Origin of the sequence: Paraburkholderia sp. (genome assembly GCF_028283785.1) — a bacterium.
GTDB lineage: Bacteria > Pseudomonadota > Gammaproteobacteria > Burkholderiales > Burkholderiaceae > Paraburkholderia.
The window spans coordinates 55990-112845 of sequence record NZ_JAPWKB010000015.1 but is presented as its reverse complement, the minus strand read 5'-3'; the positions used below and the strand labels follow the sequence as shown (position 1 = coordinate 112845).

Sequence of the window (56856 nt, the reverse complement as noted above, 5' to 3'; positions counted from 1 at the left end):
CCCGAAGGCAAGCTCGTACTCGAAGCGCTGATCCAGACCTGCGACGTGCTGGTCGAGAACTTCGCGCCGGGCGCGCTGGACCGGATGGGTTTTACGTGGGAGCGGATTCAGGAGCTGAATCCGAAGATGATCGTCGCGTCGGTGAAGGGCTTTGGACCGGGACCGTACGAGGACTGCAAGGTCTACGAGAACGTTGCGCAATGCGTCGGCGGCGCGGCATCCACCACGGGTTTCGACGACGGCCCGCCGGTCGTGACGGGTGCGCAGATCGGCGACAGCGGCACCGGGCTGCATCTGGCGCTGGGCATCGTCACGGCGCTGTACCAGCGCACCCACACCGGCCGTGGCCAGAAAGTGCTGGCGGCGATGCAGGACGGCGTGCTGAACCTGTGCCGCGTGAAACTGCGCGACCAGCAGCGGCTCGAACGGACCGGTGTGATGCGCGAATATCCGCAGCATCCGAACGGCACGTTCGGCGAAGCGGTGCCGCGCGCGGGCAACGCGTCGGGCGGCGGTCAGCCGGGCTGGATCCTGAAGTGCAAGGGCTGGGAGCACGATCCGAACGCGTACATCTACTTCATCACGCAGGCGCCGGTGTGGACGAAGATCTGCAACGTGATCGGCAAGGAAGAATGGGCGACCCATCCCGACTACGCGACGCCCGCTGCGCGACTGCCGCATCTTAAGGACATCTTCGCGGAAATCGAACGCTGGACGATGACGAAGACCAAGTTCGAGGCGATGGAAATCCTCAATAAATACGACATACCGTGCGGACCGATCCTGTCGATGAAAGAGATCGCGGAAGAGCCGTCGCTGCGCAAGACGGGGACGATCGTCGAAGTCGATCATCCGGTGCGCGGCAAGTATCTGACGGTGGGCAATCCGATCAAGCTGTCCGACAGTCCGACCGACGTCACGCGCTCGCCGCTGCTCGGCGAACACACCGACGAAGTGATGGCGGAAATCGGTTATTCGCCGGAACAGGTCAGCGCGTTGCGCGCGGCCGGCGCGATCTGACGGCGTACCACGCCGTAGTCAGGTCCAGTTTCAGGCGACGCGAGCCGCTTTACCGCGTCAGCCGCACAGAAAAACCATCTCGGAGACAAGCATGACATCGTGGATACGCTTCACGCGTGCCAGCGGCACGCGTTGTATCGGAGGAGCGCCGCTATGGCTATGACCATCGCAGTGCCACGCGAAATTTTCGCGGGCGAACGACGGGTCGCGGCCACGCCGGAAACGGTCGGGCAATTGCGCAAGCTCGGTTTCGACGTCACGGTCGAAAGCGGCGCGGGACTCGCGGCGTCGTTCGATGACGACGCGTATCGCGCAGCGGGCGCACAGATCGTCGACGACACGCTCGCGCTGTGGGCGAATGCGGAAGTCGTGATCAAGGTCCGCGCGCCTGGGTTCAACGCCGCGCTGGGCGTCGACGAAACCACGCTGCTCAAACCAGGCACGACGCTGATCAGCTTCCTCTGGCCCGCGCAAAATCCCGATCTGCTGAAACGGCTCGCCGCAGCCGGTGTCAACGCGCTCGCGATGGATTGCGTGCCGCGCATCTCGCGCGCGCAGAAGCTCGATGCGTTGAGTTCGATGGCGAATATGGCCGGCTATCGCGCGGTGATCGAAGCCGCGCAGCATTTCGGCCGCCTGTTCACCGGCCAGATCACCGCTGCGGGCAAGATGCCGCCCGCCAGGATGATGGTGATCGGCGCCGGTGTCGCGGGTCTGGCTGCGATCGGCGCGGCGCGCGGTCTCGGTGCGGTTGTACGCGCCTTCGATACGCGTCCCGAAGTCGAGCAGCAGGTGCAAAGCATGGGCGCCGAATTCCTCACGCTGGATTTCGAAGAGGAAGGCGGCGGCAGCGGCGGGTATGCGAAACAGATGAGCGCCGCATTCATCGAAGCGGAAATGGCGCTGTTCGCCGCGCAGGCGAAAGAGGTCGACATCATCGTGACGACCGCGCTGATTCCCGGCAAGCCCGCGCCGAAACTGATCACGGCGGAGATGGTGGCGAGCATGCGCGCGGGCAGCGTGATCGTCGATATGGCGGCTGAGCAGGGCGGCAATTGCGAGCTGACGAAACCAGGCGAAGTGACGGTTGCGCACGGCGTGTCGATCATCGGTTATACGGATTTGCCGAGCCGCATGGCGACGCAATCGAGCCAGTTGTACGGCACCAATATCCGTCATCTGCTGACCGATCTGACGCCGAACAAAGACGGCGAACCGCGCATCGATATGGAAGACGACGTGATGCGCGGCGCGACCGTGGTCCACGACGGCGCGATCAGCTGGCCGCCCCCGCCGATGAAAATCCAGGCGATCGCCGCGCACAAACCCGCTGCGTCGGCGGCGAAACCCGCACATGGCGCGCATGCGGGTCAGGCCGCGGACAAGCCTGCAAAAAGCGGCGTGGGCCTGGCGGTGCTGGTGGTCGGCGCGATTGCGCTGCTGGCGCTGGGCGCGGTTGCGCCGAGCGCGTTCGTCGCGCATCTGACGGTGTTTGTGCTGGCCGTGTTCGTCGGCTATCAGGTGGTCTGGAACGTGACCGCCGCGTTGCATACGCCGTTGATGAGCGTGACGAATGCGATCAGCGGGATCATCGTGATCGGCGCGGTGCTGCAACTGGGCACGTCGAGCACGCTGGTCAGCGTGCTGGCCGGACTCGCGCTGCTTGTCGCCACGATCAACATCGCAGGCGGGTTCCTCGTGACCCACCGGATGTTGAAGATGTTCCAGCGAAACTGAGGTGAATCCATGCTGAACGGAATTGGCAATATTGCTTACCTTGGCGCAGCCTCGCTGTTCATCCTCAGCTTGCGCGGCCTGAGTCATCCTGCCGAGCGCGCGGCGCGGCAACCTGTACGGCGTCGCGGGAATGGTGATCGCCATTATCGCGACGCTGCTGATCGCGCGCGGGGCGGGCTTCGAGATCGTGCTGGGCGCGGCGGTGGTCGGCGGCGGAGCCGGGGCGCTGCTGGCCAAACGCGTCGAGATGACGCAAATGCCGCAACTGGTCGCCGTGCTGCACAGCTTCGTCGGGCTCGCGGCTGTGCTGATCGGTTTCAACAACTACCTCGCACCGCCCGTACTGACCGACACGACGGAGATCGCGATTCACCAGTGCGAAATCTATCTGGGCGTGCTGATCGGCACGATCACCTTTGCCGGTTCGATCGTCGCGTTCCTGAAACTGCAAGGCACGCTGAGCGGCAAGCCGCTGATGATTCCCGGCCGTCACGCGTTGAATCTGGTGATCGTGTTCGCGTGCATCGCGCTCGGCTATCGCTTCATGACCGCGCCGACGCAAGCGGACGGCATCGTCGCGCTGATCGCGATGATCGTGCTGGCGATCGTGCTCGGCTTGCATCTGGTGATGGCGATCGGCGGCGCCGACATGCCGGTGGTGGTCTCGATGCTGAACAGCTATTCCGGCTGGGCGGCAGCGGCAACCGGTTTCATGCTCAACAACGATCTGCTGATCACGACAGGCGCGCTGGTGGGATCGAGCGGGGCGATTCTGAGTTACATCATGTGCCGCGCGATGAATCGCAGCTTTTTGTCGGTGATTCTGGGCGGCTTCGGCGCGACGACGGCAAGCAGTTCGGCCGCGATCGAAGGCGAAGTGATCGCGACGTCGATCGACGAAGTCTGCACGATTCTGCGCGAGGCTTCCGAAGTCATCATCGTGCCGGGTTACGGGATGGCGGTCGCCCAGGCGCAGACGACGATCAGCGAAATCACCCGCAAGCTGACCGGTCTCGGCGTGCGTGTGCGCTTCGGCATTCATCCGGTGGCGGGGCGTTTGCCGGGACATATGAACGTGCTGCTGGCCGAAGCGAAAGTACCGTACGACATCGTGCTCGAAATGGACGAGATCAACGAAGACTTCCACAACACCGACGTGGTGCTGGTGATCGGCGCGAACGACATCGTCAATCCGGGCGCGCTCGAAGATCCGGGCAGCCCGATTGCCGGCATGCCGGTGCTCGAAGTGTGGAAGGCGCGCACGGTCGTGGTGTCGAAACGGAGCATGGCGGCGGGCTATGCAGGTGTCGACAATCCGCTCTTTTACAAGGACAACACGCGAATGCTGTTCGGCGACGCGAAGGGCAGTGTCGATGCGTTGCTGAAGCAACTCGCCGCCTAGCGTGCGCAGCGCAGGCCATGCGCGCGCGGCGGCAGTCACCGGTTACATGATGACAGTGGAGTAGGCAAATGAAGATCTGTATTTATGGTGCAGGCGCGATCGGCGCTTACATGGGCGCGCAACTCGCGACGGGCGGAGCCGAAGTGAGTTTCGTCGCGCGTGGGCCGCATCTCGCCGCGATGCAGCGCAACGGCGTGCGGCTGCTGACCGACGAAGGCGAGCGCGTGATCAATCTTCGGTGCGCGTCGAACCCGGCGGACCTCGGTCCGCAAGACTACGTGATCATCGCGCTGAAGGCGCATTCGGTGCCGGGCGTGGTCGATTCCATGCAGCCCTTGCTCGGCCCCGAAACCGCGGTCGTCACGGCGGTGAACGGCATTCCGTACTGGTATTTCTACCAGCATGGCGGCGAGTTCGCCGGCACGACGCTCGACAGCATCGATCCGGGCGGCAAGCAATGGCGCGACCTCGGTCCCGAACGCGCGATCGGTTGCGTGCTGTATCCGGCGGCGGAAATCGTCGAGCCGGGCGTGATCCGTCACGTGTACGGCAAGAAGTTTCCGATCGGCGAGCCGAACGGCGAAACCACGCCGCGCATTCAGGCGCTGCACGATGCGATGGTCGCGGGCGGTCTCGAAGCGCCGATCCGCGACAATATCCGCGATGAAATATGGCTTAAATTATGGGGCAATCTGTGTCTGAACCCGATCAGCGCATTGACCCATGCCACGCTCGACGTCATCACCAGCAACGTCGGTACGCGTGACGTCGCACGCACGATGATGTCGGAAGCGAAGTCGGTGGCGGATCGTTTCGGCGTGCATTTTCGCGTCGATATCGAGCGTCGCATCGACGGCGCGGGTGCGGTCGGCGCACATAAAACCTCGATGCTTCAGGATCTCGAAGCGGGCCGTCCGATGGAAATCGACCCATTGCTGACGGTAGTTCAGGAGATGGCGCGGCTGGTCGGCCATCCCACACCAACCATCGACACCGTGCTGGCGCTGATCAAGTTGCGCGAAGGCGTTGCGCAGCATACGGCGGTGGCGGCGTCTGCACCGCTCAAAGCGCAGGCCGCCTGATCGCGGCCCGGACCGCCGTCGCGGCGGCCGGTTTGCGTGGGTGTTTCAACCGCGCTCACCCGCACGCTCGCGACGCAAGTCGCGCAGCGTGCGATGCGCGCTGATCGACGCAATGGCGGGAATGCCGAGCCCCAGGCTGAACGCGAGCACGTTTTTCAGCATGTCGGCGGCGGTGGCGAACAGTCCGGCGAATATCGGCCACGCCACGTACACCGTCAACGCGAGAATGATGACGGTAGCGGCCACGAGGCACAGGGTGATGGTATCGATCATGCCGGACTGATCGCCGTCGATGGCGGGCGAGTTCCACGTGCGGCGCGCAGCGTGGGTGGCATTCGTCGAGGCGGGAGTCGGGAGTTTCATTGTCGTGTCCTTTATGCGGTTCTTGCGTCGGGCAATGGCGATTCAACCTGCTGCCATTGCCGCGCGTTCATCGACGAACGTCGGCGTGTCGGGCGCGTCCACTTTTCTGCGGCGTGTCGTTGCCGGACGGGCATCCGTCAACGACGTGTAGAGCTTCGTATAGCGCGCGACCGGTACGGCCCAGCTCGAATCGCGCTGCATCGCATTGCGTTGCAACGCATGCCACAGCGACGGATTGCCGAACGCGGCAAGCGAGCGCTCCATTGCGCCGATCACACCGTCCACGGTTTCGCGTTCGAACAGAAAGCCGGTCGCCGCGCCGCTGCGGCCGAGGTCGAGCGAGTAGTCGGAAATCGTGTCCGCCAGACCGCCGACCCGCGACGCCACCGGCACCGTGCCGTAGCGCATTGCATACAGTTGCGTGAGGCCGCACGGTTCGAATCGGCTCGCGTGCAGCAGCATGTCGGCGCCCGCGTGCAGTCCGTGCGCGGCCGTCTCGTCATAGCCGATCTTCACCCCGACCCGGCCCGGCCACTGCGCGGCCAACGCGCGCATCTGCTGTTCGAGATGCGCTTCGCCCTGACCGAGAATCGCGAATTGCACCCGCGAATCGCGCGACAGCAAATGCGGAATCGCATCCGCGACCACATCGGCCATCTTCTGTTCGGTCAGTCGGCTGCCGATCGCGACCAGCGGCGCGAACGGCTCGCGCGCAAGGCCGAACGCGCGTTGCAATTCGCGCTTGCACGCGTGCTTCCCTGCGACGTTCTCAACCGAATACGAACGCGCGATCAACGGATCGGTGGCTGGATTCCATGCTGCTGTATTGATGCCGTTGGTGATTCCGGACAGGCGCGACGCGACCGAATGCAACACGCCTTCCATCCGGTGACCGAAGCGTTCGGTCAGGATTTCCCGCGCATAGCGTTCGCTGACCGTGGTGACCCGATCCGCGTGGACGATGCCCGCTTTCATCAGGCTGAGCGTGTCATAGAACTCGATGCTGCGATCGTCGAGCGGTGCCGGCACCAGCAGTTCCGGCGGCACGCCGATCCAGCCGCCCATCGCGCGCGGATAGTTGCCCTGAAAAGCGAGGTTATGAATCGTGAAGACGCTGCGCGCTTTCACGCCCGCGAGCTTCATGAAGAGCGGCGTCAAACCGGCGTGCCAGTCGTGCGCGTGGACGACGTCGGGCCGCTTGATGCCGCGCACGCCTTGCGCAATCCGCGCCGCAGCCGCAGCCAGCGACGCGAAACGCACCAGATTGTCGATATAGTCGCGGCCGTTTTCGTCGCGATACAGGCCGTCGCGTGCGAACAGATGATCCATTCGCAACAGCAACACGGGCACGCCCGTATCCGGCATATGCGCGCGAATCAGCACGCCGTCGCCGCCCGGCAAGCCCGACAGACGCGCGACCGGCGTGCCGCCGCCGATCTGTTCGAGTGCGGCCGGGTAGGCGGGCATCAGGATCGAGGTTTCGACGCCGGAATCGCGCAACGCGGCGCTGTATGCGCTGACCATGTCGCCGAGTCCGCCGCTTTTGGCGAGCGGCACGGCTTCCGATGCAACCATCAAGATGTTGAGCGGCAAGTAAGCACCTGAGCAGTAAGTCAACGAGGCAATTCGAGGAAGGCGGTCCGGCGCGAAACGAGCCTGCCGGAAGCGTCTGAGCAATGCGTGTGCCTACGCCGTGTAACGGGTGCGGGAGATTGCGTTAGCGGACTGCGAATCGATGACGTGCACGACGCCGCGCACGGTGGCGTGCGGTGCGGCGAGGGGGGCATCGGATAAACGGGGATGGGGATACGGATGCGCCGAAAGCCGTCAAAGTGCCCGCAACCGGGCGATGGCGGCCGATGCTGCGAGTGCAGCATGGCGTTTTTTACTCGCGTTGCAGCGTTGCGAGCCAACATTACAACGGTAGGGACGCGCGGCCCTCGATCCGGCTGACGCGCGTCAGCAGTGAAATTGCTGCAGTTGCAGCGATTGCAGCGATTATGGCGATGGTGGCGGCTACGCGGGGCGCTTCAACGCGCCGTGTCGGGCGCGCGAAAGCCGGGCTTCGCGACCGGCGGCCGGACCGACACGTCGACGCTTTCCGCTTCGATGTCCGCCGTGAGGCCGGCGAACCTGCCGTGATCCTGCGCGTGTTGCATCACGTCTTGCGGGATCGTGATCGCCAGCATGTACGTGGCAGCCGCGCCGGCGCCGATCAACGCGATCGCCATGATGATCATTGTGCCGACGTCCATTTCGATGCTCCTGCCATTAACGAAGAGTAAGTGTCTCGAAGGATAGCGACCGCAGCTTGCGAACAGCCTGCCATGCGTGTCGCCGCAACGCTCCAGCGCGCCACTCTCGAGCCTGACGGCCTGGAAAGTACCGCAACGTTGCTCCGATTTCATTTAAGCATTGCGTCGAGATGTCCGCAAATTAAACTTATTGCGTGTTCATAGCAAAAACTTTGATAATAAGTCGGCCGTTGATGTGCCCATTTCGTGCGGCATGTGCCGCGTGACGACTCTTCTGACGATGCGTTTCCATGGACATCGAACTCGCGCGCACGTTTCTTCAGGTCGCCAAGGCGGGCAGCCTGATTTCGGCCGCGGCGCAATTGCATGTGACGCAAACGGCCGTCACGGCGCGCATCAAGAATCTCGAATCGCTGCTGAATTGCCGGTTGTTCGAGCGCAATAAGGCCGGCGCGAAGCTCACCACCGACGGCGAGAAGTTTCTCGGCTATGCGAGCCAGCTGGTGCAAACCTGGGAAGCGGCGCGGCGCGATCTGCCTTTGCCGAGCGGCTACGACGACGTCTTCACGTTCGGCGCGGAAACCAGTCTCGCGAATCCGCTGGTCTTGAACTGGGCCGCGCGCTTGCGTCAGGAACTCGACGGTTATGCGATTCGCGCGGAGGTCGCGGACGGCGCGACGCTTCAGCAAAAAGTGCGCAGCGGTGTGCTCGATGCGGCGCTGGTGTACGGCCCGGAATATGTCGCGGGTATCCAGATCGAAGAGGTGGTCGAAGAGAAACTCGTGCAGGTTCGCACGGCGCAAAAGCGCGGTTCGTATGTGTACGTGGATTGGGGACCGGGCTTTCGCAAACAGCACGATATTGCGTTACCGGAGTACGCGAAATCGTCGTTGTATTTCAATCTCGGGCCGTTGGCGCTTCAATACATTCTTCAGTTCGGCGGCGCGGGTTATTTCCGGAACCGCGTGGTGCGAAGTTATCTGGAGCAGGGCGTGCTGGAGCGCGTCAGCGAAGCGCCCGAGTTTTCGTATCCGGTGTACGTGGTGTATCCACGTGCATCGTCGCGGGCGAGTTTGCATACCGCGCTGGCGGTATTACGGCGCGTCGTCAACGAAGACGTGGACTGGTCGCAGCGTTGGGATCTGCTGATCTGAGTTACACCGTCACCACGCCGCGTCCGATCTCGATCACGCGTCCACCCACCTCGATTGCGCCGTCGGCCTGAACCGAGAGCCGCAGCCGGCATGGCCGGTTGACCGCTTCGCCCTGATCGATGCGGTAAGCGGCGGGCAGCGCATGACCACGCGCGAGCAGCCAGCCACCCAGATTCGCGCATGCCGAACCCGTGCCCGGATCTTCCGCCACGCCGCCGCCTTGCATCGTGAAGAAATAGCGGGCAACCACCTGGCCGTCGCGCGACGGATCGAACGCGAAGACATACGCGGTTTTGCGACCGAGACTGCTTTGCGGCCACATTGCCATTCGCGCGTTATCGGGGACCGCGCGACGCACCGCATCGACGCTGTTCACCGCGATCAGCAACTGGTCCGCGCCGGTATCGACCCATATCGGCGCGCCGACCAGATCGTCCGCTTTCAAGCCGACGAGCGACGCGATGTCGGCATCCGCGAGACCGGCCGGCGCGGTCTTCGGTGCGCCGGAATGCGGCGCGGTGAAGGTCCAGATGTCGGCTTGCGCGGTGACCGGCACGACGCCCGCCTTGAATTCCAGCGACAGCGAATCGCCCGTCCCGGCGATATCGCGCACCACGTGCGCGGTGCCGAGCGTCGGGTGACCGGCAAAGCGCATTTCATAGCCGGGCGTGAAGATCCGCACGTGCGCGTCGGCCACATCGGACGGCAGGACGAAGGTCGTTTCGGACAGGTTGAACTGCAACGCGAGCGCCTGCATCGTCGCGTCGTCCATGCCGCGCGCGTCTTCGAATACGCACAACGGATTGCCGCCGAAAGTGGCTTCGGCGAACACGTTCAATAAACGGAAAGCGTATTGCGTCATGGTGTTTTTGCGTGAGTGCAGCGGTCGATGCGCGGCTTCGCGACCTGCGAAGTTTTACGCGAGAGCCTTCACTTTACCGATTGCCACCCCGTTTGTGATCCCCGTATCGCACTGAATTCACACGCTGCGGGTTTCGTCGTGTTGCGCCGTGTTGCGCGATCGCCTTCTGCCACCCCTCAAGTATTCCGCCGGAATGCCGTTGTCCCTTCTGTAGCCGATTCCATTTTCATGCTTTGCATGTCGTGCGGTGGGCAGACGCGTGCATTGGCGTCTGCTTGCGACGCCTTTTGCCTGAGGTCGCCATGCGGTCGTTCCGTTTTTCGCGTTTATCGCGTTTATCGCAGTTGTCGCGTTTATCGCTTTCGTTTGCACTGGCCGCATCGTTGATGATCGCGCCTGCTGCATCCCGGCTCGCCCACGCGAACGACGACACGAACAGCACGACGTCCAACGTCTCCACAACCGCAACCGCGACGGCAAACACGACCACGACCGCCTCGCAGGCGCTGACCACCTGGACCCAACGTCTGCACGACGCCAGCGTTCAGCAGGGACAGCCGGTGGTGCTGGTCGTGCATCTGGCGCGTGATTGCCTGTATTGCCGTCGCTGGCAAGCGACGTTCGGCGGCGAGGGCGATTTCAAAAAGTACGCGAAAACGCATCCTGACGTCAGGATGATCGTGATCGATCGCGCGACGCTTTCGCGTCCCGAAATCGCGGAAGACTATCCGGAAGAAGTGCGCTGGCTGTACTCGAAAAACGAACAGCACGACGCGTTGCAACCCGGCACGCCGTTGTTCGAAGTGTATGTCGCGCAAACGCCGGTATGGCGTTCGTACGGGATTGCATCGTGGGACACGGCGGTGATGCCCGCGGTCAAGGACCTCGATAATCGTCGCACGACGGCGGTTTCGTCGGTGAACTGAGCGGCGCTTCGGCCGTCGCGAACACAAAGCGGCGGCACGTCGCGGCATCCGCTAGAGATCGAACTGATCCAGTTCGCCTTGCAGCGCGCGATTTCGGGCGACCCGCGTATCGATCGTCGAGCCCAGCCGCTCGACCACCGCCGAAATCAGCAGATTGAACAGACACGTCAACGGCGCCAGCGAGTCCCAGAACTGGCTGACGTCGGTCTTGACCTGCAAGAGATCGCATTGCACTTCACGCGCCCACGGGCAGTAAATATCGGTGACGAGCGCGCAGCGTAAATTGCGTTGCGCGGCGGCTTCGACATAGCGGCGTGCAATGGCCGAATACGCGCGCGTGTCCGTGACGATCAGATACGGCGACTTGAATTCGGAGTTCAGCGAATCGACGTAAGAGCCGGACATGCCGTCCGAATAGAACACGCGCGGACGGATATATTCGAGGTAGCTGTAGAACGCATTGCTGATGCCGCGCGTGGACTGGATGCCGAGAATATAGACGGCGTCGGCCGACGAAATCTGGTCGGCGATGCGCGCGAACATCGGCGTTTTCGCCAGTTGATAGACGTGCTGGATCGCGTCGAGCTCCAGCGACAGCGACCGGTCGAGCGTCGTGTCGTCCGGTGCGCCCGAGCGTTCTGCTTCGCCCGCCGAGCCCGCACCCGACGCGCGGCGATAGGCGTCGAGCCGGTCGGTAATCAGCCACGGGCGCTGTTGCGCGCCGCGCAGTTCGCGCTTGAGATCGTCGAGATTGCGATAACCCACGCTACGCAAAAACCGGCCGACGGAAATGCCGCTCGTGCTGGTTTGCGCGGCGATCTCGCCTGCGGTTTCGAGTCCGAGGCGATCGAGATTGGCCAGCATATAGCTGGCGATTCGCTTGGATGTCGGCGTCAGTTCGGCGAACAGGGTTTCTACGGTTTCAGCGAAAGTAGCGGGCATTCGGTGTGCGTCAGATGAGTTGCATGTTATGGATTGCATCGTGCGTTTTGCATCGCGCATCGCGCATCGTGCTTCAGCGTGAAAAGCGGTCAGGCCGATGCGTGCCGGCAGGTTCTTTGGCGTGGTCGCAACCCGATCATTTTCCCCTGACGCCGATCGGTTTGTCATAGCCGGTCAGTTCCAGATAGCCGTGACCCACCGGTTGACCGGCCCGCGACACACGCACTGCGCCTTCCCAATACACGGCACCCGAGGTGCCGCGCGAATCGAGTTCCTGATCGTCCATCAACGGCGCGAGCGTCCACGTATCGTCACCCGTCCGTACCGACGATCCGACCGGATACGTGGTGCCGGTATGGGGCGAGCGCCAACGTTCGATCGGCGTAAAGCCGACCTTGTCCGGCCCGAACGATTGCATCTGGCCGCGCGGATCGCGAAGCACCGCATGCGACCAGATCACGCCGCCTTGCCGGCTTCTGACGACGAAGGCCATCAGCGCACTGCCGTCGTCGAGGTTGGCGCCCAACCAGTCCCAACCCGACGCATCCGGACTCAGCAAGGTGCTCGACCATTCATGGTCGAGCCATGCTTTTCCCGTGACGGCGGTGTCGACGCGTGCGTGTTGCGCGCCGTCACTGCCTGGGGTTTCGCGCGTCACGCTGCCGCTTACCGCGAGTTGCGGCTCGCTGTAGTAGTAGCTCGCCTGTGCCGCTAACGGCCCTTTCTGCGAATATCCGCGCTCGCCTTGCAGCAACACGGGTTGCGTCGGCGTGAACGTCAGCGCGAGCCTGAAGCGGCCCGCATCGGCATCGACGGTATAGCGGCCGTCAGGGTGACGCTTCATTGTCCATGTATCGAGCTTGAGATCGGTATCGCCGGTTTTTGCATAGGCGAGGCCGAAGCCTTGCCGCGCGATCCGTTGATCGTGCTGCAGATGGCCGGTGGCGGGATCGCTGAGCGCGGCGTGCGCAAAGATCAGTTGCGACGGCGCGAACGCGCCCGGATCGTGGCTGTCGTGTCCGGTCGCGGACCGGAAGAACGTGATCTGGAAACCGAGCGGCTTGTTGTCGGGCGTCGTCAGCCAGCCGGTCGCGTACCACCATTCGGTGCCGAACGACGGATGCGCACCCATGTCTTGCGGAAACACGAGCGGACGACCGCTTACCACCGCTTCGAACTTCGGTTCGGCCGGTTCGCTCGGTTCGCTCGGTTCGGCGGCGCTGGTTGCGATGGTTGCGATGGAAAGCCCGCATCCAAGCAGCATCCCGATCATCGCGGCGGATCGCGCGATCGTGCGCATCGTTGCGCGCTTCTGCGGTGTGTCCGGTACGTCCCGCATTACCAGTCCTCCTTGACGGCATGAACGGCGTCTTGCGACACCGCGCGACGACCGGCTATCACCGCCGTGGCCGACGACGACACCATCATCAGCGCCGCGACGATCGACAGAATGTGCCACGGAACATGCAGCGACATCGTCCAGTGAAACGACTGCGGATTGACGACGTAGACGAGGATCAACGCGATCGCGAACCCGAGCACGAAGCCGGTCAGCGTGCCTAACGCCGTCAGCAGCGCGCCTTCTTTCGCGAGCACGGCGAGCACCTGACGCCGCGTGACGCCGATATGGCGCAGCATCCCGAACTCCTTGGAACGCGCCAACGCCTGCGCGGAAAAAGTCGCCGCCACGCCGAACAATCCGATCACGATGGCGACGCCTTCGAGCAGATAAGTAATCGCAAAGCTCCGGTCGAAAATGGTCAACGTGCGTGCGCGAATGTCGCCGGATTGCGAGAATTCGAGGCTTGCGCCGAACGGTAGATGTCGAAGCGCCGACATCACGTTTTCCACCGTATTGTGCGGGGCGATCGTGATGGCGACGTCGGTGGCGACGGTGTCGCCTGTCAACCAGCGATAGTCGCTCAGACGCATCTGGATTGCGCCGGTTTGACGGGCGTAGTCGCGCCAGACGCCGGCAATCACGAACGGTCGATCATGCCCGCCGAACGGCAACGACAGCCGTTGACCGACGTGCATCCGGTAAAGATCGACGACGGCTTCCGAGATCCAGATCGGCGTTTCGTTTGGCGGGAACGCGGACGGCGGCAAGGTCGCGCCGGTCATCTGGAGATTCGCGCCTGGGTCGGCGGCGTCGATCTCGCGCGCGATCACCGCGAGCGGCGGCCGCGACGCGGATAAGGTCAGTGGCGAGAAACGCGAAAACGCGGCGCGTTGCACGCCTGGCGCATGCGCTATCGCGCTTTGCTGATCGGGTGTGAGGCCGCCGGTGTCGGCGCTCGACACGACGCGCGCATAGAGGTCGGCGGACAGAAGATGTTCGAGCCAGTCGGTCACGGATACGCGGAAACTCGCCACCATGATCGCCATCGCGACGATCAGCGCGAAGCTCGACAGCACGCCGCCCAGTGCAATCGACGCCTGGCCGGGCGCATTGCGAAGCCGTGCGATCGCGAGCGTGGACGTCACTCCGCGACGGGCGCGCGGCGATACCGTCGCCGCGCCGAACACGGTGGCTGTCACGCGCGGCATCCATGCAATCCCGCCGATCAGCAGAAACGCCACCGCGAGATAACCGAACAGCGGCATGTCGAAAACAGGCGGCAGACGCGTCATGATCGCCGCCGTCACGAGACACGCCAGCGCCGGCCAGCGCGCGCGCAGTTTCGTCAGCGCGCTTTCTTCGCTGCCCGCTTTGAGTGCGGCCGACGGCGGCGTGCGGGCGGCTTCGAGCGCGGGCGCGAGGCTGCCGAGCACCGACACCGCGAAGCCCGTCGCAAAGAAAATCGCGGTCGCAAGCGGCTCGAAATGCGCATGCGGCTGCACGCCCGGGAAGTAGCCACCGCCCAGATCGCTGCCGAAGAAGCGCAGCGCGACACTCGCCATGCCGTATCCGGCGGCCAGTCCGACCAGCGCGCCCACCGCGCCCAATACCGCGCCTTCGATCAACACCTGCCGCAATAACTCGCGTCGCGTGAAACCGAGCACGCGCAGCATCGCGAATTGCGAGCGCCGTCTGACGACGCTGAGCGCCTGCGTCGAAAACACCAGAAACGCGCCGGTAAACAACGCGACCAGCGCCAGCACGTTCATGTTGACGCGATACGCGCGGGATAGCTGGTCGGTGCGTGCGTCGATATCGTCGGGCGCGGATACCACGAGCGTGCCGCCGAGTTCGCGCTGCAAATCCGTCTTGAAGCGTTCGCGGTCGATGCCGCGCGCGAGTTGAAGATCGATTCGCGACAGCCGGCCGAGCCGGTGAAATCGCCATTGCGCGGCAGCGATATCCATCACCGCGACGCGCTGGCCCGGACGCGGCCGGACGATGCCGCCCGCCACGCGAAACCCGACCGTCGCGGTTCCGGAACGCAAAGCGAGTTCGCTGCCGGGATGCACGCCGAGCCAGGATTGCGCGGCAGCGGACAGGAAGATCGTGTCGCTCGCGAGCGTGTCGAGCGGGCGGTTGTCAGCGGGTACGCCGAGCAGGTCCGGCGCGATCTTCGCGGCGCGAAACACGTCGATACCGATCACGTTCAACGGTTCGCTCCTGCCCGGCACGGCGGCGTCGAAGCTCAGTACGGGACTCGCGGCGACCACGCCGTCGATCGTCGCGATCCGTGGATACCAGCTGTCGTCGAACGTGCTTTGGGTGCCGCGAATCTGCAGGTCCGCCTGGCCGGACAGACTTCGGGTCGCGGCGGAAAATTCGGTGAATGCCGCGCTATTGATCAGTTGCACCGCGTAGCCGAGCGCGACACCGAGCGCGATGGTGATCCATGCCACCACCGCGCGCCACGGATGGCTGCGCCATTCGCCGCCCAGCAGCCAGCGGCAGATCGTGCCGGACGCGGCCCGCTGGGCGCGCGCGCGAGACGGTCGTGATTGCGCGGATGCGGACATGTCACGTTTTCTCGAAGCGCTGGTCCGCATGCAGGCCGGATTCGCGCAGGATCAACACGCGATCCGCGACGGCGGCTGCGGCTTCCGAATGCGTGACCATGATCGTCGCCGCGCCGCGCGTCTTCGTTTCGCCGCGCAACAGCAACAGGATGTCGTGCGCGGTGTCGGGGTCGAGATTGCCGGTGGGTTCGTCGGCGAGGATCAGCGCCGGCTGGTGAACCAGCGCGCGCGCAATCGCGACACGCTGCATTTCACCGCCCGACAGTTGACGCGGGAAGTCGTCGTTGCGCCCGCCGAGCCCGACTGCGGCGAGCATCTGCGATGCGCGCGCGGCGGGCAGCGCGTTCAATAACAGCGGCAACGCGACATTCTGTTCAAGCGTCAGATGCGGCAGAACGTGAAACGCCTGAAACACGAAGCCGATTTTCCGGCGACGCAAGCGCGTCGCGTCATCGTCGTCGAGTTCGCTGATGGGTTGTCCGTCGATCAGGATATCGCCGCTATCGATCGAATCGAGCCCGGCGATCAGGTTCAGCAACGTGGATTTGCCGACGCCCGAATCGCCCATCACCGCGACGAATTCGCCGGGCAAGAGGACCAGATTCAGCCCGGCCAGGATGGTGCGTCGTGTGTCGTAACGCTTGCTGACCGCGCGGCATTCGAGCGCGGGCGAAGATCGGTCGGGGCGGCAAGGCATCGGAAAGGTCGGAGCGGGCGATGGATCATCTTAGCCGATCCGCTTGTGCGGCCGCTGGCGGCCCCGCAGCGCGTGCGTGTCCGCCGCGTTCGCCGCGCTGCCGATGATCGCGTCGGCACGCGTCGAAAAACAGTTATCGGCAATCGCGAACAATCGCCGCGCGCCGCGCAGCCCCGTGATTGCGGGCTTCCGGCGGATTGCGGACTGCACGGTCCGAAGTCTTCGGAGCGCCGCCCCGTTTTTTATCGCGGGTGGTGCCTATAGATTTGAGCCCAACGCCGGAACACGCAGCGCGCAACCGGCGACAGCCCTTTCGTTTATCCGATGACCCCGATTGCTGGAGAAACCACCATGACCACGCTTTTTACCCCTGTCAAAGTCGGCGCTTATGAATTCGCGCATCGCGTCGTGCTTGCTCCGCTCACGCGGATGCGTGCGGAAGACGGCGCACGTCCCGGCCCGTTGATGGCCGAATACTATGCGCAGCGCACGTCGCCCGGCGCATTGCTGATCAGCGAGGCGACCATCGCCGCGGCGAACGGCAACGGCTATCTCGGCGCGCCGGGACTCTACGACGACGACCAGATCGAAGGATGGCGTCAGGTGACCGACGCGGTGCATGCGAAGGGCGGCACGATCTTCCTGCAGCTCTATCACGCGGGGCGTCAGTCGAATGCCGAATTGCAACCGGATGGCGGCCGCCCGGTCGGACCGTCCGAAGTGCTGCATGGCGGTGTCGCGTACACGACGGCCGGATGGGTTCCGAACACGCCGAACCGCGCACTCGAAAACGGTGAAATCGCCGGGATTGTAGACAGCTTTCGCAGCGCGGCGGAACGTGGCGTGAAGGCCGGCTTCGACGGTATCGAACTGCATGCGGCAAACGGCTATCTGTTCGATCAGTTCCTGCAGGACGGCAGCAATACACGCACCGACAACTACGGCGGGTCGTTCGAGAATCGCGCGCGTCTGTTGCTGGATACGACGCGTGCCGTGATCTCCGTGTGGGGCAGCGACAAGGTCGCGGTGCGGCTCGGACCGAGCGGCTCGTGGGGCGATATGTCGGATAGCGATCCGGTCGGACTGTTCTCGTATGTGGCCGAACAACTGGCCACGTTAGACCTCGCGTATCTGCATCTGATCGAACCGCGTATCGCGGGGAATGTCGACGACGACAGCCGCAATCCGGCACCGGTCGCCGCGCAAATGATCCGCAAGCATTACGCCGGGACGATCATCGCCGCGGGCGGTTTCAAGCGCGAATCGGCGCAAGCGATCGTGTCCGACGGCGATGCGGATCTGGTCGCGTTCGGTCGCGACTTCATTGCGAACCCGGACTTGCCGGAACGGCTGCGTCGCGATCTTCCGTTGAACCGTTACGATCGGCCGACCTTCTTCGGCGGTACGGAAATCGGCTACACCGACTATCCGTTCTACGCGGATGAAAGCGCGCTCGTGTGAGTGCGAATCCAGCGTGCCGAATGGCGCGTCATCGTTCGACGACCGGAAACAGATAGGTGCTCATATAGTCGACGAAAGCACGCGCCTTGGGCGAGATTTGCCGGCTCGACGGCCATAGCGCGCGAAAGGTGTTGGGGCTGTCGAGATACGATTGAAGCACGGGCACCAGCGAGCCTTGCGCGAGTTGCCTGCGAATCGTGAAGTCCGGCACGCACGCGAGACCGATGCCCTGTTCGGCGAGCAAGGTGAGCGGCTCGACGGCGGTGGCGATCGCGATGGTCGGAAGCTCGATGTTCAGCGATTCGCCGTCACGAAACAGCGGCCAGTGGCGCAATTTTCCGGTCGCGAGAAAGCGATGCTGAAGGCACGCATGACGTTCGAGATGTTCGGGTTCGGTCGGCGTGCCGCGTTCGGCAAGATAGTCGGGCGAACCCACGATGATGTGCCGGTAGGTGCCCATCGCGCGGGTGACGAGTTGCGAATCGCTGACCTCGCCGGTGCGCATCACCACATCGAAACCCTCGTCGATCACATCGACCATCCGGTCGGAGAAGTCGATGTCCAGCATGATCTCCGGATACGCCTTCATAAACGCGCCGATGACCGGCATCATCAACGTCGCGACCATCGGCATGCCGACATGCAGACGGCCACGCGGCGCGGCATTCGCATGCGCGAGTTCGGTTTCGGCCGCTTCGATCTCCAGTGCGATGCGCTGGCACCGGGTGAGGAACGTCGCGCCTTCGGGCGTCAGTGCAATGCTGCGCGTGCTGCGGTGAAAAAGCCGCGCGCCGAGCCGCTTTTCGAGTCGCGAAATCGCTTTCCCCACCGCCGACGACGAAATGCCGAGTTGACGTCCCGCCTCGGTGAAACTGCGTGTTTCCGCCGCGCGCAGGAACACGTTCAACGAGCCGAACCGGTCTAGCGCGCCGGACGCATTCGCGGGCTCGCCGGCCGCCGTGGCGGTGACGGGCTTCATGCTATCTACCAGTTGCGACGACGCCATGAACGACTCCTGTTTCGCGCGCGGCAATACCGATGAGCGGCGGCGATTGCTGGAGTCAGCAGTATGCAACGTTCTGCGCGATCTTCGCGGGCACGACGTCCAGGCGAGCGCGAATCGTCCGTGAAGCGACGTGCGGGACGATGGCAAAAAAAACGGCCCGGCGAAAGGCCGGACCGCGTCGATGAAACAGAGAAAGCAGAGAAAGCAGGTGAGGTGGCCGAGCCGTGTCAGCCTGGTTGATATCCGACCGGTTGCGTGACGTGCCCGCTCGCGATCGACGCATTGGTCGACACGACGTACACCGGCGCTTCGGTCAAGGCCAGCGCGAGCGTGCCGTTGCTGTAGCTCATCGTCGTCGCGTTGCCCATCATGTCCACGACCTTGACGGTGCCGCTGGTGCCGGGCGCATCGACCGCGAGGCTGTACGACACGCTATACGTCGAGCTATAACCGCCGCTGGCACTCCAGACCGCATTGTTGTGCGTCCACAGCGCCGTCACGACCGCGCCGTTGTTCAGTTGACGGAATGCGTACGCATAGACACCGGACGGCGTGCCGTTGACGCGGCCGAGCGTATTGGTGCCGTCGAGCATCCGCGTCATCGCCGCGACTGCCATCGCGGCCGGCTTCGGGCTGATATTCGACGCGCCGAACTGGCCTTGCGGATGATCGAGATCGAAGAACGTGCCGTAGCCGACTTCATTCGGATAATCCGCACCGAAGAAGACCCACGTCTGATCGACGCCTTCGCCGAGCGTGATGATGTGCGTGCGCGCGACCAGCGCGCCCTGCGCAAACAACGTATTCGCCGACGGATAGTTCGCGCCGTAGGCCGCGCCACGGTCGTAGCTGATGCCCACTTCGGTGTTGAACAGCTTCAGGCCCGAGCGATAGTCGCTGGCCATTTCGCTGCGCAGCGCGCGCAACTGGCCCATCAGCGAATGCACTTCCGTCGATGCATCGGTTTCGAGGCGCTCCGGCGGCAACGACGGCGACGTGCCGAGATCGTAGTAACCGTGCGTCGTCACGCCGTCGATGTACTGGCCGAAACCGAGCGATGCGATGCGCTTCAGACGCGCCGTGGTGGCTTCAGGCGCGGTGTCGGTCGGGCCCATCACGACGGCTTGCGAATCCGTCGCGTGCAGCCCTTGATAGACCGTTTTGTAGAACGACACGAAAGCGGCATCGGTGCCTTTCCAGACCGCATCCGGTTCCCACGTCACCTGGTAGTAATTCGCCGACTGCTTCGGGAAATAGGTCGCGCGGATCGAACTGGATTCCTGGCCGACGCGGTTCATGTAGCTCTGGTAGTACGACAGGTTGGTCGGTGGCAGCGCATTGTCCTGGAACGCGCCGGTCGAACTCGCCCACGCCGGAATACCGTCGAGACGGATAAAGCGCATCACCGTGCCTTTCTTGAAGAACGCATCGAGATTGTCGGCGGTTGCGCTGAAGGTGTTGGCGCCGTTCGGTTCCATCGTGGCGAGCGAACGGTTGTCGAGTTGCCACGAAATACCGAGGTCGGCGAGCAGCGGTCCGTTGTCGGTTTCGCCCTGCATGCCGAAGCGGTGCTGGTCCTGATGCGAATACGTGACCGCAGGCACGACGCTGGCCAGATTGGGCAGGATGCCGAAGGTTGCGATGCCGGCCGGACGGGTGCCCGCGGAAGCGAGTTTTGCGCCGTTCTTTGCGAGTGTCGCCGTCGCCGAGAAGTAACCGGACAACGTCGATGTGCAGGTCAAGGTGCTGGTCTGCGCGCCCGACGCGACGGTTGTGCTGCCGCTGGCAACGACCTTTCCGACCTGATCCGAAACCGACCAGTTCAGCGTATCCGCCGCCGATGCATGCGTGACGAACACCAGCGGAAAATTACTGCCCGACGCGAACATGCGTGTGCCGTCGCTGCTCGGCGTGTCGGCGGAAATGACTGCGCTGCCGCTCGCCGTCGTGGCTTTCACCGGCGTGCCGCACGTCATCGTTCCCGAACTGCTGGCGGCATTCGATAGGGTGGTGCCGGTCGGCGTTTGCGCGGCCGCCGTGCTAACGGCGCTGGAACTGTCGCTGCCCGACCCGCCGCAACCGGCGAGCAATGCAACGACCAACGGAGACAGAGGAAGGAGGCAGGACTTCATTTGATGTACCAACGAAATGATGCGACCGGATACGCGGGCAGGGCGATGCGTTTGCGACTATGTCCCTACGTGATGGCGTTATCCGGTGCTACAGAAAATAGTTAGGTATACGACGGTATAGCGGCAAACGTTTGCGAGACTTTAGACGGTATCGCAAATTTTGAGAACAGAAAATTAATCGGATTTAACGCCGTTTTTTAGGGCCATAAAATCGCAATTGGAATGTCGATGCGTAACGATTCGCGCGATCGATCGCGTGAATCCAGCAGGCAAGGGGGCTGCGCCGCTAAAGGGTCTGTCCCGCGACCGCTTCGGCAGCGCAATCAGGCGATTCGCAAAACGTGTGGCGTAACCGACACGTCAAGCATTTTTTCGTGGCGTATGGCGGGTCGATGCTAACGCATGAAATGCGCAGCATTAAGTTGTGACTGGAGTGTGTCGATGCGATTCAATAACGTCAACGCAAGTGCCACGCCTTGACGATCCAGTTGAAAATCGTCGCGCAAACGGCGTGCGGTTCTGACCGTCACGATCGCATCGAGCCGGAATTCGCGGGGCTGCGCGTGATGGTCGGCCGGTGCGATCACGCCGGTTTCGATCAGGTCTTCGATCTCGTCGGCGGGCAGACCCGACGCGTCGATCAACGCTTCGATCCGGCAGCGGCCACGCTCATCCAGTGACACGCAATCGGTTATTTGCACGGTCATCACGTTGCTCCTTCAAAAGTGCTCGCGCGGCTTGAAGCTCGACACCTTGGCCAACTGTTCGAGCAGTTCCTGTTCGCGTGCCGTGACCAGCTTCGGTACGACGATATCCACGACGGCGTAGAGCGCGCCCGTGCTGCCGTCCGTGGACGCGAGTCCGAGGTTGGACAGCCGCAGCTTTTGTCCGGACGTCGTGCCGGGTTTGATCTTGAGTTCGACCGCACCGCCGAGTGTCGGCACGGTCACGCTGGTGCCGAGCACGGCTTCCCACGGTGCTAGCGGCAGATCGATAAACAGGTCGCGCCCGTTCAGCTTGAATAGCCGGTGCGTTTGCAATGCGAGTGCGACATACAGGTCGCCCGGCTTGCCGCCGTTCGCGCCTGCGCCGCCTTTGCCGCCCAGACGCAAGCGTTGACCGTCGGCGGCGGTCTTCGGAATGGTGATATGAAAAGTTCGCGTAACGCGATGCGGCTGACCCTTGCGATCGAGCTCTGGCATCTCCGCGCGCACCTCGATATGCTCGCCACGCGAAATCTGTTCGAGCGTGACAGGGGAGGCGATCTCGTAGTCTTGCCCGGCCATGGGGTAGTCCTCTCGCGCGCGACCGCCGCGCCGCGTTCTGCCGAATGCGGCAAACAGATCGGAAAGGTCGACGCCTTCGAGGTCGGCGTCTTCAGTGTGAAAGTTTCTGCGCCAGTCGGGCGGCGGCGTGAAGTCTTCGTTGATCGAATGCTTGCCGAGCCGGTCGTAAGCGTCGCGCTTTTCCGGGTCTTTCAGCGTTGCATACGCTTCGGCGATGTCCTTGAACTTCTCTTCGCCCTTGGGATCTTTCGACACGTCGGGGTGATACTGATGCGCGAGCTTGCGATAAGCCTGCTTGATTTCCTTGTCGGTCGCCGTTCGCTCGACACCGAGCGTCTGGTAATAGTCCTTGAATTTCATGTCGCGCCTTAGAGAGAAAGCCGGCCGGAAATCGGGGATGCGAGTCACCGGCGATCGCGATTCCTGACTTCTGATTCCCGATTTCCGATTTTGATTTCCACGCACCGTACCACGTCGACGGAAAACCGGACGTTATCCAGACCCGACTGGACGCAAGATAGTCAATGAACGGGCTAGCAAGGCGAAACAGACGCGACGTGACCGGCAAGCCTGCCGGCCACGTGCGGATGATGCGGAAAGACGCGAGGCGAAGCGCTTCGAGACGGCGTGTTAAGAGAACGCGAACGGCAACGTAACCGCGATATAGATCGCAATTCCAATGGCCGGATAGCCTGCGGCAATCGCGGCCGCGCCGATAGCCGCGCCGGCGATCGACAGTGCGACCGTATAGCGGCGGTTGGTCAGCAGGCTCGACGCGGGCGAGCCGTGATGGGAGTGCCGTCCGCTGTCTTTTTTGGGTGCGGCTTCCTCGCGGACATTCAAGCTGGACATGACAGAACCCCGTTTCGTTGTTCGGGCGATTCTGTCACTCCATAAATCACGCGCGTATAAAAAGTGCGGTGAAAATCGCTAAAAAGAGACGTTTGATGCAGCCGAGCGACACGACATGAATCGCTACGGCGTCGTGGCCGCCAGGTCGGTCCGCTTCGTGGCGAAATTCCAGCGCGGCGCGTCGCGCGTATCGACACGCGCGGGCAGCAGTCCGGCATTGAAGAAGGCATCCGCGATCTTCTGCTGCTCGCCGAAGTTCTGCACCTCGACCGCGCGCACCGCATAGCTGCGCCGCGAATTGGCGCGCTCGATCGTGCGTGCATCGAGTCCCCACAGTGGTGCAAGTATCTTCGCGGCGTCTTGAGGATGCGCGCGGACCCAGTCGCCCGCTTGCGTCAGCTGTTCGTAAACCACGCGGATCACGTCGGGATGCGCGGTCGCAAACGTATTCGATGCAAGGTAGTAACGCTGGTAAGACGCGAGCCCGTTGCCGTCGGCGAGAATGCGCACGTCGGGATTGCGGTCCACGGAAGCCACATACGGGTCCCACGTAATCCACGCATCGACGCTGTCGCGCTCGAACGCCGCGCGTCCGTCGGCGGGCGTCAGATAGCTGATCCTGACGTCGGCGGGGGCGAGCCCTGCTTTAGCGAGCGCGGCGAGCAACAGGTAGTGACTGCCTGCCGCTTTGGTGACGGCGATCCGCTTGCCTTTGAGATCCGCGAGACTGTGCAGCGCGCTCGTGCGCTTGACGATGATGGCTTGCGCGCCCGGCGAAGGCGCTTCCTGCGCGACATAGACGAAGCGCGCATGCGCGGCCTGTGCGAACACGGGCACGGTGTCCGCGACATCGGCACTGAAATCGATCGCGTCGACATTGAGTGCTTCCGCCAGCGGCAGTCCGCTGGTGAACTCGTTCCAGGTGACGCGAACGCCTAAAGGCGCGAGTGCCTGTTCGAGCGAGCCGCGCGCTTTGAGCAAGGTAATCAGCGTCGACGACTTCTGATAGCCGATCCGCAATGCGACCGGCGAAGCCGATTGTGCGAATGCGTAGGCGCTGACGCCGGTCAGCATCGTCGCGACGAGTACGCGGGTAAAAGCCCGTCGTGTCATGAGCGCCATGAATCGTTTTTCCTGAAGGCAAATGAAAGACGATCATCGTAGCAACGCGAATCGAATCGGCTAAGTGACGGTTCGAGCTATCTATTCGTGTCATCCGTATAAACGAAGAAAAGCCGATAAAAGCGCTGACGTCTGGTGGTTTCACCTTTTCCAGACGCATTTCCGGACGCATCGGATCATGCGAACGATAAATATTAAAACCGTATAAACATATGCAAAGAGAATAATTCTCAGCGACGCGCTTCGTCGCTACGCTTGCAGCCAATCCCTTTAGCGACGACACGAGGACATATGGCTGCATCCGTTCCAAAGCGGTTTTCGACACGTCGGCGCACACTCGGTCTGCTTGCTGCAGCGCCGGCATTCGCAGCGCTTACGCCGTTTAGCGCGGGTCGTGCGCAGGCCGCCGATCTGTCATCGGTGACGCTGGTGCTCGGAGACCAGGCCGGTGGCACACGTGCGTTGGTCGAAGCCGCAAAAGTGCTCGACGGTACGCCGTATGCGTTTCGCTGGGCGAATTTTCAGGGCGCGGCGCCGCTGTTCGAAGCGCAGCGCGCAGGTGCCGTCGATCTCGCCCCCGCAGGCGATCTCCCAGTGCTGGCAGCGGCAACCGGCGATCCTTCACTCAAGATCGTTGCGGCGCGTGCCGGTTCCGGGGCGCAACTCGGCATTCTCGTCGCGAAGGACTCGCCGGTTCGCCGGGTCGCGGACCTGAAGGGACGCACGGTGTTCATATCGTCGGCGCGCGGCAGCATTTCGCAATTCCAGTTGTATGGCGCGCTGGCCGAAGCGGGTTTGTCGAAAGACGACGTGAACGTGCGCTTTATCTTGCCGGTCGATGCATTCGCCGCGTTTGCGTCGGGTTCGATCGAGGTATGGGCGACCTTCGATCCGTACTACGGCATCGCGGTCCAGCGCGGCGCGCGCGTGTTGCGCGACGGCAGCGGTATCAGTAGCGGCCTCGGATTTATCACCGCGTCCGGCGAAGCCGTCGCCGATCCGCGAAAGCGCGCGGCCGTCGCCGATGTGCTGTTGCGCTATCAGCGCGCGGGCGATTGGGCGATTGCCAATCCCGACGCGTACGCGCAAATCTACGCGACGCTGACGCGTTCGCCACTGGATGCCGCGCGGCAGATCACGAAACGCGCGTCGCTCAAACAGCGCTTTATCGGCGCTGCGGACATCGCCGCATTGCAACGTGTCGCCGACAGCGCGTTTCGCGACGCGATCCTGCCGCGCCGTATCGACGTTCAGGCGATCTCCGACACGCACGTCGTGCCCGCATGACGCGACATCCTCAAGACACACCCGCACCGAAAGGAAAAGACGATGTCCTCTCATCCGCATAGTTTCGAGCTTGCAGCGCTCGACGCACGAAGCACGCAGCCGCGTGTATGGAACCGGCGCGTGACGATTGCATCGCTCGCGGCGATGGCCTGGTTGAGCAGTGCCGCGATCACACAGTGGTGGCCGGATCTCGACGACTGGCCTTACACGCGTGAATTGCTGTTTCTCAAGCTCGCGCTCGCCGTCGTCGCCGTGCTGATCGGCGCGCTCGGCTGGCGTGCCACTGCGTCGGCGAAAGCCGATGCGGCGCGGGCCAACCGCTGGCTTGCCAGCGCGCCCTGGCTACTCGCGCTGGCCTTCGGAATCACCGCGTGGGAAATCGTCACCGCGAAGCTCGAATGGTTGCCGCGACCGTTCTTTGCGCCGCCGCAAGCGCTGATCGGCGTGTATTTCGACGACATGCCGCGACTGTCGTCGAGCATCGTGCATTCGCTTGGACTGCTGCTGTACGGCTACGCGCTGGGCGCGGCGGCGGGCTTCGTGGTCGGCGTGAGTGTTGGCTGGTCGAAGGCGGTCGGCTATTGGGTGCATCCGGTCTTGAGACTGATCGGACCGTTGCCGGCAACGGCGTGGTTGCCGCTCGCATTCTTCTTCTTTCCGTCGAGCTTTAGCGCCAGTGTGTTTCTGATCGCACTGGCCACTGCGTTTCCGGTGGCCGTGCTGACTTGGTCGGGTGTGGCCAGTGTGAATGCCGCTTACTACGACGTCGCACGTACGCTGGGTGCGCGCCCGTGGTTTCTGATCTTGAGGGTTGCGATTCCTGCCGCGTTGCCGTCGCTATTCGTCGGTCTTTTCATGGGACTCGGCGCGTCGTTTTCGGTGTTGATCGTCGCGGAAATGATGGGCGTCAAGGCCGGTCTGGGCTGGTATCTGCAATGGGCGCAAGGGTGGGCCGCCTACTCGAACATGTATGCCGCGCTGCTCGTGATGGCGTTGATGTGCTCAGGCCTCATCACCTTGCTGTTTCGCGTGCGTGACCGTCTGCTTTCATGGCAAAAAGGATCGCTCAAATGGTAGCGCTTTCGGATGTTCAGCCGGTGCGTGATATCGATGCATCGCGCGGTGCCCGTATCGACGTGCGTCACGTCAGTCATCGCTTTGCGCTGAAAGGCGAAGCGTTGCCGGTGCTCGACGATATCAGTCTGTCGGTCGAGCCGGGCGAGTGCGTGGCCCTGCTCGGCCCGAGCGGCTGCGGAAAATCCACTCTGCTGCGATTGATCGCGGGTCTGGAGAAGCCGACGCTCGGCACGCTGCATGCCGACGATGCGCCCATTACCGGCCCCGATCCGTCGCGCGTCGTGGTGTTTCAGGACCCGACGCTGTTTCCGTGGCGCACGGTGCGCGACAACGTCGGGCTCGGTCCGCAAGCGCAACGCGCCGGACGTCGCGCGCGAAAGACTGACGACGCGCACAGCGTCGAACGTCGCATCGATGCGACGCTCGAGCTGGTCGGCCTGTCGGCATTCGCGCACGCGTATCCGCATCAACTGTCGGGCGGCATGGCGCAACGTGCGGCGCTGGCGCGTGCGCTCGTCAATGATCCCGCGTTGCTGGTGCTCGACGAGCCGTTCGGCAAGCTCGATTCGCTGACCCGCATCCGGATGCAGGGCGAACTGGTGCGTCTGTGGCAGGCGGCGCGTTTCTCGGTGCTGCTGGTCACGCACGACGTCGAAGAGGCGCTGTATGTCGCGAACCGCGTGTTCGTGTTCAGCGAGCGCCCCGCGCGCATCGTTGCCGAAATCCATAACGATGCGCCATATCCGCGTCATCGCGACGATCCGAAGCTGGTTGCGCTACGTCGCGACGTGCTGGCCCGACTCGGGCTCGACGCGTGATCCGCACCGAATTCAATCACTCAACCGACAATGCAAGCAATGGGGATGCACCGATGAATCCGATCGACGACTCCGCGCCCGCGAATCGTGCGCGACGCGCGTGGCTGCGCAAGACTGCCTGGACCGTGGGCGCTGCCGCCATCGGCGGCGTTTCGGCTGGCATGCCGGTCCGGCCGGCGTTCGCCGACGGTACGCTGAAGCCGGTGACGCTATCGTGGAACGCGGGCGCCATCTGCACCGCGCCGGTGCCGGTCGCGGTCAAGCAGGGCTTTTTCCAGCGACACGGCCTGCAAGTCGAACTGGTCAATTTTTCAGGCTCGACCGATCAGTTGCTCGAAGCCATCGCGACCGGCAAATCGGATGCGGGCGTCGGCATGGCGCTGCGCTGGATCAAGCCGCTGGAGCAGGGTTTCGACGTCAAGCTGACGGCCGGAATTCACGGCGGTTGCATGCGTTTGCTCGCCACTCGCGCATCGGGCATCGTCGATCTGCAAGGGCTCAAAGGGCGCACGGTCGGCGTCAGCGATATGGCGAGTCCCGCGAAGAACTTCTTTGCGATCACGCTCAAGAAGCTCGGCATCGATCCGGACAACGACGTCCACTGGCGTCAGTATCCGGCAACACTCCTCGGCGAAGCGCTGAAGAAAGGAGAGGTACACGCCATTGCCGATGGCGATCCGACCATCTGGACATTGCGCGAATCGGATCGTTTGTATGAGGTGTCGAACAACCTGTGCGGCGATTATCAAAACCGCGTGTGCTGCGTGCTCGGCGTGCGCGGATCGTTGATCCGGAAAGATCGCGCGACGGCGCAGGCGTTGACGCAAGCGTTGCTCGACGCAACCGAATGGACCGCCAATCATCCCGCCGAAGCCGCCGCGATTTTTTCAGCGCATACGCCCGGCGCCGATGTGGGCCAGTTGACGGCGATGCTGAAGAGTCACACCGATCATCATCACCCAACCGGCGACGCGTTCAGGAAGGAAATCTCGCTTTACGCGGACGACCTGAAAACGGTCGGCGTGCTCAATGCGGGCACCAATTCCGACCGGTTTGCGACGCGCGTATTTTCCGACGTGCTCGCGTAGGCAGGTGGCCGGCGAACCTTGCCGCATCGGCCACCGCGGCCGATGCATTAGCCGAGTTGCGCCTCGATCTCGGCTTTATCGATGATCGACCAGACTTCCTCGATCTGTCGGCCGCGAAACCGGTAGAACACGTTCTCCGTAAACACAATGTGCGTGCCGTTCACGTCGAGGCCGAGAAACCGGCCTTTCGGCGCACACGCGAAAGCGAGGCGGCTGGCAATCAGCGGCGGATCGGCCGTCAGCAACGCGATATTGAAATGCAGGTCGGGGATGTCGTCGAAATCCCGTTCCAGCATCGCGCGATAGCCGGACAAGCCGAGCCGTCGTCCGTTGTGGATCGCGTCGTCGTGCACGAACTGGCCGAGCGCCGGCCAGTCCTGTCGGTTCAGACACGCAATGTAGTCACGATAGATGCTGGCCAGTCCGGTTTCGTGCGAGGTCATCGACGCGCTCTCCTGCGAACGTGCTGCTTCAATCCTGGAACTGAAAGTCTGCGGTATTCAGCAATTTGACGAACGGGCCGTTCAAGGTCCGGTTGTGATGCGCGACGATCGATTTCGCGGGCAGCACGGGCGTGTCCATGCTGGTGTGCGCATCGGCAATCAGCACGGGTTTGAAGCCGAGATCCGCTGCCGCGCGACAGGTCGTGTCGATGCAATATTCGGTCTTCATCCCGACGATGACAAGGGCTTCGACTTTTGCGTCGTCGAGCCATTGCGCCAGACCGGTGCCGAAAAAGCAGCTTGGCCGCGACTTGTCGAACACCGTGTCGACCTGCACGTCGATATCGAGGCGCGGCAACAGTTGCGACAGCGCGCTGCCCGGTTCGATCGGCGAGCCCGGCGGGCCGACGTGGCGCGCGGCGAAGATCGGCGCGCCGGCCGCGCGGGCGCGGCCGATCAGCTGGTTGATATTGTCGAGCACGCGTTCGCCTTCATACGGCGAATCTGGACCGTTGAACAGCCCTTGCTGCATATCGACGATCAACAGCGCGTGGCGCGCGGAATGAATACTGGACATCGGTTTCTCCTGTCATGCCAATCATGGACGGAGAAACTTCAAGGCCCCGTCCATTGCTGGCGGGGCCTTGGGGTTGATACGTCACAACCTGCTCACGTACCCGCCTCACGACCCGCCATAAGCGGTCGTAGTGGTGAGTGTGGTGAGTTGGGCGATGGCGTTCATGGGATTGATCATGCAATGGCATGCGATGGCGCGTCAAGTGTCGCGTGTGGCATCACGGGCCGCTCGATCAATCGCCGAAATCAGCGCGCCGCAAATGCCGCGCGCCCAAGATTACCGAGCACCGTATCGTTTTGCGGCGTATGAATGCGTGCGCACAACACGTCGCGATAGTGGCGCTCCAGCGGATTGTTCCGGCTCAAGCCCGGATTGCTGCTGGCTTCGAGCGCGTGTTCGACTGACTTGATCGCGTTCGCGCTGACCAGATACTTGATCGCGGGCGCATCGGCTTGCGCGATCTGTCCGGTTGCGCCCGCGTCCAGCAGCACGCGGTTGGTCAACAGCAGCGCATCGATCCTGCCCACGGTCTGCTGGAAGCTGTCCAGACTCGACAGCGGTGCATTCAGGCCGGACGGTACGCGCCCGGCCGCCCATTGGACGAACCAGTCGCGCGCGGCGCGGGCAATGCCGTCGTAGATCGACGGTAGCAGCAGGTTCATCCATGTGCTCGTGACCGGGTCCATGCCGTTCGACGCGCCGGGCGATTGCAGATCGACTGCGTGATCGAGCGGCACGCGCACGTCGTCGAAGATGACTTCGTGACTGCCGGTTGCACGCATACCCAGATGATTCCAGGGCTCGCCGAAACGGATGCCTGGCGTGTCGCGATGAATCAGCCAGGTGCCGACGCGCGGCATCGCTTCGTCGGTGCGGCCCCAGACGGCGAACCACGTCAGCCCAGGACTGCCGGTCGAATACAGCTTGCGACCGTTGACGATCCAGTGATCCGCGTCGCGCCTGCCGACGGTCGCGGGCAAGCCGCCTCGCGACGGCGAGCCGAGTTCCGGCTCGACGCGCAACGAGTTGATCAGCGCGCCGTGCTCGACCGCATCGCGCGCGACGCGCTGTTTCAACGCGACCGGCCAGTTCGGATTGGCCTGCAAACGCAGGTGATACAGACACTGCATCACCAGAATCAGCGCGGTGGACGGCTCGCCGCGCGCGACGCTGCGCACCACCTTCAGTGCTTGCGCGAGCGTCGCCTGGTGGCCGCCCAGCGCGCGCGGAACCGTCAGCGACAGCAATCCGGCGCGTCGCAATCGCGCCAGATTGTCGTGCGGAAAATGCGGGCCGCTGTCGAGGTGCGCCGCGCCGTCGGCGAAGTGCGTCGTGAGCGTGGCGAGCCACGCGTCCGCGCGCTCGCTGTCGAGATCGCGAAGGGCGTCGCGTGCGGCGTCGTCCGGGGCGGCGTTGGGCGGCACGGCGTCGAACACTGCGGCGTCGGGAAGTCGGCTGGTCATGGTCGGTCTTTGATGGGCGTTTATTGCGCGGCCAGCGGGAACTGCCGGTCGAAACTCGGGCTCACGTCGAGCCGCGACTTGATGACATCGGCGCGGTGATAGAGATCGGCGGTTTTCTGCTGCTCCGCGATCAAGTTGTCGTCGATGCTGACCGGATGCAACTGCGCACGTTGATAGACCGTTTTCAGCACCTCGGGCGGCAAGCCGGTGACGCGCGACTGCATCGCCGCGACTTCGTCCGGATGCGACAGCGCCCAGCGTTGACCCGCCGCGACGCGCCGCAGGAAGTCTGCGATTTCCGTGCGTTTCGCGTTGATCGACTGATCGGTTGCCGCCTGAAAACTCAGCCCCGACGACAGGTTCACGCCGTTGGCGATGCTGCGGTCGTGATCGCGCTGCTCGGCGAGCGCGACATACGGATCCCACGTCGCCCATGCATCGACGTTGCCGGACGCGAGCGCGGCTTTTGCGTCGGCGGGTTGCATAAAGCGCAGCGACACGTCGTCGAGCTTGATGTTCGCGTGCTCCAGCGTGGCGATGGCGAGGTAATGACCGATCGAACCGCGCGTCGTCGCGATGCGTTTGCCTTTCAGGTCGGCGGCGCTTTTGATGGTCGAACCATCCGGCACGAGGATCGCGAGATCGACGGGAATCGAACGGGTCGCAGCAACCGCGCGCACTTTCGCGCCGGCCGCGTAAGCAAAAATCAGCGGCGCATCGCCCAGTCCGCCGACATCGATCGCACCGGCGTTCAACGCTTCGCCGAGCGGTTGCGCAGCCGGAAAGTTGAACCATTCGATCTTGTACGGCACGTCCTTCAACTGGCCGGACGCTTCTAGAATACCGCGCGTCTGAAGCTGCTGATCGCCCACTTTCAGCGTGGTGTCGGCGATGGCCGCCAGCGGCGTCGAGAGTGCGGCGAGAACGACGCATCCGTTGAAAAATCGGGCAAGGCGTTGCATGGAAGAGATCGCGATGACAGTGGAAAGCTCACGATACGGACGCGCGATTTATAAGGCAAACGCATTGTTCTGCTTTGCTAATATGCGAGACCGCATTGCATGCCCGGCAGCGGCGCGAGCGCTTTTTTAGCTTGTGGCGCAGCGTCCGGGCGCGCTAAGCTCGCGCTTGTCTCTCTACTGTCGTCGCTATGTCCGATCGTCCAGGAAGCAGGAAGCCATCATGAAACTCGATGAGATCGAGGCCTTCGTTGCCGTGGTTCGCAGTCAGTCGCTGAGTCAGGCGGCGGAGTCGCTCGAACTGACTCAACCTGCCGTCACGCGACGCATTCAGAATTTCGAGGAAGCGCTCGGCGTCGAGCTGCTGGATCGCAATACGAAGCCTTTAAAAGCGACGCCGATGGGGCGCGCCGTGTATGAGCAGTGCCGTTCCATCGTCCGTGAAGTCGATGCGTTGCGTCATCTCGTCACCGACGATGCGCCGCTCGCGGGCGTGTTGCGTCTGGGCGTTGCGCAAACGGTCGCCGACGTCGCGATGCTTCACGCGCTGCGTGAACTGAAGCAGGCGCATCCGGAACTTCAGGCGCGGGTATCGACGGGTTGGGGCACGCCGCTGCTGCAAAAAGTCGAAGACGGTGAACTCGACGCAGCCGTCGCGCTGCTGCCGGCCAATCGCACATTCGCGGATTCGTTGACGGGCGAATCGCTCGGCACGGTGAAGCTGGCCGTGGTCGCGAGCAAGGGGCGCATGTCCAGAGGCACGCATGCGCTGGCGGACTGCCAGGCGCAGGGCTGGGTGTTGAATCCCGACGGTTGCGGATTTCGCGCGGGCTTGCAGCAGGCGCTCGCCGCGCAAGGTCATACGCTGAAGCTGAATCTGGAAACGCTCGGCACGGAATTGCAGCTGGGTCTCGTCGCGGACGGCGTGGGATTGGGGCTGGTGCCGCTGCCGTTACTGAAGGCCAGCGCGCACGCCGACAAACTCGACATCGTCGCGTTGCGCGATTTCAAGCCTGAAATCGCGGTGTGGATGGTGCGGGCGAGGTCGTTGGGGAAAGTGCAGGCTGCGTTGACGGTGTTGTCGTCGAGTATCGAACAGCGCTTCAAGGCCGCGCGTCTGGCGCGCGCCGCGTGAGCCGGTATTGCACTGCGCGGTATTGACATGCAAAAACCGTCCGCGCGTTCGATGCGCGGACGGTTCCCAGACGGACGGCAGCGAAACGGCAGCCTAGATCGCGAAAAATCCGTGCGTGCCGTCGCGTTCGAGTTGCGCGACCAGACCGTATTCCCATTCCAGATACGCATTCATCGCTTCGCGCGCATTGTCGGTGCCCTCGTACGGACGTCGATAGCGGTCGATGCGCGGTGATGCGAGACGTGCGTCGCCGGTTTCGACCGGCAATCCGGCGTTGACCCACGCCGTGTTTCCCCCTTCGAGCACATGCACCGGCTTGCCGGTCAAGGCGGCCACTTCCGGCGCGGCGAATCGCGCCAGCGCGCTCGATCCGCAGGTGAGCACATAGCGGTTCGCATCGGGCAATGCGCGCAGATCGTCGAAAGCATTCGTCAGGCGCGAACGCAGTATCCAGTGCGCGCCGGGAATGTGCGCCTTCACGTGATTCGCGCTGGACGTGACGTCGAGCAACACCGTACGACTGTTGCTGTCGTCGAGCCATGCGGCGAGCGTGTCGGTTGAAATGGTGGGCGTTGCAACCGACGGCGCCGGTGTCGGCGCGCGCCACGCGCCACTTTCGGTGAGGCTCGCAGCCGTTGCGTGATCGACCACGTACACGTCGATATTCATCTGCGCGAGCCACGACGCCGTCATGTTCGCGCGCACGCCGTCGTCGTCGAAGAGGACGATTCGCGCGCCGCGAACCGGCGCGAACATCTCCGTTTCCTGCACCAGCTGACCGCCCGGCGCGCCCTGAAATCCGGGCGCGTGCGCATGTTCGTATTCGCCCGGCGTGCGCACATCGAAGCGATAGATGGTGCGTGCCGCGCGCTGCGCGCTGGCCGCTTCCAATGCCCAACTGGCCGCTTCGTTGAGTGTCGTTCGACCGACGCCCGCGCGATCCGCGAGCGCCCGCGCGGCATCGCGCGACGCATGCAGATTCGTCGTATCGCGACCGGCTTGCGGATCGAAGCGGCGCTGGCTGCCGTGTTCGAGCGTCTGTCCGGCAAGCGTCCAGCCGATCGTGCCGTTGCGCAGCGCCGCGACCGGATTCGGCAAGCCGGCATTCACCAGCGATTGCGTGCCGATGATGCTGCGGGTTCGCCCCGCGCAGTTGACGATCACGCGAGTGGACGGATCGGGTGCCAGCGCACGCGCGCGCAATACGAGTTCCGCGCCGGGCACGCTGACGCTGCCCGGAATGTTCATGGTCGCGTACTCGTCGAAACGGCGGGCGTCGAGCACCACCACGTCGTCGCCGTTCTGCAATAGCGCGTTCACCGCTTCCGCCGAAAGCGACGGCGTATGCCGCTGCGCTTCGACGAATTCACCGAAGGCCTTGCTCGGCACGTTCACGTCGCGAAACACTTCGCCGCCGTCGTGGATCCAGCCGTCGAGGCCGCCTTCGAGCAACGCGACGTCCGTATAACCGAGGCTGGCGAGCCGTTCGGCGGCGCGTTGCGCGAAGCCTTCGCCGTGGTCGAGCACGACGATCGGCACGTCACGGCGCGGCAGGCGCGTCCATGCTTCAAGTTCGATTTTCGATAGCGGCAGATTGGCCGCAAACAGCGGATGGCACTGCGCATGCGGGTCTTCTTCGCGCACGTCGAGCAGCGCGATTTCACGTTTGGCAAGCAGCGTTTCGCGCACGTCGTGATAGCTGCGCTGCGGGAATGACTTCATGTCGGATGACGATCCTTGCTGAGGTTCCAGAGATTGGGAAGCGTGTCGTTAGCGTAGCCGGAAATAAATGCTTTCGGCGGTCCGCCGGACGGATAGGTCGAGCGATGCACTGCGCCGATATTCGCGCCGTACACGTGGATGCTGATCGATACGCGATCGTCGTACGCATTCCGCACGCGATGAATATCGCCGATCGCGGGCGACACCGCTTCGACGGCGCCGCGTTCGAGCCGCGCTTCGTCGCCGCGTTGACGCAGTGCGCCGTTGGGATCGCGTGCATACGATGCGGCGAATTCCGCGCCGCGCAGTACACCGATCAAGCCCCACACGGTGTGATCGTGAACAGGCGTGTGCTGGCCCGGTCCCCAGACGAAGCTGACGACGCTGAAGCGTTGACGCGCGTCGGCATATAGCAGGAATTGCTGGTACCGGTCCGGGGACGGTTGCGCATACGCATCGGGCAACCAGTCGTCGACGTCGATCAGTTCGCGCAACGCGTCGGCGCCGCGCGACAGCAACTCGGGCTCAGCCGCATCGCGATCCACCAGCGTCGCGATCTCGCCGACGAAATGACGCAGTTTTCGAATCGGCATCAGTCGAGCAACTCCGGCTCCGCTGCGACGAGCCCTTCGAACAGGCTTTCGAACGCGTACTGCGCGCCGCCCGGACGGCCGATCTGCGTATGCGTCAGCGCGGCGACATCGGCGGGAATGGGGTGCGGCGTGCCCGCGGCTTCGGCCAGCAATTGCGTGTGGCACGCGTTGTCCAGCGCGATATACCACCACGCGGCGGCCTCGACGCTCGGCCCGGCGGTCAGGATGCCGTGGTTCTTCAGGATCACCGCCTTGTAGTGCTTCAGTGTCTCGGCGATGCGCGCGCCTTCGGAGGTATCGAGCACGACCCCCTGAAAGTCGTCGAACAGCGCGTGATCCTGATAGAACGCGCAAGAATCCTGCGTCAGCGGATCGAGCGTGCGACCCAGCGTGGACCACGCCTTGCCGTACAACGAGTGCGTATGCGCCGCCGCGACGATGTCGGGATGCGCTTCGTGAATTGCCGCATGAATCGCGAAAGCGGCCTGATTCAGCGGACCTTCGCCGATCACGATCTCTCCGTGGCTATTGACCAGCAGCAGATCGGACACGCGAATACGCGCGAAATGCTTGCCGAGCGGATTGACCCAGAAGTGATCGGTCCATTCCGGATCGCGTGCGGTGATATGACCCGCGAGACCTTGATCGAAACCGTAGCGGGCGAACAGGCGGAACGCGCCCGCGAGCCGTTCGCGTCGATGACGCCGCTCTTCGTCGAGCGTGCGCGCGGCGGTCGCGTCGTCGAACCAGAACTTGCGAACGGGTGTGTCGCGAAAGGCGAGCGCATTGGTTCGATCGTGCGCTGATGTACGGGTCGGAGTGGGCTGTGGCGCGTGCTGCGGTGTATTGTGCCGCGCGCTGAGAGTCGTGCTCATCGATCGCTCCGGGTCAGGCTGCGTGACGCACGCGCGACGTCAGCTCGCGGGTTGCGGGGATCAGTTCGCGGCCGTAATCGATCGCGTCTTCGAGCGGATCGAAACCGCGAATCAGGAACGTCGTGACGCCGAGCGCGTGATATTCCGCGAGGGTCTGTGCAACTTGCGACGGCGTGCCGACCAGTGCGGTCGAATTCGAGCGTCCACCGATTTCTTTAGCGACCGCCGTCCACAAGCGGTCGTCGGCGCGCACGCCGTCGCCCGATGCTGCCAGCAAGCGGCGCGCGCCTTCGCTTTGTTGCGGACCGCCGCGCGAGAAACCTTGTTCGACACGCAAGCGGCGCGTCTCGTCGAGAATGTGTTCGGCGCGATCCCACGCGGCGCGTTCGGTGTCGGCGAGAATCGGCCGGAACGACACCGAGAAGCGCACCTGGCGGCCGTGCCGTGCCGCTTCGGCACGCACGCGGGTGATCTGTTCGAGCACCTGCTGTTTCGATTCGCCCCACAGCGCGTACACGTCCGCATGTTTGCCGGCCACTTCGAGGGCGGGCGCTGACGCACCGCCGAAATAGATCGGTACATGCGGCGACTGTTTCGGCTTCACATCGGAGAAGCCCTGTTCGAAGCGGTAATAGCGGCCGTCGTGGTCGAACGGTGCATCTTCGGTCCAGATGCGTCGCAGGATCTGCAGATATTCGTCGGTGCGGGCGTAGCGTTCGTCGTGATCCAGATAGTCGCCGTCGCGACGTTGATCCGCATCGCTGCCGCCGGAGATGAAGTGAACCGCGAGCCGTCCGCCCGACAGTTGATCGAGCGTGGCGAGTTGTCTCGCGGCGAGTGTCGGCGCGACAAAACCGGGCCGATGCGCGAGCATGAAATGAATCCGGTTCGTGACGGTCGCGGCATAGGCGACAGTCAGCGTCGCGTCGGGACTGGTCGAACTGTGCGGCACCAGAATGCGGTCGAAACCGGCGCTTTCATGTGCTTGCGCGAAGCTGCGCAGATAGTCGAGATCGACCGGAGGACCGCTCGGCCGATGTGTCTCCGAGACCTTGTGCTGCTGGATCATGCCGATGAATTCAACGCTCACGATGGCTCCTTGCCGGAGGGTCGTCCGGCGCGCGTGGGGAAGAGGAGAAGCCTGCGCGACAATGCGGACGCGCCTGCCCGATGAAGAGCAGGCTATCACCGTGATATGCGGAACTTAAATAGTAAATTCAGATAAAGATATGCGGCGTGCATGTTAGCGGCAACGCCCGCATGGACGGCGCTCACGCGCTCAGGCGATCAGTTGCAGCATCGCCGCGACGATCGCCTCGGGCGCGTCTTCCTGCATCAGATGACCGCAACCGGGCACGCGTGTCAGGCGCGCGCCGGGAATCATCGACGCGAGCGCGATCCCGCGATCGACTGGAATCCATTGATCGTCGTCGCCCCACAGAATCGATACCGGACAATCGAGTTCGCCATAACGCGGCTCGACTTCGTCGGTGTAGCGCTGATCCATTTGCGCGATCTGCCGGTAGAACGCGGCTTGTCCCGTGTCGCCGGTCCACGGCGTCGAATAGATGCGCAAGACGTCGTCCGGCAGCGGTCGATGCACGGCGCCTTGCAGATAAGCGTCGATCATCGCCTGATGGATATACGGCGGCACGCCCGCGAACGCAGCTTCGTGCGCGCGCACGTGACGCACGAACGGCGAACCCCAGGGTGCAATCGCCACGGGATCGATCAGCAGCAGGCTCCGGTATTCGCAGCGGTTCAGCACGGCCGCGCGCAACGCGGTCGCGCCGCCGAAATCATGCGCGACGACATCGGGTCGGGTCAGTTGCCAATGGTCGAGTAACGCCGCCAGCAACCGGTTCTGCACGCCGAGCGACACGTCCTGACCGGCGCGTTGTCCGGAGCATCCGTAGCCGAGCAGATCGAAGTAGTAGACCCGCCGAAAACTGGCGGCGATGGGCGCGATGCGTCGCCAGACTTGCGACGAGAACGGTGTGCCGTGCACCAGTACGAGCGGCGGACCGTCGCCGGTCGAACCGTAACGCACGGTCTCGCCTTCGAAGTCGAATGTGTACGGCAAGGGCAACGCGCCCGGGAAGGGCAGCAACGGTTCCGGCATGGATCGCCTCGCGAGGACGGTTGTGTCGAACGGATCGAACGGTGAGCGTAGTTCAAGCGTTCCGCGCGATCAACCGTCCGGCGACGTCGCCGTCCGGCGCGAAAGCTGTGCGCGTGCGCCCCCAACTGGTGATCGACGCACCGCCGACGTTCGTTTCCAGCGCCCTCGCGCGCGTCGTGCGATCAGCCGGAAACCTAATGTGCACAAGCGTTGGCGGCAAATTTTGGGTCATGTGGCACGGCTGATGCTTAGTTGAGTCCAAACTTGTATTCAAGAGTGAACTCATGACAGAACAGACGCTTCCGACGATCGCAACGCTTCTCGACGCCTACCGCAACGGCACCGCCACGCCGACCCAAACCGTTACGGCCGTGCTGTCGCGAATCGATGCCGTCGATCGTCCGGAGGTCTGGACCTTGCGCGTGCCCGACGCCGATCTGCACGCCCGCGCGGCCGAACTCGACGCGTTGCTGGTCGCGCTCGGCAGCGCGGTGCTGGCGCGGATGCCGTTGTTCGGCGTGCCGTTCGCGGTGAAGGACAACGTCGACGTGGCGGGTTTGCGGACCAGCGCCGCGTGCGACGCATTCGCGTATACGCCCGACGCGTCCGCGTTCGGCGTGCAACGTCTGCTCGACGCAGGCGCAATCCTGATCGGCAAGACCAATCTCGACCAGTTTGCGACCGGTCTCGTCGGCACGCGCTCGCCGTATGGCGCCGTGCGTCAGGTGCGTTTTCCGGAGCGCGTGTCGGGCGGATCGAGTTCGGGATCGGCGGTGGCGGTGGCGGCGGGTTGCGTCGCGTTTTCGCTGGGTACGGATACGGCCGGGTCCGGTCGCGTGCCTGCCGGATTCAATGGGCTGGTCGGGCTGAAGCCGTCGCTGGGACTGGTCAGCAAGCGCGGCGTGGTGCCCGCGTGCCGAACCCTGGATACGCTGTCGGTGTTTGCGCACGACGTCGCCGACGCGTGGCGCGTGTTGACCGAAATAGCCCGCTTCGATGCGAACGACCCGTACTCGCGGCGCGTGCCGCCGCTTGGCGTGTCGCGTTCGATGCCGCGTCTGGGCGTGCCGGACGCGCTCGAGTTTTACGGCGATGCGCTCGCGGGCGCCGCATTCCACACTGCGCTCGACGTAATGGCTTCGCGACTCGACACGCAGCCGCAACCGGTCGATTTCACCCCGTTGCGGCAGGTGTCGGCGTTGCTGTACGACGGCCCGTGGGTCGCGGAACGCCGCGCCGCGATCGGTGCGTTCTTCGACACCAATCGCGCGGATATCGACCCGACGGTCGCCGCGGTAATCGGCAAGGCCGACGCTTTCAGCGCGGTCGATGCATTCGACGGCCAGTACGCGCTCGCCGAACTGAAGCGCAACGCGGATCAGCTGTTCGACAGCATCGACATCCTGATCGTACCGACCACGCCGACGCATCCGACCATCGCCGAGGTGCAGGCGAATCCGATCGAAAAGAACAGTCAGCTCGGCTACTACACGAACTTCGTCAATCTGCTCGACCTGTGCGCGCTGGCCGTGCCGTGCGCGCCGCGCGCCGATGGCTTGCCGGCCGGCGTCACGCTGATCGGACCCGCCGGCGCGGACCGACGGCTCGCGGTGCTGGGCGCGCAGATCCAGGTGCTGTTCGCAGCGTCTGCAACGTCGGCAACTTCCGCAACACCGGACGATGTGCTCGCCGCGTTGCCGTTTCAGGAACCGACCGCGATGCTCGCCGTCGTCGGCGCGCATCTGCGCGGCCAGCCGTTGAACTGGCAACTACAGGAAGCCGGCGCGCGGTTCGTCAGCGCGACGCAAACCGGGCCCGACTATCGCCTGTACGCGCTGAGCGGCACGGTGCCGCCCAAACCCGGCCTCGTTCGCGTCGGCGCAGCGCAGGGGCGCGCGATCGACATCGAGGTCTGGGAAGTGCCCATGCGCAGCTTCGGCAAGTTTGTCGCCGACGTGCCCGCGCCGCTCGGTATCGGCAGTCTGCAACTCGCGGACGGCGCGACGGTGAAGGGCTTTATCACCGAGCCGTGGGCCGTATCCGCCGATAGCGGCGCCGTCGATATCACACCGTTCGGCGGCTGGCTCGCGTATCTCGCCAGCCTTCGACCGTAACCACCCGCTGACTGCACTTTCCAGATACGCACGCCCGATCAACCACAACCAGGAAAACCAAATAATGACCAGTCGCCGCAATTTCATCCAGGGCGCCAGCATGCTGGCGCTGGGCAGCACGCTGCCGTTCAGGTCCGCCTTCGCCGCAAGCAAGACGACGGTCGGGGTGATCTATGTCGGCGCACGTGGCGATTACGGCTACAACCAGGCGCAGGCGCAAGCAGCCGCCGTGATCAAGAAAATGCCGGACGTGAAGGTGGTCGAAGAAGAAAACGTGCCGGAAACCATCGCGGTGCAGAAGACCATGGAAGCGATGATCGAACAGGACGGCGCCACGTTGATTTTCGCGACCTCGTTCGGTTACTTCGACCCGCACGTGCTGAAGATGGCGGCCAAATATCCGAAGGTGCGCTTCGCGCATTGCGGCGGTTTGTGGAAGCAGGGCAACCCGCCGAATATCGCCAGCTATTTCGGCTATATCGACGAATGCCAGTACCTGAACGGCGTCGTCGCGGGCCATATGTCGAAAAGCAAAAAGCTCGGTTTCATCGCGGCAAAACCGATTCCGCAAGTGCTGCGCAATATCAACGCGTTCACGCTCGGCGCGCAGTCGGTCGATCCGTCGATCACCACGCAGGTGATCTTCACCGGCGACTGGTCGATGCCGGTCAAGGAAGCGGAAGCCACCAACAGCCTGATCGATCAGGGATGCGACGTGGTGACGTGTCACGTGGACGGTCCGAAGGTCGTGGTCGAGACGGCGGAAAAGCGCGGCGCGATGAGTTGCGGTTATCACGCGAGCCAGGCCGCGCTCGCGCCGAAGGGCTATCTGACCGGCGCGGAATGGGACTGGGCGACGCCGTACAAGGAACTCGTCACCGACGCGCAAACCGGCAAGCCGCAACCGAACGTGTTGCGCGGCGGCCTGAAGGAAGGCTTCGTGAAGATGTCGCCGTATGGCGCGAAGGTCACGCCGGACGCGAAGAAAAACGCCGACACGGTGAAGGCCAGCATGCTGGCCGGCAATTTCGCGATCTTCAAGGGGCCGATCAAGGACAACAAGGGCGGCACGGCGATCGCATCGGGCACGTCGCACATACAGACCGATTACACGCTCGAAAGCATGAACTACCTGGTGGCGGGCGTCGTCGGTCAGATCTGACGAGGTTGCGACGGCGAAGTTGACGCACATCTGACGAAGGAGCCGCGATGCGTGCTGGTAACCACACTGCGAGGCTGACGATCGGCCTCTTGCCCGCGATCCCGACGGTGCTCGCACTGATCGGCACGTTGTTGCTGTTTTCGGTGTTTCTGCTGGTGCAGGGACAACCGGCAATCGACGCGATCGGGCTGATCTTTCAGGGCGCGTTCGGCTCGTCGTTCGCGTGGCAAAGCACCTTGCTGCGCGCCGCGCCGCTGATGCTGACCGCGCTGTGCGTCGCGTTGCCGGCGCAGGTCGGCCTGATCGTGATCGGCGGCGAGGGCGCACTGGCGCTCGGCGGCATGTGCGCTGCGATCGTTCCGCCGCTGCTCCCGGCGCACACCTCGTGGCTGATCGCGACGCCGCTGATGGCGCTGGCGGGCATGCTCGCGGGTGGCGCGTGGATCGGCGCGGTGGGCGCGTTGCGGCAATGGCGCGGCGTCAACGAGACGATCAGCAGTCTGCTGATGTCGTATATCGCGATTGCGCTGTTCAAGCATCTGGTCGAAGGACCGTTACGCGATCCGGCAAGCCTCAACAAGCCGTCCACGCTGCCCGTTCCCGACGCGATGATGATCGGCTCGATCCCCGGTCTCGAAACCCACTGGGGCCTGTTTTGGGGCGTTGTCGCGTGTGTTGCGGCGTGGGTGTTCGTCAAGTTCAGCACGCAGGGCTTCGCGATGCGCGTGGCGGGCGGCAGCAACCGGGCGGCGCGGCTGGTCGGCCTGCCGGTCAACCGGCTCGCGCTGGTCGCATGTGTGCTCGGCGGCGCGGCGGCCGGACTCGGCGGCATGTTCGAAGTCGCGGCGGTGCAGGGCAGCGCGAACGCGTCGTTGCTGGCGGGCTATGGCTACGCGGGCATTCTCGTCGCGTTCGCCGCGCGCCAGAACCCGCTCGCGATCATCGTTTGCGCATTGATGATCGGCGGGATCGAAGCGAGCGGCAGTCTGCTGCAACGCCGCCTCGATCTGCCCGACGCCACCACGCTGGTACTGCAAGGCCTGCTGTTCGCGAACCTGCTCGCGTGGGAAGCGCTCGGCGGACGCATCGCCGCATGGCGCGTGCGTCTGCAAGCCGCGGCCGTCGCCGATGTGCCCGTTCAACTGGAGCAGACCCATGCCTGACATGCACTCACCGGTGGTCATCCTGCTGCTGTCGCTGTTCGCGGGCGCGATCCGCGTCAGCACGCCGTATCTGTTCGTCAGCCTCGGCGAGTGTCTGACCGAGAAAGGAGGCCGCGTGAATCTCGGTCTCGAAGGGATTCTCGTGTCCGGCGCGATGAGCGGCTATGCCGGCGCGTATCTGACCGGCTCGCCGTGGGCGGGCGTGGTCGCGGCGGGCGGCGTCGGACTGTTGCTCGGTTGCCTGCACGGTCTGGTCTGCTCGTTGCCGCGCGTGTCGGATATCGCGTTCGGCATTGCGTTGATGCTGCTCGGCACGGGTCTCGCGTTCTATCTCGGCAAACCGTTTATCGAACCGCAAGCGCCGATGCTGCCGTCGATCGATCTCGGCGCGTGGTCGTCGTCGCCGCAACTGCATAACGCGCTGCATATCAATCCGCTGTTCGCGATCGGCGTCGTGCTGTCGTTCGTGCTGCATTGGGGCTTGCGCAGCACGCGCTGGGGCATGACGCTGCGGCTGGTCGGCGATCACGCGGAAACCGCACGCGCGATGGGCTATCCGCTGGTGCGCATCCGTATCGCCGCGACGGCGGTGGGCGGCATCTTCGCGGGCGTCGGCGGCGCGTATCTGTCGCTGGTATATCCGGGTAGCTGGAACGAAGGGCTGTCGAGCGGGCAGGGACTAATGGCGGTCGCGCTGGTGATTTTCGCGCGCTGGCAACCGGTGCGCTGCCTGTGGGCCGCGTTGCTGTTCGGCGCGGCGGGCGCGCTCGGACCGGCCTTGCAGTCGATCGGCGTGACGAGCGGCTACTACCTGTACAACGCCGCGCCGTACGTGCTGACGCTCTTCATCATGATTATCAATTGCCGTCCGGACCGCACGCTCGCGGGTGCACCCGGCGAGTTGAGCCTGACGCGCTGATCTCCTGCCAGATTCACGTCATCGAGGAACCGAGACCATGAACCGATATATCGAAGCGAAGCCGTATCCGTGGCCGTTCGACGGCAATCTGCGCCCCGACAACACCGCGCTCGTCATCATCGACATGCAGATCGATTTCTGCGGAATCGGCGGCTATGTCGACAAGATGGGTTACGACCTGTCGATGACGCGCGCGCCGATCGAGCCGATCAAACGCGTGCTGACGACGATGCGCGCGCAAGGTTTCACGATCATCCATACCCGCGAAGGGCATCGGCCCGACCTGTCGGATCTGCCGGCGAACAAGCGGTGGCGCAGCCGTCGAGCGGGCACCGGCGGCGTGGGAATCGGCGACGACGGACCCTGCGGCAAGATTCTCGTGCGCGGCGAACCGGGCTGGGAGATCATCGACGAACTGGCGCCGCTGCCGGGCGAAGTGGTGATCGACAAGCCGGGCAAAGGCTCGTTCTGCGCGACCGATCTCGAACTGATCCTGCGCACGCGCGGCATCGTCAACCTGATTTTGACCGGCATCACGACCGACGTGTGCGTGCATACGACGATGCGCGAAGCGAACGACCGCGGTTTCGAATGCACGGTGCTGGCCGACTGCTGCGGCGCGACGGATAAAAGCAACCACGACGCCGCACTCCATATGATCACGATGCAGGGCGGTGTGTTCGGCGCGGTGTCCGACTCGCCGTCGCTGCTTGCCACGCTGGGCGGCTGACATGGGCGCCGCTCCGAAGGCATTGGGCGTCGAAGTGCTGAACGCGAGCAAATCGTTCGGCGCATTCCGTGCACTCGATCACGTGTCGATCAAGGTTGCGCCGGGCACGGTACACGCGCTGCTCGGCGAGAACGGCGCGGGCAAAAGTACCCTCGTCAAAGGACTGGTCGGTTACGGCGTGCTCGACGACGGCCAGATCACCGCCGACGACCGCGAAGTGCGGATCGCGTCGCCGCGCGATGCGCAGGCGCTCGGTATCGGCATGGTGTACCAGCATTTCACGCTGGCGGCAGGCTTGTCCGTCGAAGAAAACCTGCTGCTGGCGCGCGGCAACCTGCCGTGGAAAATCGACTGGAAAACGGAGCGCGATGGATTGACCGCATTCATGCAGAGCATGCCGTTTCGCTTGCCGCTCGATACGCCCGTGTCCATGCTTGCCGCCGGTGAAAAGCAGAAGCTCGAAATTCTGAAGCAGCTTTATCTGCGCCAGCGCTTTCTGATTCTCGACGAACCGACGTCGGTGCTGACGCCGCAGGAAGCCGACGAAGTGCTGGGTTTGATGCGCGAGTTGACGTCGCGCGGCGAGTTGACCGTGCTGATGATCACGCACAAATTCCGCGAGGTGATGGCGTATGCGGACGACGTGACGGTGTTGCGCAAAGGCCGGCAAGTCGGCTCGTGCGCGGTCGAGAACACGAGCCGCGACGAACTCGCGGGCTGGATGATGGGCGCGGCGGAAACCCGCGATACGAAGGTGATGACGGCGGTGAAAGAACAGCGCGTCGCGCGCAAGCCGGTCGCGGAAGCCGCGCAAGTCCGCCTCGAAATGCGCGGTGTGTCGATCGACGACGATCGCGGTCATACGGCAGTCAAGCATGCGTCGCTGAGTGTGCGGTCGGGCGAAATACTCGGGCTGGCGGGGGTGTCGGGCAACGGACAAAAAGAACTGGTGGAAGCGCTGGTGGGTCAGCGTCGTGTGAAGGCGGGCGATATGCGCGTTGCCGGTGCGCCGTATTCGGCCACGCGTGACGAAATGACCCGGCGCCGCGTGTTTGCGATTCCCGAGGAGCCGCTGAAAAACGCGTGCGTGGCGGGGATGAGCGTCGCGCAAAATCTCGCGCTGCGCGACTTCGATCGCGCGCCGTTGCGGCGCGGCGGATGGTGGCTCGATCGTCGCGCGATGCGTCGGCGCGCAACCGAACTGATCGCGGATTTCAACGTGCGTCCACCGGTTCCGGAACGCGCGATCGGCACCTTGTCGGGCGGCAACGTGCAGCGCGCGGTGCTTGCGCGCGAACTCGGTCAGCCGGTCGATGTGCTGATCGTCGCGAATCCGGTGTTCGGGCTGGATTTCGCATCCGTCGCGGATATTCATGCGCGTCTGATGGCGGCGCGCGCTGCGGGCGCGGCGGTGTTGCTGGTCAGCGAAGACCTCGACGAACTGCTCGAACTCGCGGACCGGATCGTCGTGATCGCCGAGGGCGAACTGGTGTTCGAAACGCCTGCGGTGATCGCGGATCGCACCGTGCTCGGTCAACATATGGCCGGTCACGGCGACACCGGCGCGCAACGACAGGGTCACGCGCACAGTCCATTCAACGAGGCGGTGCAATGAGTCGCTGCGCGCCGCGTTGAATTTCGCTAAAAAAGGGGAAAACACAATGACAGTCACCATCGATGCGCAACCGGGGCCGTTCACGTTCGAGCCGTCGAAAACGGCCTTGATCGTGATCGACATGCAGCGCGACTTTATCGAACCGGGCGGTTTCGGCGAGTCGTTGGGTAACGATGTGTCGCTGCTCGCGGAGATCGTGCCGACGGTGGCCGCGCTGATCGATCACGCGCGCCGCAGCGGCTGGCTCGTCGTGCATACGCGCGAATCGCACGCGGCGGATCTGTCCGACTGTCCGCCGGCCAAGCGTCTGCGTGGCGCGCCGAATGCGCGGATCGGCGACGATGGTCCGATGGGCCGCATCCTGATCCGCGGCGAACCGGGGAATGCGATCGTCGATGCACTCGAACCTGCCGCCGGTGAAATCGTGATCGACAAGCCCGGCAAAGGCGCGTTTTATGCGACGCATCTGGGCAGCGAACTCGCGGAGCGTCAGATCACGCATCTGGTGTTTGCAGGCGTGACGACCGAAGTGTGCGTGCAGACGTCGATGCGCGAAGCGAACGATCGCGGCTACGACTGCCTGTTGATCGAAGATGCTACCGCGAGTTATTTTCCGGCGTTCAGACAGGCGACGCTCGATATGGTGCGTTCGCAAGGCGGAATCGTGGGATGGACCGCGCCGTTGTCGGCGCTGACGCAAAGCAGGGCGCAGGCGTAATGGCAGACCGTGAGTTGACGATGGACGTGAACCGGCCCGACATCGTGGCGGAAGTTTCGGCGCTGTTCGCCGCTTACGAACGCGCGCTGATCGACAACGACGTCGCGGCGATGGACGCGCTGTTCTGGGATCGCGACGAAACGGTGCGCTACGGTATCGCGGAGATACAGCATGGCGGCGCAGCGGTTCGCGCGTGGCGCGCGCAGGCCGCGCCGGTGCCCGCGTCGCGCGTGCTGCATCGCACGGTGGTGACGACGTTCGGTGCGGATTTCGCCACCGTCAGCACCGAATTCACCAGCGACGGCACCGATCTGCGCGGCCGTCAGATGCAAACCTGGGCCAGGCTCAACGAAACCGACGGCTGGAAAATCGTCGCCGCGCATGTCAGCCTGATTCCGAATTGCTGAAAGGCCGATAATGATAAGAACAAGGGGGATTCAGCATGAACGACACACCGGGCGAGCCGATTGACACGCGCCACGCGGTGAGCGGGAAGAAACGTCAGACGGACAGCGACGCGACGACCGGCGCGGCGCCCGCGCCTGCCGCGCCGAGCGCGGCGAACCCGCTGGCCGAACAGGTGTATCAGAAGCTCAAGAGCGACATCTTCAATTTCCGGCTGTTTCCGGGCGACCGTTTCTCGGAGAGCGGCATCGCGCAACACTACGGCGTGTCGCGCACACCGATGCGCGACGGCCTGTTCCGCTTGCAGCGCGAGGGCTATCTGGAAGTCGGCTTCCGGCGCGGCTGGAAGGTCGCGCCGATCAACTTCGACCAGCTCGACCAGCTCTACGACTTGCGGATCGTGCTGGAAGTCGCGGCCGTGGAGCGCTTGCCGAGCGGCGGCGATATTTCGCACGCAACGCTCGACGCGCTCAAGGCGGTGTGGTGCGTCGCGCCGGATCAGCGCGAAACCGATCCGGTCGTGATGTTCGGCATGGACGAAAACTTCCACCGTCAACTGGTCGCGGCAACCGGTAATGCGGAAATGCTGCGCGTGCATAACGAAGTCACGGAGCGGATCCGGATCGTGCGGCGGCTGGATTTTCTGAAGCCGCACCGGACCAGCGCGACTTACGACGAACACGCGACCATGCTGAATCTGATCGAACGCAACCGTCTGACGGAAGCGGTGATTTTGCTGCGCGCGCATGTCACGCAGAGCAAGCTGGAAGTGCGCAAGATTACGCTGTCGATGCTGGCCGAAGCGCGCGACAGCAAGTTGCCGTTCGTGTCGTGAAGCCGCCGTGCGCAATCACGCGGCGCTTACGGCTCGCGTGTGTCGGTCTGCGGTAGCGTGATCTTTTCGATCAACGCAGACAGTTTCTGCACCGGACGCTGCGAGCCTTTCGAACTATGCGATTCGTAATGGACCGACGCAACGACGCGGCCCTGCTGACTCAACACAAGATCGATCACAGGCCAACTCATGCTCGAGCCCGTAACGTTCACTTGCGCGCTATACGAGAGCGAGGTACTGCACGTCGCCGGTTCGGTTCCTTGTCTAAACAGACCCGACGAGATTCCTCGTACCAGCAATGCGATCTGGAGCGACGAAACGAAATCGCCGTCGAAGACATCCGGATTCAGCAGCACGCATACGTGTTGCAGCGATACGGGGTCGCCACTCGCATAGGTCGTCGCCTGATTGTTTGACGCACAGCCGCTCAGCGCGACTGCGATCAATGCCAGTGCAGAAATTCCCTTTGCAGTGGAGCCTCGCTGTGAATAGGCGTTCGTCCGGCGAAAATATCTGAGTGTAGCGAGTCGCATTGGCGAGTGATCGATGAAGAGCGAGATGACGCAATTACCTGCGAGGCAATAGATACGTCACGGTCCGGAAAATCTCGTTGACCAGATCGTCTACGTAATCGTCCACGACTTGTTCGAATGCGTGCGTTCCCGGTTCGCAATCGGCCGGGTTGAGCTTGCCTTGTGCTTTGCGAAGCGCGGCCACGCGTTGTTGTAACAACACCGCTTCATCCGTCATTGACCGGGCGGAACGGTCGCAGTCTTCGTTGTCCATCGTCGTCGTCGGTGGTGGTGCGGCGGGTGTGCGGTGGTCGTGTGGGTCCGGACCGTTACTGGCAACCAATCGCACATGCGAGTCCTGCGATCGCGCCAACCGCGCCGATGCCTGCACCTAGCGCTAACGTCCCGGCAGTGGACGCGCAACCTTGCATGTTCAGGCAGCCGACCAACGCAGTCACGATCACGACTTCCCGCAAGATTGTCCGGTGCTGTCGAAGCGAGTTCATATCCGTTCTTCCATTTCATTCATTGCTGGTTATTGCTTCGCCCGTTCGATCGGTCGCCGATCAAAACGAATAGCCCGCGAAGATGCCACCGGTGAACTCGGTCTTCTTCCCGACGATCGGACTATCACTGACGCGTGTCGGCAAATACGATTCGCCGATCCGCGCGCCCATCGTCCACTTGCTCGTGAGCCGATACATTGCGCCGACCGAAAAATTGATGTCGCTGATGCCCGCGCCGGGGTTGTATTGCGCACGTCCGGAAGCAACGCTTTGAGCGGCGTCTACGCCATAGAACGTCTGGTTGTACGTGCTACTGCTCCAACGGATACTCGGACCGGCTGTCAGCATGAGTTGCCGGGTAACCGGAAACTTCGCTTCCGCACCCAGGCGGATCTGCGTGCCTTCATGCTTGCCCGCGATGTCTGTCGCCACCGACGCCGAGAACGCATACCAGTCGCGGCTATAGCGGCCGAACAGCGCCGCGTGTGCGGTCTTCTTCACGTCGCCGAGTCCGTGCAGTCTGGTCTCGTCGTCCGATTCGTCCCGAGGGCTGAACAGGTCGTAAGACAGGACGACACCGGCTTGCCAGTGCTGATCGCGGTAGAAGTACATGCCCGCACCAAACGGGACCGTAGGCGATGCATCCGACGCGCCGAAAAAGAACCGGCCATACGTCGCCCCGCCAATCGGCGCCACCTGGAATTTCCGGTCGCTTGCACCCGGATATTTCGGCACGCTCATCACGCCCATTCCCAGGTTGAAGTGCCACGTATCGCTAAACGCGTAAGGCGCATCGTTGCCGACGGCATCGGCCGCCTGAGCGGAGATGCAGACGAACAGGGACGTGGCAATCGCGGCGGATCGCATAACTTTTTTGGGAATCGGCATTGAAATACTTACTCTTCGTTAATTGAGTGGGCGGATTCCGGATCGGGGAAAATGCGGTCGTCGGGAACTACGCACGCAGCGCCGATGCTTACCACATGTTTCGTTCATCATGGCGACTGCTCTAGAGCCGATTGAAGAGGGATCACGTGAGTGCTGTCCCCGTTGGGCCGGTAGACAAACATGCTCAACTCACCCATTCCTGACGCGCCGTAATGGCCTGACGAGGCGCTAGAGCATATTAGTCAGAAGCCTCGTGCGCCGAATCAGGCGAAAGGCTTCTTTGGCATTCGCCTAAGAGCGATGCCTGAGCCCGTCTAAAGACCAATATGACACTGCGACTTTAGAACTAGACGAAGCTTTCTGCGCGTGAACTCGCGGCGAATAAGGGGCGGCCTGACCGGTGATCCAACGCGGAACAGGTGGACTTGCCGCGGATTACCGATAGATTCGTAACGCAACAGTGAACGCTATACTTCGCGATTTTCGGCGGTCATCTCGACTACCCGTCAAGCGCAGCGCCACGAAAGTGGACTTAGGGAGCATGAGTATTGATTCACGCGTCGGATAAGCCCACTGGGCGGCGAACCCTTTCTTGGATTGGACGCTGGCGAACCAGCATGTTCTGGAAGTTCGTTCCCATGATGTTTCTGACGTCATGGGTCGGTGTTTTACTCGTGATCGCTTGCGGCACGGTCGTGAGTAACATTCAGTTGAGGAGCGATTCCCGTAGTGACCTGATGGAAGGGAACTTGCGGACAGCACTCGCGGACCCCGATCTGTTGACGGGAATCCATGATTCGCCGCAAGCGGTATGTCAGGCCGTGCTTCAGTCCATCGCGACACGCGTGTTGCAGGTGGATCAGGGAGATCCAGGCCTCAATGGCTTTCACCGGTCGGTTGCCGACGGCCGGGTCGTGGCTTCGACGAAGACGTCCGATGGCCGCCGTTGCACTTATCCGGCTACTGGCGTGAGTGACACGTTGCGTAGCGCAATCGCTGTCGCCGTCGACAACCGGCACGTGCCGAACCGCGCCGTGACCACCGCGGACGTCAGCGACGGCTGGATCCGCACGATAACGCTTGTCGCAGGCGACAATGCCGGAGCGGTCGTCTCGATCGGGTTCTATGCGATTTCGCCGATGAATGTGCTCTTTCGGAATCCGGTACCGTGGCGAGCGCTCGTGATCTATCTCCTCACGATGAGTTCGCTTTCTGCAATCGCGCTGGTGCTGCTATTCGTTCAACGGATCAAACGTGCGGAGCGCGCGGCGACGGCATGGACGGAAGGTCAGCTTCACGTCCGGATCAACGACTCGCGGCAAGACGAGTTTGCGCGCCTCGCGCATCGCTTCGATGTGATGGCCGACGCGATGTCGGAAGTGATAAAGGTAAAGCAGGCGCTGGCGGCAGCGGAAGAACGTAATCGACTCGCGCGCGATCTTCACGACACGGCAAAACAGCGCGCGTTCGCGGTGAGTCTGCAACTGGCCGCCGCAAGGCATATGACGAATGCCAATGCCGAAACCATGCCTTTGCTAAACGCGTCGATTTCACTGACGACGCAATTGCAACGTGACCTTTCCGATATGATCCGGCGTCTGTCCGCACCGACTATCGCCGAATCGGGTTTTCGTCTGGTGTTGATGGAGGGTGTCAATGCATTGATCGCAGGAACTAAGACCTCGTGGACACTGGTGATGACCGATCACGACGAAAAGGTTCTCAACGAACTTGCCGAAGTGTCGCGTCAGCTTTTCATCATCACGATCGAGTCGGTATCGAACATCCTCCGGCATGCAGGCTGTACGCGGTTCACCATCTGTTGCGAACGGGACGGGGATATCGTCGACTGGCGCATCACCGACAACGGTAACGGATTCAACATGGATCACGCCGCCGACCGGGGAATGGGACTGTCGAATATGCGACTGAGAGCCAGCGGTCTGCCGGGTGGAAAATTTAATCTTGTCAGTCGGGAAGGCGGCGGTACGTCGATTGCCGTGACCTTCAATACTGCAACGAGTGCCCAGCCATGAAGAAGTCCGTTTTACTGATCGATGATCACGCCGTGGTCAGGCAAGGCCTGTCCAGCCTTCTCGCCGCGACCTCCGATTTTCAGTTGATCGGCGAGGCGTCGCACGGCACCGTCGCGATCCAGATGGCACGTGAATTACAACCGGACATCATGATCGTCGATCTGCTCATGCCGGATGTGAGTGGCGTGACGGTGATCCGGTCGATCCGGGCCGTTAGCCCGGACACGACCCTGGCCGTGTTGACGTCATCGGAAGACGACGACCTGGCGTTATCGGCAATCGAAGCGGGCGCTTTTGCGTTTCTGCTCAAGTCGATGTCGGGAGACGAATTGCTCGATGCGTTGCGTGTGGTGTCGCGTGGCGAAGTCTATATCCACCCCAGCATCGCACGGACGATGATGCAGGCCGTTCGGCAACGTCAGAATCCGGTACCCACGCCGTTCGCGATCCTGACGGTCCGGGAACTCGCGGTACTGCGTGCGCTAGGCGAGGGCGCGAGCAATGCGCGCCTCGCGGATACGCTCAACATCAGCGAGAAGACAGTCAAAGCGCATATCGGAAGCATTCTCGCGAAGCTGAATCTGGCGGACCGCACGGAAGCGGTCGCGTTTGCGTGGCGCAACGGTTTGATGATCGCCGACGACTGAATGATCACGCAACGATTCACGCGGTCACGATGACTGTGCCGGCGCGGTCTTGACAGCGGTATCGGTTGCGACGTCATCGAAGATCGCGCCGATCTTCTCATCCGCGCCGACGCCCATCTTCTTTGTCACGGTGACGATCTTCTCGCCATCCCACCGATCCATCCTGTATAGCGCGCCGAACGGATAAGCCGGCGGCGTCAGGCCCGCGCCGAACACGGTTTCGCCGCCGCGCCGCACGCTATCCGCAAGCCACGACGTCAGCCGCAGATGATACGGATTGCGCTCGATCTCCTTGCGATGACACGTCAGCGCTTCGAGCATCGTGCAGACCGTCCCGCCCGACAGTTCGACCAGCAGGTTCGGTTCGGCGAGCGTTGCCCAGAATTCGGTTTGCGCGAGCCACACCGGCTGCGCGTAAAGCGCAAGCGCGTCGCGCGTCAACGCGTGCGTGCCGATATGCGTGGCCGAGCCGTCGGCGTCGTGCGGAAACAGGATCAGGCGCGGCCGGTATGCATCGAAAATGCCCGCGAGACGAGCGACGTCGCGCGCCCAGCTTTGCGGATCGGCGGCGCGTCGGGCCGGATTGATCGGACGACGGCCGTCGAATGCCGGGTCGAGCGTGGCGAAATCCAGGCGCTCGCATGCATGCAACAGTTCGTGCCAGCGCGCTTGCTGACGTCCCACATTGCTGCCCAGTGTTGCGGCGACATTGAGGACGTCGAAACCGGCTTCGTGCTGAAGACGCAACGCCAGACCGCCGATCAGACATTCGTCGTCGGGATGCGGTGAAACGATCAGGGCGAGTGGCTTGTTGCGGTCCACCTCGCGTGCGGGAGGCGGCGTGTCGGTCAACGGAACGGCATTCAGCGGATAGCGCAGTAAGGCTTCGAAAGCGTCGACGTAGTCGCGGAATACGCCGGATGAAGAGTGCTTGTGTTGGGTCATAAGTGCAGGTTGGCCGGCGGCTGTGGCTACCGGGAGTTTAGCAGCGGATCACCTGCGGCGCGCTCGAACCCGGTCCTGACGCTCCCTTTGCTCCTGCGGATGCAAAAAACCCGCGCGCTGTGCGAGCGTCGCGGGCATAAACGGAAGCGGGGAATAACAGCGGTGACGCCGGATCAGGCCCAATGCGCCGGAACGAACACGCGACCGATCCAATGCGCGGGCACCCACACAGCGGCACGTCGCGCCGGCGCGACATACACCATCCGCGGCGCGATCACCACGGCATGCGGGGGCGGCGGCGCGATCAACACCGCGTGCGGCGGCGGCGGGGGCGACGCGACGACGACAACCTGCGGCGCGGGCTTCGCGACCACGACGGGCGGTGGGGTTACCACAGCGGCCGGTGTCGTCACCACGACGGCAGCCGGAGCCGACGCCACCACCACCGGCGGCGGCACATACACAACCGGCGGCGCCACGACGACCGGCTTGGGCGCGACCACCACGGTCGTGCCGCCTGTCGCCACCACGCCGGTGGTAACGACCGTGCCGCCTGTCGTCACGGTGTTGCCGTGAACGCCGGTCGCGCTCGCCGACGTCGTCACCACGCCCGGCGCCACCCGCGTCGCGGTGCCGTTGTGATTGACGGTGCCGCCATCCTGACCGGTCACCGTGCCGGAACGATTGCAGGTATTGCCCGCGCAATTCGTCGACGCCGAGTGTCCGACCGTGTTGCCGTTCGCTCCCGTCACCGATCCCGACGACGAATACTGTCCCGGCGCGTTTTTCGTGACTTCGCCGGAGGTGGTGGCGGTTTTGCCGTCAGGTCCTGTGAGCGTGCCGGTGTGCGCACAGCTGCCGCCCGCGCAGCTGGTGTCGCCCGCGTGCTGGACCTGGTTGCCGTTGCGTCCGGTCGCGGTGCCGCTGTTCGAGAACTGACCCGGCGCATTGCGCGTCACCGTGCCGGTGTTGGTCGCAAAACCGCCGTAGGGGCCCGCCACGCCGCCCGCATGCGAGCAGCTTGCGCCGCCGCAGGAACCGTAGCGCGCGCCGTTGTAGGTGCCGTGCGACGTGTACGCAGTCGCATGTTGCGACCACGCGAACGCCGACGCGCTACCGAACGTCAACGCCGCGGCCGACGCGGCGAGAATCAGTTTGCGTACGATGCCGCGCGAGGAAAAAAGAGCCGTGGTCGACGAGGCCGGGGCGGCGAAAACCTGAGTCTGGAGCAAGCGATTGTTCACGATGTGTCCTTCGGGTGTCGGGCCACGTTTTCGCACTGCGTCGTGGCAATGACCGCACTGTAGAAGGACGCGTGAAATAAATCAGCCGGTGAAGTATGTCACGCTGTTTCACCGCGACGAAGGCTTGCTGGACAAGGGTTTGCGCGCGACTGCCCGCTGTCGCGACATTTCCTGACATCAGTTCGCGACATCACTTTGTGACCGTTCACCGCACCGGGTAATCGCGCTCCATGATCTCCGCCAGAAACGCCGCCACTTTGCGCATCCGCGGCACGCGTTGCAGGTATTGATGTGAACTGAGCCACACATCGCGGCGGACGTCGATCTGTCCGTCGAGAATCTGCACCAGCCCAAAGCGTCCGGCGCGCGCGAACGACGGCAGCATCACGATCCCGGCGCCCGCCGCCGCGGCGAACATCTGCGCGAGCATGCTGCTCGAATAGAAACCGGTGGACGGATTGGCAATCACGTCGTCGAGCCAGCGCACCGCGTCGAGCTGGATCAGGTCCGGGATATACCCGACGAAACGATGCGCGCGCAAATCCTCGACCGTTTGCGGCGTGCCGGCCTCGCTCAGATACGCAGGATGAGCGTACAGATGCAGCGGAAACTGACCGATCTGACGAATGTCGAGATTCGGTCCGCGCGGCTCGAAAAAGCCCATAAACAGGTCGGCTTCGCGATGCGAGATGCGCACGTCGTGCGCGGACGTCACCAGTTCGATCGCAATCGACGGATGCTGGCGTTTCAGTTCGACGAACTGCTCGCTCAGATACAGCGAAGCGATGCCTTCCATCGTCGCGATCCGCACATGGCCGGTCAGGCCGGGATGGTCGGCGTCGAGCGTGTCGCCTAGCGCGAGCACGTTCGCTTCGACCGCTTCGACATACGCGAGCATGTCGCGGCCTTGCGCATTGAGCCGGTAGCCCATCCGGTCGCGTTCGAAAACCGGCGTCTCCAGCGCGAATTCCAGTGCGGAAATGCGCCGCCCGACGGTGGCGTGATCCATCTTGAGCGCGCGCCCCGCCTTGGACAGATTGCCCGCGCGCGCAACCGCCAGAAATACGCGCAGATCGTCCCAGCTCAATCGGTTCAGATTCATCGGAAGAATGGAGTAGAAAGTCGGAAATCCCGTTCAACTCCATCATCGCTGTGCAAATTTGCACAGGCCAGTGATTGTTTTCAGGTTCGTCAGGAAATTCGGCGTTCGTAGACTGCGGTCATCGCGTGTATCCCGTACCACCGAAACGACAGGGAGAGAGTTTCATGAATGACGCTGAGATCGACTGGGACGCCATCTACAAGAGCGAGCGTTTCCAGCAACTGGCCCGCAGACGCCGCAATACGATCGTCACGCTCGGCGTGCTGGCGGCCGTCTATTACTTTTCGATTCCCGCGCTGATCGCATGGGCGCCCGATTTCTTCAGGATCCGACTCGCGCCGGGCATCAATCTCGGCACGCTGTTCGCGATCTCGCAGTACCCGTTCGGCGGCGTGATTGCGTATGTGTTCCTGCGGCGCGTCGCCACGCTCGACCGCGCGGTGACCACGATCGCACCGGTCGGCGCATCGCTCGACGTGCCAGTTTCGTCGCGGGAGCAAAGCCATGCGTTTTAAACGATATCCACGTCTGACCGGCACGTTCGGCGCAATCGGCGCGACGGCCGTGTCGGCGACAGCCAGCGCCGAACCCGTTACGAAAACCGCGATCACGCATCACGGTCTGACCTTTTTCGTGTTTGGGCTGGTGATTCTGTCGACCTTGCTGATCACGTGGTTCGCGTCGCGACGCAATCGCACTGCGGGCGATTTTTATACGGCAGGCGGTGCAATCAGTCCCGCGAAAAACGGTCTGGCGATTGCCGGCGATTATCTGTCCGCCGCCGCGTTTCTGGGTGCGTCGGGCCTGATCGCGTTGTACGGTTTCGACGGGATGATCTATCTGGTCGGTTTCTTCGCAGCGTTTATTCCGGTACTGCTGTTTATCGCGGAGCCGTGCCGCAACCTCGGGCGCTACACCATCGGCGACGTGCTCGCGATG

General features: G+C 63.3%; 54 protein-coding genes and 1 pseudogene (2 of these 55 cut by a window edge). 25 read left to right on the top strand and 30 right to left on the bottom strand.

The window, feature by feature from the left end:
* The 4 genes and pseudogenes from frc to PW947_RS18445 all read left to right on the top strand — a co-directional run.
* Positions 1 to 1020, top strand: the 3' portion of a protein-coding gene (frc, locus tag PW947_RS18460; protein WP_299633802.1) for a formyl-CoA transferase. 228 nt of this gene lie to the left of the window's left edge; the window shows 1020 of its 1248 coding nt (coding positions 229–1248); its start codon lies beyond the left edge, outside the window; the stop codon is at positions 1018 to 1020.
* A gap of 153 nt (positions 1021 to 1173) precedes the next feature.
* Positions 1174 to 2757 (top strand): Re/Si-specific NAD(P)(+) transhydrogenase subunit alpha, encoded by a 1584-nt coding sequence (locus PW947_RS18455; protein WP_299633801.1) that lies wholly within the window; start codon positions 1174 to 1176, stop codon positions 2755 to 2757.
* Positions 2758 to 2766: 9 nt separating this feature from the next.
* A pseudogene (locus PW947_RS18450) lies at positions 2767 to 4159 on the top strand (NAD(P)(+) transhydrogenase (Re/Si-specific) subunit beta).
* A 68-nt stretch (positions 4160 to 4227) separates the two neighbouring features.
* Positions 4228 to 5241: a 2-dehydropantoate 2-reductase gene (locus tag PW947_RS18445; protein WP_299633800.1), complete on the top strand. Its 1014-nt coding sequence runs from the start codon at positions 4228 to 4230 to the stop codon at positions 5239 to 5241.
* A gap of 45 nt (positions 5242 to 5286) precedes the next feature.
* Here the strand turns inward: PW947_RS18445 and PW947_RS18440 are convergent, their stop codons facing one another.
* The 3 genes from PW947_RS18440 to PW947_RS18430 form a co-directional block, all read right to left on the bottom strand.
* On the bottom strand, positions 5287 to 5604 hold the full coding sequence (locus PW947_RS18440; RefSeq protein ID WP_299633799.1) for a hypothetical protein: 318 nt from the start codon (positions 5602 to 5604) through the stop codon (positions 5287 to 5289).
* Between the two features lie 42 nt (positions 5605 to 5646).
* Entirely contained in the window at positions 5647 to 7197 is a 1551-nt protein-coding gene (gene glgA, locus PW947_RS18435) for a glycogen synthase GlgA (protein ID WP_299633798.1), read from the bottom strand.
* Between the two features lie 437 nt (positions 7198 to 7634).
* Positions 7635 to 7859, bottom strand: coding sequence for a hypothetical protein (locus PW947_RS18430; protein ID WP_299633797.1), 225 nt, complete (start codon positions 7857 to 7859; stop codon positions 7635 to 7637).
* Positions 7860 to 8149: 290 nt separating this feature from the next.
* On the opposite strand from PW947_RS18430, the gene PW947_RS18425 reads away from it, so the two are divergent.
* On the top strand, positions 8150 to 9013 hold the full coding sequence (locus tag PW947_RS18425) for a LysR family transcriptional regulator (RefSeq protein WP_299633796.1): 864 nt from the start codon (positions 8150 to 8152) through the stop codon (positions 9011 to 9013).
* Between the two features lies 1 nt (position 9014).
* On the opposite strand, the gene PW947_RS18420 is transcribed toward PW947_RS18425, so the two are convergent.
* Positions 9015 to 9875, bottom strand: coding sequence for a PhzF family phenazine biosynthesis protein (locus PW947_RS18420; RefSeq protein WP_299633795.1), 861 nt, complete (start codon positions 9873 to 9875; stop codon positions 9015 to 9017).
* Positions 9876 to 10177: 302 nt separating this feature from the next.
* Between PW947_RS18420 and PW947_RS18415 the strand changes: the two genes are divergently transcribed.
* Positions 10178 to 10801, top strand: coding sequence for a hypothetical protein (locus PW947_RS18415; RefSeq protein WP_299633794.1), 624 nt, complete (start codon positions 10178 to 10180; stop codon positions 10799 to 10801).
* Between the two features lie 51 nt (positions 10802 to 10852).
* Here PW947_RS18415 and sapR read toward each other — a convergent pair whose 3' ends face one another.
* The 5 genes from sapR to PW947_RS18390 form a co-directional block, all read right to left on the bottom strand.
* On the bottom strand, positions 10853 to 11743 hold the full coding sequence (gene sapR / locus PW947_RS18410; RefSeq protein ID WP_299633793.1) for a sap1 transcriptional regulator SapR: 891 nt from the start codon (positions 11741 to 11743) through the stop codon (positions 10853 to 10855).
* A 136-nt stretch (positions 11744 to 11879) separates the two neighbouring features.
* Complete coding sequence (locus PW947_RS18405) at positions 11880 to 13082, bottom strand: carotenoid 1,2-hydratase (protein WP_299633792.1); 1203 nt, start codon at positions 13080 to 13082, stop codon at positions 11880 to 11882.
* A complete protein-coding gene (locus PW947_RS18400; RefSeq protein ID WP_299633791.1) occupies positions 13082 to 15661 on the bottom strand; it encodes an FtsX-like permease family protein in 2580 nt (859 codons plus the stop codon). The genes PW947_RS18405 and PW947_RS18400 overlap by 1 nt, the downstream gene beginning before the upstream one ends.
* A gap of 1 nt (position 15662) precedes the next feature.
* Positions 15663 to 16358 carry an ABC transporter ATP-binding protein gene (locus PW947_RS18395; RefSeq protein ID WP_299633790.1) on the bottom strand — a complete coding sequence of 232 codons (696 nt, stop codon included), beginning with the start codon at positions 16356 to 16358 and terminating at the stop codon, positions 15663 to 15665.
* 30 nt (positions 16359 to 16388) lie between these two features.
* Positions 16389 to 16568, bottom strand: coding sequence for a hypothetical protein (locus PW947_RS18390; protein ID WP_299633789.1), 180 nt, complete (start codon positions 16566 to 16568; stop codon positions 16389 to 16391).
* A 141-nt stretch (positions 16569 to 16709) separates the two neighbouring features.
* Between PW947_RS18390 and PW947_RS18385 the strand changes: the two genes are divergently transcribed.
* Entirely contained in the window at positions 16710 to 17819 is a 1110-nt protein-coding gene (locus tag PW947_RS18385; RefSeq protein WP_299633788.1) for an alkene reductase, read from the top strand.
* A 28-nt stretch (positions 17820 to 17847) separates the two neighbouring features.
* Here the strand turns inward: PW947_RS18385 and PW947_RS18380 are convergent, their stop codons facing one another.
* The 6 genes from PW947_RS18380 to PW947_RS18355 all read right to left on the bottom strand — a co-directional run bounded on the left by PW947_RS18380 (position 17848) and on the right by PW947_RS18355 (position 24217).
* Positions 17848 to 18825 (bottom strand): LysR family transcriptional regulator, encoded by a 978-nt coding sequence (locus tag PW947_RS18380; RefSeq protein WP_299633787.1) that lies wholly within the window; start codon positions 18823 to 18825, stop codon positions 17848 to 17850.
* 227 nt (positions 18826 to 19052) lie between these two features.
* A complete protein-coding gene (locus PW947_RS18375) occupies positions 19053 to 20957 on the bottom strand; it encodes a hypothetical protein (RefSeq protein WP_299633786.1) in 1905 nt (634 codons plus the stop codon).
* Positions 20958 to 21352: 395 nt separating this feature from the next.
* Entirely contained in the window at positions 21353 to 21664 is a 312-nt protein-coding gene (locus tag PW947_RS18370; protein ID WP_299633785.1) for a chaperone modulator CbpM, read from the bottom strand.
* Between the two features lie 12 nt (positions 21665 to 21676).
* Complete coding sequence (locus PW947_RS18365; RefSeq protein WP_299633784.1) at positions 21677 to 22603, bottom strand: DnaJ C-terminal domain-containing protein; 927 nt, start codon at positions 22601 to 22603, stop codon at positions 21677 to 21679.
* Positions 22604 to 22873: 270 nt separating this feature from the next.
* Positions 22874 to 23095 carry a hypothetical protein gene (locus PW947_RS18360; RefSeq protein WP_299633783.1) on the bottom strand — a complete coding sequence of 74 codons (222 nt, stop codon included), beginning with the start codon at positions 23093 to 23095 and terminating at the stop codon, positions 22874 to 22876.
* A 123-nt stretch (positions 23096 to 23218) separates the two neighbouring features.
* The gene (locus PW947_RS18355) at positions 23219 to 24217 is read right to left on the bottom strand and encodes an aliphatic sulfonate ABC transporter substrate-binding protein (RefSeq protein ID WP_299633782.1); all 999 of its coding nucleotides are present in this window, start codon (positions 24215 to 24217) and stop codon (positions 23219 to 23221) included.
* Between the two features lie 291 nt (positions 24218 to 24508).
* Here PW947_RS18355 and PW947_RS18350 point away from each other — a divergent pair, with 291 nt between their 5' ends.
* The 4 genes from PW947_RS18350 to PW947_RS18335 all read left to right on the top strand — a co-directional run bounded on the left by PW947_RS18350 (position 24509) and on the right by PW947_RS18335 (position 28487).
* A complete protein-coding gene (locus PW947_RS18350) occupies positions 24509 to 25504 on the top strand; it encodes an ABC transporter substrate-binding protein (protein ID WP_299633781.1) in 996 nt (331 codons plus the stop codon).
* A gap of 144 nt (positions 25505 to 25648) precedes the next feature.
* The gene (locus PW947_RS18345; protein ID WP_299633866.1) at positions 25649 to 26581 is read left to right on the top strand and encodes an ABC transporter permease subunit; all 933 of its coding nucleotides are present in this window, start codon (positions 25649 to 25651) and stop codon (positions 26579 to 26581) included.
* Positions 26575 to 27399, top strand: a complete 825-nt coding sequence (locus PW947_RS18340) for an ABC transporter ATP-binding protein (protein WP_299633780.1) — start codon at positions 26575 to 26577, stop codon at positions 27397 to 27399. The genes PW947_RS18345 and PW947_RS18340 overlap by 7 nt, the downstream gene beginning before the upstream one ends.
* 53 nt (positions 27400 to 27452) lie before the next feature.
* Positions 27453 to 28487: an ABC transporter substrate-binding protein gene (locus PW947_RS18335; protein ID WP_299633779.1), complete on the top strand. Its 1035-nt coding sequence runs from the start codon at positions 27453 to 27455 to the stop codon at positions 28485 to 28487.
* A 47-nt stretch (positions 28488 to 28534) separates the two neighbouring features.
* On the opposite strand, the gene PW947_RS18330 is transcribed toward PW947_RS18335, so the two are convergent.
* The 4 genes from PW947_RS18330 to PW947_RS18315 form a co-directional block, all read right to left on the bottom strand.
* Positions 28535 to 28930: an ester cyclase gene (locus tag PW947_RS18330; RefSeq protein WP_299633778.1), complete on the bottom strand. Its 396-nt coding sequence runs from the start codon at positions 28928 to 28930 to the stop codon at positions 28535 to 28537.
* A gap of 28 nt (positions 28931 to 28958) precedes the next feature.
* Positions 28959 to 29507, bottom strand: a complete 549-nt coding sequence (locus PW947_RS18325; RefSeq protein WP_299633777.1) for a cysteine hydrolase family protein — start codon at positions 29505 to 29507, stop codon at positions 28959 to 28961.
* A gap of 245 nt (positions 29508 to 29752) precedes the next feature.
* Complete coding sequence (locus PW947_RS18320) at positions 29753 to 30970, bottom strand: acyl-CoA dehydrogenase family protein (protein ID WP_299633776.1); 1218 nt, start codon at positions 30968 to 30970, stop codon at positions 29753 to 29755.
* 20 nt (positions 30971 to 30990) lie between these two features.
* A complete protein-coding gene (locus PW947_RS18315) occupies positions 30991 to 31932 on the bottom strand; it encodes an ABC transporter substrate-binding protein (protein WP_299633775.1) in 942 nt (313 codons plus the stop codon).
* A 220-nt stretch (positions 31933 to 32152) separates the two neighbouring features.
* Here PW947_RS18315 and PW947_RS18310 point away from each other — a divergent pair, with 220 nt between their 5' ends.
* Complete coding sequence (locus tag PW947_RS18310; RefSeq protein ID WP_299633774.1) at positions 32153 to 33064, top strand: LysR family transcriptional regulator; 912 nt, start codon at positions 32153 to 32155, stop codon at positions 33062 to 33064.
* Between the two features lie 93 nt (positions 33065 to 33157).
* Here PW947_RS18310 and PW947_RS18305 read toward each other — a convergent pair whose 3' ends face one another.
* From PW947_RS18305 to PW947_RS18285, 5 genes are all read right to left on the bottom strand, one after another.
* On the bottom strand, positions 33158 to 34786 hold the full coding sequence (locus tag PW947_RS18305) for a rhodanese-related sulfurtransferase (RefSeq protein WP_299633773.1): 1629 nt from the start codon (positions 34784 to 34786) through the stop codon (positions 33158 to 33160).
* Positions 34783 to 35379: a cysteine dioxygenase gene (locus PW947_RS18300; protein WP_299633772.1), complete on the bottom strand. Its 597-nt coding sequence runs from the start codon at positions 35377 to 35379 to the stop codon at positions 34783 to 34785. Before PW947_RS18300 ends, PW947_RS18305 begins: the two co-directional genes overlap by 4 nt.
* The gene (locus tag PW947_RS18295) at positions 35379 to 36254 is read right to left on the bottom strand and encodes a class II aldolase/adducin family protein (protein WP_299633771.1); all 876 of its coding nucleotides are present in this window, start codon (positions 36252 to 36254) and stop codon (positions 35379 to 35381) included. Before PW947_RS18295 ends, PW947_RS18300 begins: the two co-directional genes overlap by 1 nt.
* A 13-nt stretch (positions 36255 to 36267) precedes the next feature.
* Positions 36268 to 37344: an LLM class flavin-dependent oxidoreductase gene (locus tag PW947_RS18290; RefSeq protein WP_299633770.1), complete on the bottom strand. Its 1077-nt coding sequence runs from the start codon at positions 37342 to 37344 to the stop codon at positions 36268 to 36270.
* 189 nt (positions 37345 to 37533) lie between these two features.
* The gene (locus PW947_RS18285) at positions 37534 to 38376 is read right to left on the bottom strand and encodes an alpha/beta hydrolase (protein WP_299633769.1); all 843 of its coding nucleotides are present in this window, start codon (positions 38374 to 38376) and stop codon (positions 37534 to 37536) included.
* A gap of 284 nt (positions 38377 to 38660) precedes the next feature.
* On the opposite strand from PW947_RS18285, the gene atzF reads away from it, so the two are divergent.
* The 9 genes from atzF (at position 38661) to PW947_RS18240 (ending at position 48037) form a co-directional block, all read left to right on the top strand.
* Complete coding sequence (gene atzF, locus PW947_RS18280) at positions 38661 to 40490, top strand: allophanate hydrolase (RefSeq protein ID WP_299633768.1); 1830 nt, start codon at positions 38661 to 38663, stop codon at positions 40488 to 40490.
* Between the two features lie 64 nt (positions 40491 to 40554).
* Entirely contained in the window at positions 40555 to 41652 is a 1098-nt protein-coding gene (locus PW947_RS18275; RefSeq protein WP_299633767.1) for a BMP family ABC transporter substrate-binding protein, read from the top strand.
* 47 nt (positions 41653 to 41699) lie between these two features.
* Positions 41700 to 42815 (top strand): ABC transporter permease, encoded by a 1116-nt coding sequence (locus tag PW947_RS18270; protein ID WP_299633766.1) that lies wholly within the window; start codon positions 41700 to 41702, stop codon positions 42813 to 42815.
* Complete coding sequence (locus PW947_RS18265) at positions 42808 to 43734, top strand: ABC transporter permease (protein ID WP_299633765.1); 927 nt, start codon at positions 42808 to 42810, stop codon at positions 43732 to 43734. The genes PW947_RS18270 and PW947_RS18265 overlap by 8 nt, the downstream gene beginning before the upstream one ends.
* A 37-nt stretch (positions 43735 to 43771) precedes the next feature.
* A complete protein-coding gene (locus PW947_RS18260; RefSeq protein WP_299633764.1) occupies positions 43772 to 44464 on the top strand; it encodes an isochorismatase family cysteine hydrolase in 693 nt (230 codons plus the stop codon).
* A 1-nt stretch (position 44465) separates the two neighbouring features.
* Positions 44466 to 46079 carry an ABC transporter ATP-binding protein gene (locus PW947_RS18255; protein WP_299633763.1) on the top strand — a complete coding sequence of 538 codons (1614 nt, stop codon included), beginning with the start codon at positions 44466 to 44468 and terminating at the stop codon, positions 46077 to 46079.
* A 46-nt stretch (positions 46080 to 46125) separates the two neighbouring features.
* Positions 46126 to 46797 carry an isochorismatase family cysteine hydrolase gene (locus PW947_RS18250; RefSeq protein ID WP_299633762.1) on the top strand — a complete coding sequence of 224 codons (672 nt, stop codon included), beginning with the start codon at positions 46126 to 46128 and terminating at the stop codon, positions 46795 to 46797.
* A gap of 20 nt (positions 46798 to 46817) precedes the next feature.
* Entirely contained in the window at positions 46818 to 47204 is a 387-nt protein-coding gene (hpxZ, locus tag PW947_RS18245) for an oxalurate catabolism protein HpxZ (protein ID WP_299633865.1), read from the top strand.
* A 35-nt stretch (positions 47205 to 47239) separates the two neighbouring features.
* The gene (locus PW947_RS18240; protein ID WP_299633761.1) at positions 47240 to 48037 is read left to right on the top strand and encodes a GntR family transcriptional regulator; all 798 of its coding nucleotides are present in this window, start codon (positions 47240 to 47242) and stop codon (positions 48035 to 48037) included.
* A gap of 26 nt (positions 48038 to 48063) precedes the next feature.
* Here PW947_RS18240 and PW947_RS18235 read toward each other — a convergent pair whose 3' ends face one another.
* The 3 genes from PW947_RS18235 to PW947_RS18225 all read right to left on the bottom strand — a co-directional run bounded on the left by PW947_RS18235 (position 48064) and on the right by PW947_RS18225 (position 49922).
* Entirely contained in the window at positions 48064 to 48216 is a 153-nt protein-coding gene (locus PW947_RS18235) for a hypothetical protein (RefSeq protein ID WP_299633760.1), read from the bottom strand.
* A 388-nt stretch (positions 48217 to 48604) separates the two neighbouring features.
* Entirely contained in the window at positions 48605 to 48823 is a 219-nt protein-coding gene (locus PW947_RS18230) for a hypothetical protein (protein WP_299633759.1), read from the bottom strand.
* Between the two features lie 292 nt (positions 48824 to 49115).
* The gene (locus tag PW947_RS18225; protein WP_299633758.1) at positions 49116 to 49922 is read right to left on the bottom strand and encodes a MipA/OmpV family protein; all 807 of its coding nucleotides are present in this window, start codon (positions 49920 to 49922) and stop codon (positions 49116 to 49118) included.
* Between the two features lie 638 nt (positions 49923 to 50560).
* On the opposite strand from PW947_RS18225, the gene PW947_RS18220 reads away from it, so the two are divergent.
* A complete protein-coding gene (locus PW947_RS18220) occupies positions 50561 to 51979 on the top strand; it encodes a histidine kinase (protein WP_299633757.1) in 1419 nt (472 codons plus the stop codon).
* The gene (locus PW947_RS18215; RefSeq protein ID WP_299633756.1) at positions 51976 to 52626 is read left to right on the top strand and encodes a response regulator transcription factor; all 651 of its coding nucleotides are present in this window, start codon (positions 51976 to 51978) and stop codon (positions 52624 to 52626) included. The genes PW947_RS18220 and PW947_RS18215 overlap by 4 nt, the downstream gene beginning before the upstream one ends.
* Before the next feature lie 24 nt (positions 52627 to 52650).
* On the opposite strand, the gene PW947_RS18210 is transcribed toward PW947_RS18215, so the two are convergent.
* The 3 genes from PW947_RS18210 to PW947_RS18200 form a co-directional block, all read right to left on the bottom strand.
* Complete coding sequence (locus PW947_RS18210) at positions 52651 to 53571, bottom strand: PIG-L family deacetylase (RefSeq protein WP_299633755.1); 921 nt, start codon at positions 53569 to 53571, stop codon at positions 52651 to 52653.
* Between the two features lie 173 nt (positions 53572 to 53744).
* A complete protein-coding gene (locus PW947_RS18205) occupies positions 53745 to 54803 on the bottom strand; it encodes a hypothetical protein (RefSeq protein WP_299633864.1) in 1059 nt (352 codons plus the stop codon).
* A gap of 217 nt (positions 54804 to 55020) precedes the next feature.
* Positions 55021 to 55917, bottom strand: coding sequence for a LysR family transcriptional regulator (locus tag PW947_RS18200; RefSeq protein ID WP_299633754.1), 897 nt, complete (start codon positions 55915 to 55917; stop codon positions 55021 to 55023).
* A 164-nt stretch (positions 55918 to 56081) separates the two neighbouring features.
* Between PW947_RS18200 and PW947_RS18195 the strand changes: the two genes are divergently transcribed.
* Both PW947_RS18195 and PW947_RS18190 read left to right on the top strand, forming a co-directional pair.
* Positions 56082 to 56432: a DUF485 domain-containing protein gene (locus PW947_RS18195; RefSeq protein ID WP_299633753.1), complete on the top strand. Its 351-nt coding sequence runs from the start codon at positions 56082 to 56084 to the stop codon at positions 56430 to 56432.
* Positions 56422 to 56856, top strand: the 5' portion of a protein-coding gene (locus PW947_RS18190) for a cation acetate symporter (protein ID WP_299633752.1). 1437 nt of this gene lie beyond the right edge of the window; 435 of the gene's 1872 nt are visible here — the first part of the coding sequence; it begins with the start codon at positions 56422 to 56424; its stop codon lies off the right edge, out of view. The genes PW947_RS18195 and PW947_RS18190 overlap by 11 nt, the downstream gene beginning before the upstream one ends.

Bases quoted from the DNA above. Each gene is read 5' to 3' on its own strand.
- PW947_RS18360 (WP_299633783.1), bottom strand. From the start codon at position 23,095: ATGTCCAGCTTGAATGTCCGCGAGGAAGCCGCACCCAAAAAAGACAGC.
- PW947_RS18195 (WP_299633753.1), top strand. From the start codon at position 56,082: ATGAATGACGCTGAGATCGACTGGGACGCCATCTACAAGAGCGAGCGT.
- PW947_RS18270 (WP_299633766.1), top strand. From the start codon at position 41,700: ATGCGTGCTGGTAACCACACTGCGAGGCTGACGATCGGCCTCTTGCCC.
- PW947_RS18340 (WP_299633780.1), top strand. From the start codon at position 26,575: ATGGTAGCGCTTTCGGATGTTCAGCCGGTGCGTGATATCGATGCATCG.
- PW947_RS18220 (WP_299633757.1), top strand. From the start codon at position 50,561: ATGTTCTGGAAGTTCGTTCCCATGATGTTTCTGACGTCATGGGTCGGT.
- PW947_RS18250 (WP_299633762.1), top strand. From the start codon at position 46,126: ATGACAGTCACCATCGATGCGCAACCGGGGCCGTTCACGTTCGAGCCG.
- PW947_RS18240 (WP_299633761.1), top strand. From the start codon at position 47,240: ATGAACGACACACCGGGCGAGCCGATTGACACGCGCCACGCGGTGAGC.
- PW947_RS18305 (WP_299633773.1), bottom strand. From the start codon at position 34,786: ATGAAGTCATTCCCGCAGCGCAGCTATCACGACGTGCGCGAAACGCTG.
- sapR (WP_299633793.1), bottom strand. From the start codon at position 11,743: ATGCCCGCTACTTTCGCTGAAACCGTAGAAACCCTGTTCGCCGAACTG.
- PW947_RS18210 (WP_299633755.1), bottom strand. From the start codon at position 53,571: ATGACCCAACACAAGCACTCTTCATCCGGCGTATTCCGCGACTACGTC.
- PW947_RS18260 (WP_299633764.1), top strand. From the start codon at position 43,772: ATGAACCGATATATCGAAGCGAAGCCGTATCCGTGGCCGTTCGACGGC.
- PW947_RS18350 (WP_299633781.1), top strand. From the start codon at position 24,509: ATGGCTGCATCCGTTCCAAAGCGGTTTTCGACACGTCGGCGCACACTC.
- PW947_RS18420 (WP_299633795.1), bottom strand. From the start codon at position 9,875: ATGACGCAATACGCTTTCCGTTTATTGAACGTGTTCGCCGAAGCCACT.
- PW947_RS18400 (WP_299633791.1), bottom strand. From the start codon at position 15,661: ATGTCCGCATCCGCGCAATCACGACCGTCTCGCGCGCGCGCCCAGCGG.
- PW947_RS18415 (WP_299633794.1), top strand. From the start codon at position 10,178: ATGCGGTCGTTCCGTTTTTCGCGTTTATCGCGTTTATCGCAGTTGTCG.
- PW947_RS18315 (WP_299633775.1), bottom strand. From the start codon at position 31,932: ATGCAACGCCTTGCCCGATTTTTCAACGGATGCGTCGTTCTCGCCGCA.
- PW947_RS18300 (WP_299633772.1), bottom strand. From the start codon at position 35,379: ATGCCGATTCGAAAACTGCGTCATTTCGTCGGCGAGATCGCGACGCTG.
- hpxZ (WP_299633865.1), top strand. From the start codon at position 46,818: ATGGACGTGAACCGGCCCGACATCGTGGCGGAAGTTTCGGCGCTGTTC.
- PW947_RS18200 (WP_299633754.1), bottom strand. From the start codon at position 55,917: ATGAATCTGAACCGATTGAGCTGGGACGATCTGCGCGTATTTCTGGCG.
- PW947_RS18440 (WP_299633799.1), bottom strand. From the start codon at position 5,604: ATGAAACTCCCGACTCCCGCCTCGACGAATGCCACCCACGCTGCGCGC.
- PW947_RS18425 (WP_299633796.1), top strand. From the start codon at position 8,150: ATGGACATCGAACTCGCGCGCACGTTTCTTCAGGTCGCCAAGGCGGGC.
- PW947_RS18230 (WP_299633759.1), bottom strand. From the start codon at position 48,823: ATGGACAACGAAGACTGCGACCGTTCCGCCCGGTCAATGACGGATGAA.
- PW947_RS18445 (WP_299633800.1), top strand. From the start codon at position 4,228: ATGAAGATCTGTATTTATGGTGCAGGCGCGATCGGCGCTTACATGGGC.
- PW947_RS18355 (WP_299633782.1), bottom strand. From the start codon at position 24,217: ATGGCGCTCATGACACGACGGGCTTTTACCCGCGTACTCGTCGCGACG.
- PW947_RS18320 (WP_299633776.1), bottom strand. From the start codon at position 30,970: ATGACCAGCCGACTTCCCGACGCCGCAGTGTTCGACGCCGTGCCGCCC.
- PW947_RS18295 (WP_299633771.1), bottom strand. From the start codon at position 36,254: ATGAGCACGACTCTCAGCGCGCGGCACAATACACCGCAGCACGCGCCA.
- PW947_RS18335 (WP_299633779.1), top strand. From the start codon at position 27,453: ATGAATCCGATCGACGACTCCGCGCCCGCGAATCGTGCGCGACGCGCG.
- PW947_RS18430 (WP_299633797.1), bottom strand. From the start codon at position 7,859: ATGGACGTCGGCACAATGATCATCATGGCGATCGCGTTGATCGGCGCC.
- PW947_RS18365 (WP_299633784.1), bottom strand. From the start codon at position 22,603: ATGAAATTCAAGGACTATTACCAGACGCTCGGTGTCGAGCGAACGGCG.
- PW947_RS18255 (WP_299633763.1), top strand. From the start codon at position 44,466: ATGGGCGCCGCTCCGAAGGCATTGGGCGTCGAAGTGCTGAACGCGAGC.
- PW947_RS18215 (WP_299633756.1), top strand. From the start codon at position 51,976: ATGAAGAAGTCCGTTTTACTGATCGATGATCACGCCGTGGTCAGGCAA.
- PW947_RS18345 (WP_299633866.1), top strand. From the start codon at position 25,649: ATGGCCTGGTTGAGCAGTGCCGCGATCACACAGTGGTGGCCGGATCTC.
- PW947_RS18405 (WP_299633792.1), bottom strand. From the start codon at position 13,082: ATGCGGGACGTACCGGACACACCGCAGAAGCGCGCAACGATGCGCACG.
- PW947_RS18455 (WP_299633801.1), top strand. From the start codon at position 1,174: ATGGCTATGACCATCGCAGTGCCACGCGAAATTTTCGCGGGCGAACGA.
- PW947_RS18385 (WP_299633788.1), top strand. From the start codon at position 16,710: ATGACCACGCTTTTTACCCCTGTCAAAGTCGGCGCTTATGAATTCGCG.
- PW947_RS18375 (WP_299633786.1), bottom strand. From the start codon at position 20,957: ATGAAGTCCTGCCTCCTTCCTCTGTCTCCGTTGGTCGTTGCATTGCTC.
- PW947_RS18285 (WP_299633769.1), bottom strand. From the start codon at position 38,376: ATGCCGGAACCGTTGCTGCCCTTCCCGGGCGCGTTGCCCTTGCCGTAC.
- PW947_RS18380 (WP_299633787.1), bottom strand. From the start codon at position 18,825: ATGGCGTCGTCGCAACTGGTAGATAGCATGAAGCCCGTCACCGCCACG.
- PW947_RS18310 (WP_299633774.1), top strand. From the start codon at position 32,153: ATGAAACTCGATGAGATCGAGGCCTTCGTTGCCGTGGTTCGCAGTCAG.
- PW947_RS18370 (WP_299633785.1), bottom strand. From the start codon at position 21,664: ATGACCGTGCAAATAACCGATTGCGTGTCACTGGATGAGCGTGGCCGC.
- PW947_RS18330 (WP_299633778.1), bottom strand. From the start codon at position 28,930: ATGACCTCGCACGAAACCGGACTGGCCAGCATCTATCGTGACTACATT.
- PW947_RS18225 (WP_299633758.1), bottom strand. From the start codon at position 49,922: ATGCGATCCGCCGCGATTGCCACGTCCCTGTTCGTCTGCATCTCCGCT.
- PW947_RS18325 (WP_299633777.1), bottom strand. From the start codon at position 29,507: ATGTCCAGTATTCATTCCGCGCGCCACGCGCTGTTGATCGTCGATATG.
- PW947_RS18265 (WP_299633765.1), top strand. From the start codon at position 42,808: ATGCCTGACATGCACTCACCGGTGGTCATCCTGCTGCTGTCGCTGTTC.
- PW947_RS18275 (WP_299633767.1), top strand. From the start codon at position 40,555: ATGACCAGTCGCCGCAATTTCATCCAGGGCGCCAGCATGCTGGCGCTG.
- atzF (WP_299633768.1), top strand. From the start codon at position 38,661: ATGACAGAACAGACGCTTCCGACGATCGCAACGCTTCTCGACGCCTAC.
- PW947_RS18395 (WP_299633790.1), bottom strand. From the start codon at position 16,358: ATGCCTTGCCGCCCCGACCGATCTTCGCCCGCGCTCGAATGCCGCGCG.